The sequence below is a fragment of the Allobosea vaviloviae genome, assembly GCF_001298265.1.
In the GTDB taxonomy this organism is placed as follows: domain Bacteria; phylum Pseudomonadota; class Alphaproteobacteria; order Rhizobiales; family Beijerinckiaceae; genus Allobosea; species Allobosea vaviloviae_B.
Genome location: NZ_LGSZ01000037.1, coordinates 1 through 57475, shown reverse-complemented (window position 1 = coordinate 57475; position 57475 = coordinate 1). Strand labels below are relative to the sequence as shown.

The window sequence follows — 57475 nt, the reverse complement described above, 5'->3', positions numbered from 1 at the left end:
ACAGTCACGGCAGCCGCGCATCGCCCAAGGAGCGCCAAGGCCGGCCCGTTCAGGACGTTTTCCCGAACCGCCCGAGTTCGCGCAAGCGGAACGCGCCCAGCAGCCGGCCGGCAAGCGCGTAGAGTACGCATCCGACACCACACAGCAGCGTCAGCGCAGCGATCCGCCGGCTCAAAGCGGCGTCTATGGACAGGCTGGAGAGAAGCCGGGGCATCACGGCCTCGATGCCGGCCAGCATGACGAGATTGGCCGCCATGATGGCGAGCATCGGTCGCAGCATCCGGCGCTGCGGCCGCCAGAGCCGGTCGCGCAGCAGAAAGCCCCCCAGAACCCCGGCCTGCGTCACGAAGGCAAGGCTGGCCGCCGCGGCCGCATTTGTCGCGGGCATCGCCATCGTCCCGGACCGGCCGGCGAGGATCGCCACGATCAGCGCGGCAAGGCCGGCGTAGAGCGGCAGGTGCGGCGTCTGCCGGGCGAAATAGACCTGGGCGAAGACCTTCGCAATCACGGCAAAGGGCAGGCCAAAGGCAAAGGCGCGCATCGCATCGGCGGTGCGGATGCGGTCGATTTCGGTAAACCGGCCGCGTTCGAACAGCACCGAGATGATCGGGTCGGCCAGCCAGGCCAGAGCCGTCGCGGCCGGAACCGCCAAAGCGAGCCCCAGCAGCAGCGCCCGGTCGATCGTCTGTCGCCGCCCCGCCGCGTCGCCATGGCTTTCCTGCGCGGCAATGGCCGGCAAGAGCACCACCCCCATCGCCACCGCCACGAAACCGAGCGGCAGCTGGAAGACACGGTCGGCATAATAGAGCCAGGACACGGCGCCTGGCTGAGCCGAGGCAATCTGCGTCGCCACCAGCAGCACGAGTTGTGAGGTCGAGGCCGCCAGCAGCGCCGGCCCGCCGAGCTTTACCAGCCGCGTCATGCCCGGCGACCACTGCAGCCGCGGCCGCGCCAGCCCGGTCTTCCCGCGCCACAGCGCGATCGCAACCATCAGCAGATGCAGCGCCCCGCCGAGGCTGACCGCCGCCGCGATCAGCGCCGCGCCCTGCTGCGACGGCATCCCCGTGACGAGCGCAACCACCAGCGCCGCGATCAGGACGAGATTGAGCAGGGAGGGCGCAAGTGCCGCCACGAGGAAGCGCCCCTCGGAGTTCAGCACCGCAGCCAGGAGCGATGCCAGCGTGGTGAAGGCGAGAAAGGGCAGTGCGATGCGGGTGTAGCTCGTCGCCATGGCGAGCGTCGCCGGCGCGTCGTGAAACCCGCCCGCGATGGCGAGCACCAGCCAAGGCGCCAGCAACAGCCCGAGCGCGGTGACGACGCTGAGCGCGAGTGCGAGCCAGGCAAAAGCCTGGCCTGCGAAATGCCTGGCTGCCTCGACGCCCGCTTCGGTGCGCAAATCGAGATAAACCGGCACGAAGGGCGCGTTCAGCCCACCCTCGCCCAGCACGCGCCGCATCAGATTGGGCAGGCGGAAGGCGACGAGGAAGGCGTCCGCCACCGGGCCTGCCCCGAGCATGCGCGCGATCAGCATGTCGCGGGCGAAGCCGAGCAGACGCGACAGCACCGTCGCCAGCCCGACGACGAGCGAGTTGCGGGCGAGTTTCGCGGGTTCAGCCGGCATCGCCGCCTTTCCCTTCAACGGCCGGTTACAAAATGAACCGGCTCAGATCCGCGTTCTTCGCGAGATCGCCGATGCGCGATTGGACGTAGGCGCCGTCGATCGTCACGGTCTCGCCCGAGCGGTCGGGCGCCGTGAACGAGATGTCGTCGAGGATGCGCTCGATCACGGTCTGGAGCCGGCGGGCGCCGATGTTCTCGACGGTGGAGTTCACATCGACCGCGATGCGCGCGATGGCGTCGATTGCGTCAGGCGTGAAGTCGACGGTGACCTCTTCGGTGGCCATCAGCGCCACCGTCTGCTTGATCAGGCTGGCCTCCGTCTCGGTCAGGATGCGCCTGAAATCATCGACGTCGAGCGGCTGCAATTCGACGCGGATCGGCAGGCGGCCCTGCAGCTCCGGCAGCAGGTCGGACGGGCGCGAGACGTGGAAGGCGCCCGACGCGATGAACAGGATGTGGTCGCTCTTCACCGCGCCATGCTTGGTTGCGACCGTCGTGCCCTCGATCAGCGGCAGCAGGTCGCGCTGCACGCCTTCGCGCGAGACATCGGCCCCGCCTTTGCCCTCGCGGGCGCAGATCTTGTCGATCTCGTCGAGGAAGACGATGCCGTTGTTCTCGACCTCGCGGATCGCGGCCTGCACGATCGCCTCCTGGTCGATCAGCTTGTCGCTCTCTTCCGTCAGCAGCGGGCCATAGGCGTCCTTCACCAGCACGCGCCGGGGCTTGCCCTTCTGGCCGAAGGCCTTGCCGAACATGTCGGAGAGGTTGATGGCGCCGATCGAGGCGCCCGGCATGCCCGGCACCTCGAACATCGGCGCGGAGGATTGACTGCCCGAGGCGATCTCCACCTCGATCTCCTTGTCGTCGAGTTCGTTGGCGCGGAGCTTCCGGCGGAAGGAATCGCGGGTGGCGAGGCTGGCATTGACGCCGACCAGCGCGTCGAGCACGCGCTCTTCCGCCGCGACATGGGCCTTGGCCTGGACATCCTTGCGCCGGCTCTCGCGCACCAGCGAAATCGCGATCTCGACGAGGTCGCGCACGATCGATTCGACGTCGCGGCCGACATAGCCGACCTCGGTGAACTTCGTCGCCTCGACCTTGAGGAAGGGCGCGTTGGCGAGCTTGGCGAGGCGCCGCGCGATCTCGGTCTTGCCGCAGCCGGTCGGCCCGATCATCAGGATGTTCTTCGGCGAGACCTCTTCGCGCAGCGGCCCCTCGAGCTGCTGGCGGCGCCAGCGATTGCGCAAGGCGATGGCGACGGCACGCTTGGCGTCGTTCTGGCCGACGATGAAACGGTCGAGCTCGGAGACGATCTCGCGGGGAGAGAAGGAGGTCATGGAAACCGCATATCCTGAATGGAAAGGGGGCGCCGGCCGGTCACGCGGCGGTGTCAGGCAGGGGGGGCGTCGATTGGCGGCAGCCTCTCGCGCCAGCGCCCGAGCGGCAGCACGGGGAGAAGCGCGCGGCGCAAGCCACGCCAGCCGGCCGAAAGCGCCAGCACCAGCACGGCGAGGCCGAGCAAGGCCAGCGGCAGGCTGAGATTCGTCGAGACGCTCTGCGAGATCAGATAGGCCACCGCGATGCCGGCATAGCTCAGCGCCGAGACCAGAAGCGCGCGCCGGTCGATGACAAGCGCGATCACGCCGAGCACCGCGAAGATGCAAAGGATGATCAGGGATTTGGTCGTGCCGAAATCGCCGGTCGAACCGACCATGCTGCGGAAGACCGGATGCACGATCAGCCCGGCGGAGAGCAGGTGCAGCCAGAAGGCGGCATCGGAGCGGCGGGTCAGGCGGCGCGGATCGCGCATGTCGAGACGCAGAGCCAGCGCGAAGACGGACAGGCCGCAGGCCAGCAGGATCAGGTTGAGGTAATCTTGGGCCAGCGCCGGCGCGATCGCCGAGATCAGCGCCAGCAGCACGCCGATGCCGCCGCTTGCCACCAGAGCCATGTCGATCGGCACGCGAAAACGCCAGTGATGCAGGAGCGCCGCGCCCGAGAAGGCCAAGGCAGCGACAACCCAGCCGCCATAGAGGATAGAGGGCAGCCCCCGGTCGGCCGTGAGTTGCGCGACGAGCAGCGCCGCCGCTGCGCAGAACATCGCGGCGAGCAGGATCGAGGGCAACGCCAGCCGCATCCGCCGCGCGAAGACCTCGCTCAGCCCCCAAGCGCAGAGCAGCGCCACACCGGCGAAGGCATCGCCGAAGCCAACCACGCGCGACAATCCTAGCAGCGCACCCGCGAGCAGGCAGACGCCGATGGCGACGAAGACGTCGTTGAAGCCGCCGATCAGCCGGAAGCGCTCGTCGTCGGGATCGACGGCGAGGCGGTCGTCCGCCGTCACGCTGTCGCGCAGGCGAGGCGCGGACGAGGCCGTTGCTTCCAGCCGCAGCCGCGCCAGATGGGCGATGCGCACGGCTTGCGCCTGGTCGATGATTCCTTCCGCGACCGCAGCCTGGAGATCCTGCTCGGCGATCATGGCGTCTCCAATGTCTCGATGACGAGCGAATGGTTGGTGTAGACGCAGATGTCGCCGGCGATTTTCATCGCCTTGCGCACGATCGCCTCGGCATCATCATCGATGTCGATCAGAGCGCGCGCTGCCGACAATGCGAAATTGCCGCCCGAGCCGATCGCCATCACCGAGCCATGCTCGCTGGCCTCCGGCTCCAGAACGTCGCCGGTTCCCGAGATCAGCAATGAGACCTCCTTGTCGGCGACGAGCAGCATCGCCTCCAGCCGGCGCAGATAGCGGTCGGTGCGCCAGTCCTTGGCGAGCTCGACGCAGGCGCGCAGCAATTGCGTCGGATACTGCTCCAGCTTGGTTTCCAGCCGCTCGAACAAAGTGAAGGCGTCGGCAGTGGCGCCGGCGAAGCCTGCGATGACCGCGCCCTTGGCGAGGCGGCGCACCTTGCGGGCATTGCCCTTCATGATGGTCTGGCCGAGCGAGACCTGTCCGTCGCCGCCGATCACGACCCGCCCGCTCTTGCGCACCATCAGGATGGTGGTCGCGTGCATCAGGGAGGCGTTGCTAGTCTCGGACATGCGATTGCGCCTCGGCCTTTCAGTGAACAGGAGCCGCCAACATGTTCAGGCTGAAGCCCGGTATCAAGAGCGACCCTGTGAAACGCTGGAATCTGCCAGAACGGATCTTCTTCGCCTGCGGGGCCTGCCATATCCTCGCCTATGCGTTTCTCGAAGCCTATCCGGACCGGAATTTCCGCGCCGTCTGGATCAGGCCCGAGGAGGGTTTCACGGGAAACCATGTCTTTGTCACGAATGGCGAGACGGCGTTCGACTTCCATGGCTATCGCTGCGAGCGGGCGCTGGTCGCGCATCACTGGACCAAGGGCCGGCTCTGGTGGCCCGGCTGGGACGGGACGCTGGTGCCGTTGCCGGAGGACGTTTTGATCTCCGAGGCGAAGTCGAAGACCTATGATGGGCTCTGGTTGCGCGAGCCGGGCCAATTTCTTCACGATGCGATGCCGCGCGCGCAGGCTTTCCTGGCGCGCTTCGGTCCGCCGCCAGCGAACTGATCACGCCGCGCGCTTCAGCCCCACCCGCCCCCAGATCGCGCTCAGCGCCGCCACCAGATGGTCGATGTCGGCGTCGGAATGCAGCGGCGAAGGCGTGATTCGCAGCCGTTCGGTGCCACGCGGCACGGTCGGGTAATTGATCGGCTGGACATAGATGGCGAAGCGGTCGAGCAGTTCGTCGCTCACCGTCTTGCACAGAGCAGCATCGCCGACCATCACCGGCACGATATGGCTGGGGTTGGGCAGATGCGGGATGCCGGCCTCGTCGAGCCTTCGGCGCAGCGTCGCGACTCGGTCCTGATGGCGCTCGCGCTCGATGTTGCTGCCCTTGAGGTGGCGAATCGCGGCGAGTGCGCCCGCCGCGACCGGCGGCGGCAGCGAGCTGGAGAAAATGAAGCCCGAGGCGAAGCTGCGGACATAGTCGCACAAGGCTGCCGAGCCGGCGATATAGCCGCCCATCACGCCGAAGGCCTTGGCCAACGTGCCCTCGATCACGGTCAGGCGCGAGGTCAGCCCGTCGCGTTCGCTGACGCCGCCGCCGCGCGGCCCGTAGAGGCCGACCGCGTGAACCTCGTCGATATAGGTCATCGCGCCGAATTCCTCGGCGATGTCGCAGAAGGTCTCGATCGGCGCGATGTCGCCATCCATCGAATAGACCGATTCGAAGGCGATCAGCTTCGTCCGGGCGGGATCGAGCGCGGCGAGCTTGCGCCTGAGATCGTCGGGGTCGTTATGGGCGAAGATGTGCCGCTCGGCCCGCGAATGGCGGATACCCTCGATCATCGAGGCGTGGTTGAGCGCATCCGTCAGCACGACGCAGCCCGGAATCCGCGAGGCGAGCGTGCCGAGCGAGGCCCAGTTCGACATGTAGCCGGAGTTGAACAGAAGCGCGGCTTCCTTGCCGTGCAGATCCGCGAGCTCCGCCTCCAGCAGCACATGGTAGTGGTTGGTGCCGCCGATGTTGCGGGTCCCGCCGGCGCCGGCGCCGCAGGAATCGAGCGCTTCATGCATCGCCGCGAGCACCGTCGGGTGCTGGCCCATGCCGAGATAGTCGTTCGAGCACCAGACGGTGATCTCGCGTGGGCCGCCTTCGCCATGATGGATCGCGCGCGGAAACCGGCCGGCCTGGCGTTCGAGATCGGCGAAGACGCGGTAGCGCCCCTCGCGGCGCAAGCCGTCGAGTTCGTTCCGGAAGAAAGTCTCGTGGTCCATCGCCAGCCTCCTGCGGCGTGCGCTTTCTAGGCTTAAGGCCTGACAGCGGAAATGGCACGCGGTGTCGCGGCACCCGCCGGGGTTGCGTTCAATCCTCGCGCCGAGCCAGTTCGACGATCGCCTCGAGCAGGACCCTGATAGCCGTCCCGGCATCCGCCTCGGTCATGTTTTCGAGAGGGGAATGGCTGACGCCCTTCTCGTTGCGCACGAAGAGCATGGCCGACGGGCACAGAGACGCCATCGCCATCGCATCATGGGCGGCGCCCGAAGGCAGGCGCCTTGCGGCGAGATTGCCGCCGGCGCGCGCCGCGCCCACGGCGAGCGCCTCCTGAAGGCCAGGATCCATCGGAACGGCAAGCGCGTTGGTATAGAACGCGATGTCGAGGGAGACGCCGCGCCGCGCCGCGATCTCGCCAAAACGGCTGCGGATCGCCAGATCCAGGCTGGCGAGCGTTTCGTTGGACGGGCTGCGGATATCGACGGTGAATTCGACCGCGCCCGGGACGACATTGGCGGCGCCGGGATCGACCCTGAAAGTCCCCACGGTGCCGACGGCCTGCTCGTGCCCGGCTGCAATGGACTCGAGCGCCAGCGCCATCTCCGCACTGGCGGTCAGCGCGTCCTTGCGCAGGGGCATCGGCACGGTTCCGGCATGGCCGGCTTCGCCGGTGACGCGCACGCGGGCGCGCCGCTGGGCGTTGATCGCGGTGACGATGCCGACGGCCTCCCCCTCGACCTCAAGCACCGGCCCCTGCTCGATATGGACTTCGAGATAGGCCTTCACCGACCCGGGCTTGCGCGCAAGCGCGGCGATGCCAGAAGGGTCGCCGCCAAAGGCGACGAGCGCGTCGGCCAGCCGTGTGCCCTCGGCGTCGCGCCCATCCAGCCAGTCCGGGTCGTAATGCCCGGCAAGCGCGGCCGAGGTCGACAGATGCGTCGGAAACCGGACATTCTCCTCGTCTCCGAAGGCAACCACCTCCAGCGCGAATGGCAAAACGATTCCAGCGTCGCGCAGGGCCTGCGCCGCCAGGATGCCGGCGACGACGCCGAGATTGCCGTCGAAGCGGCCGCCATCCTTCACCGTGTCGATATGCGAGCCGATGATCACGCAAGGGCCTCCCGGAACCGGGCCGTCCCGGCGCCCCTGCACCGAGCCGGCCGCGTCGATGAAGGCGCTCAAGCCTGCGACCTCCATCGCGCCCTTCGTCCATTCCGCCGCCTGCCGATGGGCCGGGGAGAGGTAGAGACGCGTCAGCTTTCCCGGCTCGTCGGTGAAGCGGTTGAGCCCCTGGAGCGCGGCGAAGGCGCGCGCACCAAGCACGGCGGCGGAAGGCAGGTTTGGGATCATGGCGCGTCTTTAAAAATGTCCGGCGTCGCGATCAAAGCCGGATCCGTGGCTCAATAGGTCGCCCGGCCGCCCGACAGGTCGAACACGCCGCCGGTGGTGAAGCTGTTCTCGGCCGAGGCGAGGAAGGCGACCATGGATGCGACTTCGTCGGGCAAAAGGAAGCGCCCGCGCGGGATCTTGGCCAGCATATAGCCGATATGCTCCTCGCTCATCTGGTCGAAGATGCGCGTGCGGGCGGCGGCGGGCGTGATGCAGTTGACTGCGATGTCCTGCGTCGCGAGCTCCTTGCCGAGCGATTTTGTGAGCGCAATCACGGCCGCCTTCGAGGCCGAATAGGCCGATGCGTTGGGGTTGCCCTCCTTGCCGGCGATCGAGGCAACCAGCACGAGCCGCCCGTAATTGCGCTTGATCATGCCGGGGATGACGGCCTGGCAGCAATGCAGCGTGCCGTCGACATTGAGGCGCATCACGCGCGCCCATTCGTCGAGCGGATATTCCCAGGTCTTGAGATTGGCGCCGGCGATGCCGGCGCTGGTGACGAGGATGTCGACGCTGCCCTGCTTCGCTTCCAGCGCATCGGCGGCGGCCTTTACAGCCGCCGCATCCGTCACGTCGATGCCGATCCCGGTCGCAGTCCCGCCGATCTCGGCGGCGGTCTTGGCGGCGAGGGCGCCATCCAGATCCCAGATCGCGACATGGGCGCCGCTGGCGGCGAAGCGTTCCGCCACGGCGCGCCCGATGCCCTGCGCGCCTCCGGTGATAATGGCGGTTCGTCCCTGAAGATCGATCTGGTTCATTGTCGGCCCCTGACTCGTTGGAGCGGCACCCTAGAGGGTCGTGGGCGTCCTGGACAAGGTTTGGACCTGCATGCCCTGCCGGCGTGGCCAGACGGAGGCTGGCCCGGTGGCCCTGCCACCTTTCGGCTTCGTTAAGACTTCGGCGCACCGCGACAGCGCGCGTTAACGATTTTGCCGATTGGCCGCGTCACCGATGGTGCCGCAATCCGTGCCGAAACGGCACAATCAGCGCCTTCGCGTGCCATCCTCCGACAGAAGCCGGACGGCTGCGCCGCTTGTTGCGACAGATGCGGTCCGTAACGAAACACCCTGTGTTTTCAGAGCTCTCGGCGATTAACTCGATCTCGCGCATTCCCTGAAGAACCCGTTCACCGTCCGCTCGGGTTCAGCTTGACCCTGCCGGCCGTTGGGTCATGACGTAATCGCCAATTCCACTGATCGCGCAACGCAACAGGATCGATCGACACCGTGCCTGCCAGCCTGACGATAGCCATCGCGAGACAGGGTGCTGCCCGGAGCCCAGGCGGCTTCGAGGTTCGCGACGTCGGCGGCGTCGGCATCGCGGTGCTGACGCAGGCTGCGGCGCTGGCCGAGCTCTCGGACGCCATGGCCACCGGCCGCCACGTCAAGCTCGCCTTCTGCAACGCCAATCTCGTCAATGTGGCGGCCCATGATGCCGCTTTGCTGCGCAGCCTCTCCAGCTTCCTGGTGCTGGCCGACGGCATCGGCGTCGATATCGGCGGCTGGCTGCTGCATGGCGCGCCCTTCCCGGCCAATCTCAACGGCACCGATTTCATCCCCGCCCTGTTTGCGACGGAAGCACGATCCTTGCGCGTGGGCTTGATCGGTGGCCGCCCCGGCGTCGCCGATCGCGCCGCCGAGCGCCTGGCGAGACAGTTCCCGCGTCACGCGTTCCGTGTCGTCAGCCATGGCTATTTCAGTTCGTCCGAGGAGGCGGGACTGCTGTCGGACCTGAAGGCTGCACCGCCCGACCTGCTGCTCGTCGCCTTCGGCAACCCGGTCCAGGAGAAATGGATCGCCGACAAGCTCGGTCCGCAGCACTGCGCGGTTGCCGCCGGTGTCGGCGCGCTGTTCGATTTCTTCGCCGGCGAGGTGCCGCGTGCGCCCGAAGCGATCCGCCGGACGAGGCTGGAATGGGTCTACCGGCTCTGGCTCGAGCCGCGCCGGCTCTGGCGCCGATACATCCTCGGCAATCCGGCCTTCCTGATGCGGCTGCTGCGGCAGCGCGCCTTCGGCCGATCGCGGGGCTGAGCGAGCCGGGGCTCACGCGTCCCGCTGCGTGTCGCCCGCTTTGCGGGGGCCGATCAGCACGCCGAAGAGCGGGCCAGCCGCGATCATCACCAGGAAGACGCGGATGATGTGGTGCGCCGCCACGAAGGCGACTTCCGTGTGCAGGGCCAGAGCGATCAGGCTCATCTCGGCGAGGCCGCCGGGCGAATAGGCCAGGATCAGCGCGACATGGCCATGCACCGAGACGGTAGCCACCAGCCAGGCAAAGCCGAGCGTCAGCGAGACCAGGATCACCGTCGAGCCGACGGACAAGGCGAGGATGCGCAGGATCAGGCGCGGCGCGGTGCCGACGAAGCGGCAGCCGATGGTGATGCCGAGGATGAGCTGGGCCGCGTTGACGATCTCGAAGGGCGGCACCGAATCGCTCAGGCCGCAGACATGGACCAGCGCGCTGACCAGCATCGGCCCGAGCAGGAACTTGGCCGGCAGCCGCAGCATCTGTCCGACGACGATGCCCAGCAGGCCGCAGGCGAGCAGGATCAGCTCGGCCAGCAGCGGCGTCTGCATGATCGACGGCCCCGCGACGCGGCTGCCGCTGACCGAGACGCCGCCGATCCACTGCACGATGAAGGGCAGCGTCATCACCACCAGGAGGATGCGGGCGGAGTGGATCAGCGCGATGATCCGCGCATCGCCACCCTTTTCCTCGCCGAGCGTGACCATCTCGAGCAATCCGCCCGGCATGCCGGCAAAAAAGGCCGTCACCGGATCGAAGCCTGCGAATTTCCGGAAATAGCCGACGCAGGCCAGGCCGCAGGCGCACATGAACACGACGAGGCCGATCAGCGTCGGCAGCCAGTTCGGCAGCTGCGCGACGACCTCGGGTTTGAACGAGGCGCCGAGCATGACGCCGATCACCATGGTCATCGGCGGCCGGATGACCGGGGGCGCCGCGACCGGCCAGCGCAGCAGCGCCGCCGTCGTGCAGACCACCATCGAGCCCAGCATCCAGGGCAGCGGCAGCTTGGCCTGGACGAAGAGCCAGCCGCCCAGGCCGCCGAGCAGCAGCGCCAGCATGAAGCGGCGATAGGGGAAGCGTGCCGGGGCGAGCGCCCGCACGCCATCGCCGAAATCGGAGAGAAGCTGCTTCATCCGCGCGTGCCGGCGCTCCAGCGGCCGCCACGCCACGGCGCGGCACAGGCAGGATGTCCTGCTTCGGCGGGGCGGGGATGGGAGATCGTCATGCCGTGGATTCGAGGCTCCGAGGTGCCGCGTTCTCCTAGACCGCATAAAGGGCACCGCGAAGCCCCCGGGAGGCATGCCGCGCCTGCCCTGCCGGCGCATCGCTGCGGCGCGACCCAGCCAGCACGACCCGGCAGGACAACCCGGCCATGCCCCGCGGCCTCTGGCGAAAGCGGCGCGTTTCGTCGATCACGTCAGTCGGGGACGAAACAAACGGGCCAGGCGTCACAGACGTCGGCGAATGGTCGAGGTCGATGAGCGAAGAACGGCAGACCGGGCGGCAGGGCCGTCCGGCCGACGCGGACGGAGCAGCCGAAACCGAGCCGCTGCCGCGCCGATCCGAACCTGACGAGGCGTTTGACCCCGGCGGGCGCTCCCAGCCGCCTGGGACGATCCCGACGGGTCTCTCGGACGACTATTCCGCTGCAGGTCGCCTGGGCTTTCGCGCCTGGTGGGCGAGCGCCAGCGCCAATCTGCGCGGCTCGGTCTACATGCTCTCGGCGCTCTTGGTCTATGCGGTGATGGTCGGCGCCATCAAGCATGTCGGCGGCGTCATCCCCTTGGTCCAGATCCTGCTGATCCGGCAGGTCGTCATGAGCCTGATAATCTTCGCCTTCGCGGGTGGCGGGCTGCGCCTGATGATGCGGACCAGGAGGCCGGGGCTGCAGATCGTCCGCAGCCTGCTCACACTGGCCGCCATGCTCTGCGGCTTTACGGCGGTGATCCAGATTCCGCTCGCCCAGGCCACCGCCATCGGCTTCAGCCAGGTCCTGTTCGTCACCATTGCCGCCGTCATCATTCTCAAGGAGGTGTTCGATGCGCGGCGCTGGGCCGCCACCGTCATCGGCTTCGTCGGCGTGCTGGTCATGCTGAAGCCGAGCGGGGAGGGGCTGGACGCCTTTGCGTTGCTGGCGGTCGTGGGCGCCGTGCTCAATGCCGGCATCACCGTCAGCGTGCGGATGCTGGCGTCAACCGAGCGCACGGACACGATCCTGATCTGGCAGGGCATGGTGATGATCGCTGCGCTCGCGCTGCCGACCTGGCTCTGGTGGGTCCCGCCCGATGCGGCGCAATGGTTCTGGCTGGTCGTGCTGAGCCTGTTTGGCACCGCCGGCCAATGGCTGATCACCCGCGCCTACCAGGTCGGTGAGGCGGCGGCTCTGGCGCCGCTCGATTTCAGCCGCCTGATCCTGGCGAGCTTCACCGGCTTCGTCTTCTTCGCCGAGATTCCGGCGCTGTCGACCTGGATCGGCGCGGGAATCGTCGTGGGTGCGACGCTCTACACCATCCGCAAGAACGCGCGCCCCTTCCCGCGCGAGCCGGCTTCGGTCTGATCGGTGCCGTACAGGCGATTGCCCTGCGCGACCGCCTGCGGTTATGAATCGGCGCACGCCGTCCTGGCCGTCCTCCGGACCGCGCGTGCTGCAGGCCAGCCGCGAAGGTTCAGATCATGCGCATCGAGAACGACCCCAAGCTCGATTTCCGCGACGTGCTGATCCGCCCGAAGCGCTCGACGCTGGGCAGCCGCTCCGAGGTCGACGTCCATCGCACGCTGCGCTTCGCCCATACCGGCAAGGATTGGACCGGCTTCCCGCTGATCGCGGCGAACATGGACGTGGTCGGCACGATGGCGATGGCGCGCGCCCTGCTGCGCCATGGCGCGATGGTGGCGCTGCACAAGCATTACGGGCCGGACGAGCTGATCGCCTTTTTCCGCGAGCCCGGCTCGGCCAACGCCTTCTATTCGCTGGGCACGACGCAGGCCGACCACGACAAGCTCGCTCGGGTCCATGCCCAGTCGCCGATCGCCAGGATCTGCCTCGACGTCGCCAACGGCTACACCGAGAAATTCGTCGACACGGTCAAGGCGACGCGGGCCGAGTATCCGGACGCCGCGATCATGGCCGGCAACGTCGTCACCGGCGACATGACCGAGGCGCTGATCCTGGCCGGGGCCGACATCGTCAAGGTCGGCATCGGGCCGGGCTCGGTCTGCACCACCCGCAAGATGACGGGCGTCGGCTATCCGCAGCTCTCGGCCATCATCGAATGCGCCGACGCAGCCCATGGCCTCAAGGGCCTGGTCTGCGGCGATGGCGGCGTCACCGTGCCGGGCGACCTCGCCAAGGGCTATGGCGCCGGCGCCGATTTCATGATGCTCGGCGGCATGCTCGCCGGCCACGACGAATGCGAGGGCGACATCCGCTACGAGGAGCGCGGCGGCGAACAGGTGCCGGTCGCGATGACCTTCTACGGCATGTCCTCGGACACGGCGATGAAGCGCTATTCCGGCGGCGTCGCGACATACCGGGCGTCCGAGGGCAAGACCGTCGAGGTGCCCTATCGCGGCCCTGTCGAGGGCACGATGCAGGAGCTGATGGGCGGGGTGCGCTCGGCCATGACCTATATCGGCGCGGTCCGGCTCAAGGAAATGCCCAAGCGCACCACCTTCATCATGGTCGGCAGCCAGCTGAACACCGTGTTCGGGAGTTGAAAAGCTGGAGCACCCCCCCGCTACCGCTCGCGGCGCGTCTGTTGCATAGTCGCGCCCTCAATGCAGAAAGCCGCTGACGGCTTCGGGGAGACGATGATGATGACGAAGAGACTTCTGGCGGCGACCGCCATCCTGGCCGCGAGCGCCTCGCTGGCGAGCGCCCAGCAACTGGCCCCGAGCCCGACGCTCGATGCGATCAAGGCGCGCGGCCATATCGAATGCGGCGTCCATCTCGGCCTGCCCGGCTTCTCCTTCGCCGACGACAAGGGCGAGTGGACCGGACTCGACGTCGACTACTGCAAGGCCCTCGCGGCGGCCGTTCTCGGCGACGCCAAGAAGGTCAAGTTCACCCCGACCTCGGTGCAGCAGCGCTGGCCGATCCTGCAATCGGGCCAGGTCGACCTGCTCTCGCGCAACTCGACCATCACCTTCTCGCGCAACGCCTCGCTCGGCCTGAACTTCCAGGGCATCAACTTCTACGAGGGCCAGACCTTCATCGTCCGCAAGGCGACCAACGCCAAGAGCGCGGCCGATCTCGACGGCGCCTCCGTCTGCGTCGCCGCTGGTTCGACCGAGGAGAAGAACGCTTCCGACTGGTTCCTGGAGCGCAACCTCAAGGTTACCATCACCAATTTCCAGAAGAACGACGACGCCATTGCCGCCTATGACGCCGGCCGCTGCGACGCCTACACCGCCGGCGTCGGCGCGCTGGCCGGCCAACGCGCCAAGCTCAAGGTCCCCGGCGACCACATCATCCTGACGCAGCCGATCTCGAACGATCCGCAGGGGCCGGTGACGCGCTGGGGCGACGAGCGCTGGCAGCTGATCGTCCGCTGGGTGCTGAATGGCACGATCGCCGCCGAGATGCTCGGCGTGACCTCCGCCAATGCCGACCAGATGAAGGCGAGCTCGAAGAACTCGGAAGTCCGCCGCCTGCTCGGCGCCGAGGGCAATTTCGGCGCCATGATGGGGCTGTCCAACGACTGGATGTACAACGCCATCAAGCAGGTCGGGAACTACGGCGAGAGCTTCGAGCGCACCGTCGGCATGGGCTCGGGCCTGAAGCTCGAGCGCGGCCAGAACCAGCTCTGGACCAAGGGCGGCCTGCTCTTCACCCCGCCCTTCCAGTGAGAGCGGCGGCAGCCTCCGTCTGAACGCGGAATCACGCGGTCATCCCGGACAAGCCGCGCAGCGGCGCCGATCCGGGATCCATGCCTGAACCGTTCCGGCATGGATCCCGGGTCTCCGCTTCGCTCCGCCCGGGATGACGGTGAAGCGGTTCCGCAGGAACGAAGCCTTTGCTGAACATCATTTCACTTCTCAACGACAAGCGCGTCCGCGACTGGTTCTACCAGATCGCGCTCGTGCTCGGCCTCGTCGGCCTGACCATCTTCTTCGTGCGCAACGCCTCGGAGAACATGGTCAAGGCCGGCATCGCCTCGGGCTTCGACTTCCTCTGGCGCAATTCCGGCATCGACGTGCCCTTCGTGCTGACCGACTACACAAGGGCCAGCACGGTCCTCGACCTGTTCTGGGCCGGCGTCGCTAACACCATGCTGGTCACCATCGTGTCGGTCGTGCTCGCCACCGCGCTCGGTTTCGTCGTCGGCATCGCCAGGCTGTCGTCGCACTGGCTGCTCTCGACCGTGGCCGGGGCCTATATCGAATTCGTCCGCAACATCCCGCTGCTGTTCTTCGTGCTGTTCTGGTATTTCGGCGTCATCGCCGCGCTGCCGGCGCCGCGCGACAGCGTCAGCGTCTTCGGCGTCGCCTTCCTGAACAACCGTGGCCTCACCATTCCGCTGCCGGATGCGCCCGCAAATTTCCGCTGGGCACTGGCCGCGATCCTGCTGTCATGGCTGGCGCAGGGGCTTGTCTCGCTCTGGGCCCGCCGCCGCAAGGACCGGACCGGGCAGGATGCGCCGATGCTGGCGATCGGCCTGGTGCTGATCGTTCTGGTGCCGGTGCTGGCCGTGACCTGGGCGAGCCTGGCGACGCGCTGGGATATCCCCGTCCTGCGCGGCTTCAACTATCGCGGCGGCTTCGTCGTCATCCCGGAATTCGTCGCGCTGTTGGCCGCGCTCGTCACCTATACCGCGGGCTTCATCGCCGAGATCGTCCGCGGCGGCATCCAGGCGGTGCCGCATGGCCAGATCGAGGCGGCCTCTGCGCTCGGCCTGCGGCCTGTCCGGACGCTGCGCCTCGTCACCATCCCGCAGGCGCTGCGCGTGATGATCCCGCCGCTGACGAACCAGTATCTCAACGTGCTCAAGAACTCGTCCTTCGGCGCGGCCATCGCCTATCCCGACGTGGTCAGCCTGTTCATGGGCTCTGCCCTCAACAACACCGGCCAGGCGATCGAGATCATCGCCATGACGCTGGCGGTCTATCTCGTCATCGGGCTGGCCGTGTCCGCCTTCATGAACTGGTACAACGCCAGGATCGCGCTGGTGACCCGATGAGCGCGGCGGCTCTCCCCCTCTGGCGCCAGCGCCTCTTCGCGACCCCCGCGGCCGGCCTCGTCACGCTGCTGCTCGCGGCCGCTTTGGCCTGGATCGCCATCCCGATCATCCGCTGGGCGCTGATCGACGCGACCTGGAGCGGTTCGACCCGGGCCGATTGTGCGGCCGGCGGCGCCTGCTGGGTCTTCGTCAAGGCCCGCTTCGGCCAGTTCATGTACGGGCTCTATCCGTCGGACCAGCGCTGGCGGGCCGACCTGACCGGTATCCTGTTCGCCCTCGCAGCGGCCGCCATCGTCTTCGCGCCGCCGCGGCTGCGGCTGAAGGCGGCCATCGCGGCGCTGATCGTCCTGCCGCCGCTCGGCATCTGGCTGCTGTCGGGCGGTTTCGGCCTGCGGCCGATCGAGACTCGCGAATGGGGCGGGCTGATGCTGACCCTGTTCATCTCGGTCTATGCCAGCCTGATCGCGATCCCGCTCGGCATCCTGCTCGCGCTCGGCCGCCAGTCGCAGCTCAAGGTCGTCAGGCTGATCAGCGTGCTGTTTATCGAGTTCTGGCGTGGTGTGCCGATCATCGCGGTGATCTTCCTGGCCTCGCTGCTTTTGCCGCTGATCCTGCCGGGCGGCATCGGCATCGACCGCCTGGCGCGCGCCGTCATCGGGCTCGGCCTCGTCATTGCCGCCTATATGGCGGAAGCCGTGCGTGGCGGCCTCCAGGCCCTGCCGCCGGGCCAACGCGAAGCGGCGACCGCGCTCGGACTGACCTATTGGAAGGCGACCGGGCTGATCATCCTGCCGCAGGCGCTGCGCATCTCGCTGCCGGCGATGACCAACGAATTCATCGCCCTGGTGAAGAACACCACGCTCGTCCTCGTCGTTTCGATCCTCGATCTGCTCGGCATCGCCCAGGCCTCGTTGGCCGACCCCGCCTGGGTCGGCATGAGCATGGAAGCCTATGTCTTCTCGGGGTCGATCTACTGGCTGATCTGCTTCGCGCTCTCGCGCTGGAGCCGCCATCTGGAGATGATGGGGCGGCGCCAGCACCGTTGAGCCGGCTGGCTGCCAATGAAAAAGCCGACCTCGCGGCCGGCTTTCTCCGAGATATCAGGGGCTCTGCACCTTCAGGCGCGCGCCACCTTGCCGCGGTCCCGGCGGCGGTCGGCGGCCGGCTGGTAGGCGATGCGGGCGTGGTAGCTGCAATAGGGCATGCCGGTTTGGGAGCGGCCGCCGCAAAAGCGGAATTCCGGCGTGGTCGGGTCGCCCATCGGCCAGCGGCACATATATTCGCGCAGGTCCATGATCGTGACCCGCTCGGAGAAGGGGATCACCACATCCTCGGAAGGAGCCGGCGCCTGCTCGGTCTCGGCTTCCACCTCGGCGGTATATTGCGGCGCCAGCGCATTGGCGCCGCGGGTCATTCCGCCCTGGCTGCCCTGGCTGTTCATCGGATGGCTGGGCGAGCGCGTCGGCGCCTTGCGCGGCGTCGCAGCCGTTCGGGGCGTGCTGGCGGCGGCCGGGTTCTTGGCGCGGCCGGACAAGCCGAGCCGGTGCACCTTTCCGATCACCGCGTTGCGCGTCACGCTGCCGAGTTCGGCCGCGATCTGGCTGGCGCTGAGACCGTCGCTCCAGAGCTTCTTCAAAAGCTCGACGCGCTCTTCCGTCCATGCTCCGGCTTCGTTCATCGGGCTCACCTGTCTTCTTCAGTCGCCTCCTATGGAGGCGGCCTGTGGGCGGATCATGGCGGAATCCGATACCGGCGGCGTCCGTCGCTAAACGGAAGCCGTTGCAGCCGAGACTGACGGTACTGGGGTCGCCGCACGAGATGTCGTATCTGACAAAGCCGACCATACAAGATGCCCGGACTCGGCCACAAGAGTCGGCGAATCGGAAATCGTTTTTTCCCCCAGGCAATCGATCGATCGCCGTCAAGCGAATCCTTTCGGCAACACTCTCGCAGCGGCAAGAGCGTCGGAACGGGGACGGCAGCGGTGCGGCGCGGAATTGACAGGAGCGGCGCCCTTTAGCATAGTTGCGAGGTGTTGCCGCCGCCCTCTTGGGCGGCGCTTATGTTTTACGGATCAGGGTCTTCCACGATGCGGATGACGGTGCGACGAGACGTCGGAATCTGGCTGCGACGATAACGTCGTCGTCGGGTCGCACGCGGCTGTGAAACTGCCACAGCGCGCCGCAGGTCAACCCGAACCACCGTTTCAGCTCAGCGCCAATCCGTTCTTCCCATCGCCGTCGCGAGGATTTCAATCTCATGGCCCCCGCTCCCGTTTCCGCTTCCCAGTCCGTCCTGCTTCCGACCTATGCCCGCGCGCCTGTCGCTTTCGAGCGCGGCGAAGGCCCCTGGGCGATCACGGCTGACGGCACGCGCTATCTCGATTTCGGCGCTGGTATCGCCGTCAATTCGCTCGGCCACGCCCATCCGCACCTGGTCGAGGCGCTGACGGCGCAGGCCGGCAAGATCTGGCACACCTCCAACCTCTACACGATGCCCGAGGGCGAGCGACTGGCACGCAGGCTCTGCGAGGCGACCTTCGCGCAGCGCGCCTTCTTCACCAATTCGGGCGCCGAGGCGAATGAGTGCGCCATCAAGATGGCGCGCAAATACCACGCGGCGAAGGGCCATCCCGAGCGCTACCGGATCATCACCTTCGAGGGCGCCTTCCATGGCCGCACGTTGGCGACCATCGCCGCCGGCGGGCAGCAGAAATACATCGACGGCTTCGGCCCCAAGGTCGACGGCTTCGATCAGGTGCCCTTCGACGACGAGGCGGCGCTGAAGGCGGCGATCGGGCCGGAGACGGCAGCTATGATGGTCGAGCCGATCCAGGGCGAAGGCGGCTTGCGCTCGGCCCCGTCGCGCTTCCTGCGGCTGCTGCGCGACCTCTGCGACGAGCATGGCCTGATGCTGATCTTCGACGAGATCCAGACCGGCGTCGGCCGGACCGGCAAGTTCTTCGCCTATGAGCTGTCGGGCGTGACGCCCGACATCATGTCGGTCGCCAAGGGCATCGGCGGCGGCTTCCCGATGGGCGTCTGCCTCGCCACCGAAGAGGCAGCCTCGGGCATGACGCTGGGCACGCATGGCACCACCTTTGGCGGCAATCCGCTCGCCATGGCGGTCGGCAACGCGGTGCTGGATGTCATCCTGGCGCCTGGCTTCATCGACCATGTCGCGCAGACCTCGCTGCGGCTGAAGCAGTCTCTGGCCGAGCTCAAGGACAAGCATCCCGAGGTGATCGCCGAGATTCGGGGCGAGGGCCTGATGCTCGGCCTCAAGCTGCACACGCTCAACACCGACTTCGTCGCCGAGGCCCGCGCCGCCGGTCTGCTCGTCGTGGCCGCCGGCGACAATGTCGTGCGCCTGCTGCCGCCGCTGATCATCGGCGAGCCGGAAGTCGCGGATGCCGTCTCGCGGCTCGACCGTGCCGCCGGCGCCATCGAGGCTGCGCTGAAGCGGCCGGCGGCCGAGTAGAACCCTTTCAGTCCAGCCAACTCTCATCAGGTAAGCGAAGGACGCGCCCGTGACGCGCCATTTCCTCGATCTCTCCGATTTCTCCGCAAACGAGCTGCGCGCCATCCTGCGCGCCGGCGAGGACATCAAGTCGCGCCGCCGCACGCCGGATGCCGCTGTCGATCGCCTGCTCGAGGGCAAGGTCGTCGCCATGGTCTTCGAGCAGCCCTCGCTGCGCACCCGCGTGTCCTTCGATGTCGGCATCCGCGAGCTCGGCGGCTCGCCGATGATGGTCACCGGCCGCGAGATCGAGCTCGGCGAGCGCGAGACCATCGCCGACACCGCCCGCGTGCTGTCGCGCTATGTCGATGCGATCATGATCCGCATGCTCGACCATGATGCCGTGGTCGAGATGGCGAAATACGCCACCGTGCCGGTGATCAACGGGCTGACCAAGCGCCAGCATCCCTGCCAGGTCATGGCCGACGTCATGACCTTCGAGGAGCGCAAGGGCTCGATCAAAGGCAAGCGCATCGCCTGGACCGGCGATACCAACAATGTTCTGACCTCCTGGGTGCATGCGGCCGGCCGGCTCGATTTCGAACTGGCCATCGCGACGCCCGAGGAACTGGCGCCCCCGCCGGCCCTGCTCGACTGGGCCAAGAAGCAGGGCGCGAAGCTCTCCTTGACCACGAGGCCCGAAGCTGCGGTCGAGGGCGCCGACTGCGTCATCACCGATTGCTGGGTCTCGATGGGCGACGAGGAAGGCACGCGCCACAATCTGCTGCGGCCCTATCAGGTCGACGAGCGCCTGCTCGGCCGCGCCGAAAAGGACGCCATCTTCATGCACTGCCTGCCCGCCAGCCGCGGCGAGGAGGTCACCGACGCCGTGATGGACGGGCCGCAATCGGCCGTGTTCGACGAGGCCGAGAATCGCCTGCACGCCCAGAAGGGCATCCTGGCCTGGTGCTTCGGCGGGGTCTCCGCCTGATGGCCGATACCGACACCGGCGCGGGGTATGCTGCGCTTGAAAGCCTGGCCGCGCTCGACGACCGCGTCGTGCCCTTCACGGTACCCGATCTCGACGTGCGTGGCCGCGTCGTGCGACTTGGCTCCTCGATCGACACCATCCTGGCCCGGCACGACTATCCGGAACCCGTCGCCCGCGTGCTCGGCGAGGCCGCGGCACTGACCGTGCTGCTTGGCACGGCGCTGAAATTCGAGGGCCGTTTCCAGCTCCAGACCAAGAGCGACGGGGCGATCTCGATGATGGTCGTCGACTTCAACGCACCCGACAGTTTTCGCGCCGTTGCACATATCGACGAGGCGAAGCTTGCGGACGCGGTCGCGGCCGGCAGCTTGAGCACCGGAGATCTGCTCGGCGAGGGTCATCTCGCCATGACCGTCGATCAGGGCTCGGCGACGACGCGCTATCAGGGCGTGGTGGCTTTGAACCGCCAGAGCCTCGAAGAGGCGGCGCATCAGTATTTCCGCCAGTCCGAGCAGATCCCGAGCCGGATCCGGCTCGGCGTCGGTTCGATCGTCGGCCCCGGCGGCAGCCGGCATTGGCGCGCCGGCGGGCTCCTGGTCCAGTTCATGCCGCATTCGGTCGACCGCCTGCGCGCCGCCGACATGCATCCGGGCGACGCGCCCGAAGGCCACGAGATCCTGACCAACACGGATCCCGACGGGATCAGCGACGATGCCTGGGCGGAAGCGCGCTCGCTGGTCGAGACGGTCGAGGATCACGAACTGCTCGACCCGCTGCTGGAGAGCGAGCGTCTGCTCTACAGGCTCTTCCACGAGCGTGGCGCGCGGGTCTTCGAGCCGACCCTGGTTCACGAAGCCTGCCGCTGCTCGCGTGAGCGCGTGCTTGGCATGCTGCGCGGCTTCTCAGGCGAGGACCGCAAGGCGATGGTTGCCGATGACGGCACGCTCGGCGTCACCTGCGAGTTCTGCTCGCGGCGCTATGTCTTCGCGGCGACCGAGGTCGAGGACGGGCTGGCGGGGGAGTGAAGGCCGTCCGCCGTCATACTCGGCGAAGCCCGAGTATGACGTGTCGGATAAGCGTTACCCCCGGCACTCCGCCATCAGCTTGCGCATGAAGGCCTCGCCCGTGGCGAACTGCTCCAGCGTGATGTATTCGTCAGGCTGGTGCGCCTGGTCGATCGAGCCGGGACCGCAGACGATCGTCGGCAGCCCCGCCCGCTGGAAATGGCCCGCTTCCGTCGCATAGGCGACGGCGATGGTGCTGTTGCGGCCGGCCAGCCGCATCACCAGCGTCTCGGCCTCGGAGCCGGGATCGGGCGCGAGGCCCGGCACGTCCGAGCTCATCACCGTCTCGATCGTGGCCGAAGGGGCGGTCTTGCGCATCCGGGCCAGCACCTCCTGCGACAAGGCGGCAAAGCGGGCCGGCACGTCCTCCGGATCGGAGCCCGGCAGGGTGCGGACCTCCCAGGACAGATCGCAGCGATCCGCCAGGATGTTGCGGGCGATCCCGCCATGGAACTTGCCGACATGCACGGTGTCATAGGGCGGGTCGAAGCGGCCGCTCTGGTCCGGGTTCGCCTCGCGCTCGTCGGCGAAACCAACCAGCCCGGCCGACAGCCTGATGCCGCCATGCACGGCACTCGCCCCGAGATGCGGCTTCGAGGAATGCGCCGGCACGCCGGTGATGGTCGTGAAGAAGGTGCGGATGCCCTTATGCGCGTCGGCGAGTTCCAGCGAGGTCGGCTCGCCCACAATCACGGCGCGCGGACGTGGCAGATCCACGCCCATGCGCGCGATGCCGTCGACGACGCCGAGGCAGGTGACCTCCTCGTCATAGGAGAAGAACAGGTGGATCGGCGTCTTGAGATCGGCCGCCAGGAAATCCGGCACCAGCGCCAAAGCCAGCGCGATGAACCCCTTCATGTCGACGGCACCGCGGCCATAGGCCCGGCCGTTCTCGACATGCAGCGTGAACGGGTCTCGGCTCCAGGCCTGGCCCTCGACCGGCACCACGTCGGTATGGCCCGAGAGCAGCACGCCGCCCTGACCTTGCGGGCCGATCGTGGCAAACAGCGCCGCCTTGTCGCCGGTCGCGTTGGGGATGCGGACCGAGGAGACGCCCCAGCCCGCCAGATAGTCCTCGACGAAGGCGATCAGCGGCAGGTTGGACTTATGGCTCACCGTGTCGAAGGAAACGAGCTTGGCGAGCATGTCGAGCGGCGCGAGGCGCTCACCGGTCGGCGAGGGAGCAGTCAATGCAGGACCTTCTTCACATAAGGGGAATCGAGCGGAAACAGCGGGACTTCGACGTCGAAGATCACGCCGTCCTCGCCGAGCATGGCATAGAAGCCGCGCATCGAGCCATCGGGCGTCATCAGCGGGCAGCCCGAGGTGTAGCTGTAGCTCTCGCCCGGGCGCAGCACCGGCTGCTGGCCGACGACGCCGTCGCCGCGCACCTCATGAACCTCGCCGCGTCCATCCGTGATGAACCAGTGGCGGCTCATCAATTGCACAGTCTGCGCCGAGAGATTGAGGATTTCCATGGTGTAGGCCCAGAAATAGCGCCCCTGCGCATGCGAGGATTCGCCTTCCATGAAGCTCGGCACGGCAGTCACGCGCACGCCATGCGTCTCGGCTTGATACATCGCCACGACTCCCGAGCCGGCGGTCCGGCCGCGACCGCCATCATCCCCCGTGTTTGCGGCGTCGGAGCCGGGCGGTCAACCCGCTCAGGATGCTCGAATCGCGTGGACAAGTCGTGCTAGGGGACTCGCCTGCGCCGCAACGCGCGATCAAAGAGAATGTTTGTCGTCGCCACAGATGGGCAACCGATCAATGGCCGTTCCTGACATGCTGGCGGATATCGAGAAGGGCCCGCACTCGTCGAGCCTCAGCGGCCCGTCCGGCGTGCTGCCGCGCCAGGATATCCGCAAGCTCGTCCAGCGTGGCATGGTCCGCTCGATCTCGGGCGCCTTCGCCGAGAGTCAGTATCAGCCGGCGAGCATCGACCTGCGCCTTGGCCACAAGGCGTATCGCGTCCGCGCCAGCTTCCTGCCCGGTCCGAACAAGACCGTCGAGAAAGCTCTCTCCGACCTGACCCAGGACGAATTTTCGCTCGAGGGTGGCGCCATCCTCGAGAAGAACTGCGTGTATGTCGTTGAGCTCATGGAATCGCTCGATGATCTGCCGACCACGATTTCCGCCTTCGCCAATCCGAAGAGTTCGACCGGTCGGCTCGACGTCTTCACGCGGTTGATCGCCGACCGTGCCAGCATGTTCGACACCGTGCCCGGTGGCTATTCGGGCAAGCTTTATGCCGAAATCTCACCGGCTAGCTTCTCGATCAAGGTGCGCAAGGGCAGTCGGCTGAACCAGCTGCGCTTCCGGCGGCGCAACTCCGGGCAGGAGGAGGCGATCGGCTTTCGCGTCTCCGACAAGGAGTTGCGCGACATCCACCGGGAGACGCCGCTGGTCGACGGTGTTCCGGTCATCCAGAACGGCCTGCAGTTCAGCATCCACCTCGCGGGCTCTCATAATGGAGAGACGATTGGATATCAGGCGCAGCGCTTCACCGACGTCATCGACGTCGACCGCATCGCAGCCTACTCGATCGACGACTTCTGGACGCCCATCCCGGCCCGTAGCGCCAGGCGCCTCATCCTCGACCCGCACCAATTCTACATCTTGGCCTCCAAGGAAAAACTTCACATTCCCGCCGGCTATGCCGCCGAGATGGCGCCGATCGACCCGACGATGGGCGAGTTCCGCGTCCACTATGCCGGCTTTTTCGACCCCGGCTTCGGCGCAAGCGCCGGCGGCCTGCCGGGCTCGCGCGGCGTGCTGGAGGTCCGCAGCCACGAAGTTCCCTTCCTGCTCGAGGATGGCCAGGTCGTCGGTCGGCTCGCCTTTGAGCGCATGGCGGCTGAGCCCGACGCGCTTTATGGCGAGATCGGTACCTCGAACTATCAGGGGCAGTCGCTCAAGCTCTCGAAGCATTTCCGGAGCTGAAAAGCAGCGCCCGTCCCGCGCCATCGACCCGGGGCGTTGCCAATTCCCGGATGACACCCGCCCCGCAAGCCGCTATGAACGGCCTGCTCCGGCGCAGACCTCGCGCCGCTCCGGACGCATGCGGGCGTAGTTCAGTGGTAGAACGTCAGCTTCCCAAGCTGAATGTCGTCGGTTCGATCCCGATCGCCCGCTCCAAAAATCTTTTGGAACCCAGCTAGTTAGACGGCCTACCGTTGAACTCTCGTTCCCTACGTTCCCCAACACGTTCCCCATGCCTGATTAGGCTTTGTTCTCGCCATTCCTATAGGCGCTGCGTTGTTTCGCGATCGCGCGGCTTTTGCCGATCGCTCCTCGGGAGTAGCGGGCGGTCGTCGATGCCTGAGTGTGGCCAATCGAGCCTCGAATTGTGTCGAGCTCGGCGCCGGCGTCCTCGGCTTCCGTGATTGCCCCGGCCCTTGCGTCTGTATTCCAGACGGCGTCGGGGATCCCGGCGGCGCGCGCGATCACCCGCCAGTCGCGGGCATAGGCGAACTCGGCATAAGGGCGACCGGCCGTCTCGTCGACGATCAGCGCGCCTATGCGCTGCTCGGCCGGGATCTGAGCGAGCAAGCCGGTGACGAGGGGAAACATCTTGAGATCGTGCGAGACGATCGCGCCCGTCTTCGTGGTCTCCTTCGAGATCACCATGCTGCGCCCAAGATCGGCCCAGGTCAGGCCGTTGCACCAGCGGCGCCAACCCTTACCGCGACGGCCGCGCAAGACGATTCCGGTAGGCTCTTCGCCCGCCCGGACAGGCTCCCATTCGCCGATGACATCTTTCTGCCGCATGCCGGTTTCGAACTGGATCGCCGTGCCGAGCGCAAGCGAGATGCGCTTCGCCGCGACCGCCTCGACGATAAAGGAGACGACCTGATTGTGTTCGAGGCGGGACCGCCGGCGCTTGGCCGTCTTGAACTCGGTCGATTCAAGAATGGTCAGCAGCCGGATGCATTGCGGCTGGTCGAGTTCGGCCGCCACGCCATAGCGCAGCATCTCCCGGATCATCTTGATGATCTTGCACGCTCGATCGACCCGCTCGAGCCCGCCCGCCTTCTTCGGCAGCTTGGCGGCATCATACCAGCGCCGGAAATCCTTCAGGCCGAGGGCCGTGAGCGCGCGCGCACCGAAGGCTTCCTCGATCGTGCCCACGATGTACAGCTGCGAGCGGCGGGTATTGTACTTCCAGCCTTGGACCGGGCTTTCATCATCGATCTGGAAACGGCGCGAAAGTGCTCCGATCGTCCCGTCGAAGGACTTATAATCCTGCTTTGCGCCGGCTGACCAAGCCAGCATCTCCGCCTGGAGGCGCTGACAGGCGGCCGATATCAACGGCAGTTCCTCCGGCGTATCGGCGTAATGCAACCGCACGCTCTTTGGCGTGTAGCCCGCTTTGACGATGTCTTCGCGGGCGATCCAGTAAAGAGCATGCCCCTTCTGCTGTCGCCTGCGCTTCAGGCCAGGTGTGGGCGATTTTTCATAGGGCATCGAGATTCTCCATTCCGTCCATGGCGGACGGAGAGACATTACCAACCCCGTATCTGTGATCAAAATAGGCTTTTACTGACGGCCAGTAGCGCGCGCCCATGATAGGGCAGATCCGTGGAAGACCGTCCCTCTCGAGAATCGTGGCGCGCGCTCGCCATCCAGAAAGATCTTGGCCCACTCTGCGGGCGATCTCGCTCTCGGTCGGAAACAGCCCGCTTAGAGGACGCCGGATATCCGGCGTCGGCGTCTCGACCGTATCTCCGGGAGAACGCGTAACGTCCGACCAGGAGGCGGATTTAGATAGGGTGACTTGGGAGGGTTTTGACATTCGAAGAGCCCACAGAGTTAGGCACCGGCCAAAGGCTGATGCGGTTCCGTGCACTCGAGTTCGGCCTAGGTTCTTGCACTTCCCTAGTACGGGAGGCGTAGCGCGGTTCCGACGCTCACACCTGCGGGTCCATTCTCGCTGTCCCAGCTCGCAAATTCACACGACGCCCCGGCATGTTCATCGAACTGACGGTGGCGGAACCTTCGATCAAACGTCGCCTCATTAACGGAGCGAACTGGCATGATCGTTCGGGAAGATCGTTATTCTTCGCCTATTTCCTTTCGTTAAACTGGGTAGCACCGTTGCGCTGAATGCGAATCGCGCTTCGATCCCAACCACCTCTACCATAAAGCGCCGTCTTCTCCGAGTCGGTGTCCCGCCCGGCGTTGGAGACAGCAAGCTTTCTATGTCCCCTGAAGTTAGGCGCCGGGTAACGCCGAGACGTATCCCTGCCCCAGCGACTTGTAGCTGACGAGCTTGCGGCGAGACGCTGGGTTCATGACCCAGTCGTGGATGATGACCTCGGCGATGCGGATGAGGCGGTCCGCGTCATCGGATTTTGGGCGGAAGAAGTAGAACTCCTTGGCCTCACTGAAGCGGACGCTATCGCCGAAGCCGTAGGCCGTCTGCCGGCTTAACTCGGCGGGGGCATATCCGATCTGGGTGCAGTGCTGCCGCGCCTTGGGCGTCTTCAGCCAGGCATTGAGGGACGCATCGTGCATGCGCTGGTGCAGGCGCTCCTCGAACTCGTCCTTCGAGAGCCCCAGCGGCAGCCGGACCGGGAGGCAGCGGTTGCCGATCGAGACCGGCGAGCCGGGGAGGGCTGCGCCCTCGGGCAGGATGTGCTGGAGCATCCAGTTGTCGAAGCCGCGATCGGAGCAGAGGTACCCGTCGGCGCTGATGGTGATGCTGCCATAGCGATCCCGGTTGAGCTCGCGAACACGGTCGGTGAGCTTGACCTGCGACGTCACCGAGACCTTGTGGATCGCGGCGAAGAGGCGCCTGGCGACGCCGAGCAGGCCGGTCGCGACCTGCGGCATCCGGTGATCCTCGCCGCAGCCGGCGCAGTAGATGTAGGCGAGCGTGCCGGGGACGTAGGCGTTCTGGAAGGCTTCGCTGGTGAAGGCAGCAGCCGACAGCGGCAGGAGCGCGACGCCGCCGACCCGGGGCCAGCGCACTGGCCACCAGCGCGTCACGGCGCCGGCGCTTCCGGGCGGCAGCAGCGGGACCCCGGGCTGCTTCTTCGAGGTCTGGTGGCTCTGCGGGATGAAGCCGGCACCGGTGCCGGCGGGTGGTGTGATCGATTTGGTGGTCATTGTTCGGTCTCGGTTACGTCGTCGAGCGGCTTTCAGGGGGGTATTCCCCTTCAGCCCTCACTTTCATGCTCCTTCCCCGCCTTCTGACGACCGTCGCGCGCGCGATGGGTTTCCGCCTTCCCCTCGCGCCCGCGATCACCTGTATCGGCCATGGGATGGATGAACCCAATCGGTCGGCTTTGCGCCGTGCCGATGGCGAGCGCCTCGGCGGCTTCGATGTCGCTGACCGTCAACGCATTGCGCGCGCCGGCCGCCGCGAAGCCGAAGGCCAGTCGCAACAGCTTGCCGAGGCGACGCGGGTTGTGCCGCGCCGCCCGCAGCAGGACGTCATCGGAGGGCATCGCCACCGCATCGCGCAGTTCGGCAACGACGTCCCCGGCGATCAGCCGCGTGACCGACAGAAGCGCTTTTCCGACGGGGGGATCGATCGCGAAGGTGGTGAAGCGGTCGATGATGAAGGCGGGCAGCGCCTCGATGTCGTTGGCGGTCGCGATGATGATCGCGCCCGACAGGTTGAAAGGCGCGCGGACGAACTCGTCGACGAGGGCGCTGCTGTTCTCGCGCTCGAGCAGGGTCAGAAGCGTGTGGTAGGGCTTCTCGCTCCAGTGGGTCTGGAGCTTGTCGGCCTCATCAAGCAGGATTACCGGCTGGGCCGAGGACCCCGACGCCATAGCTTCGGTTAGAACGCCCATACGGGCCGCTTTCCACGAGCTCGGGTGGCCGACGACCAGAGCCTGCGCGTCACTGTTGGTGGCACAGCTGACCGAATGAATGTCGGTTCGAAGCGCGCTGGCGATCTGCCGGCTTGCATGGGTCTTGCCCGTGCCGGGCGGACCGACCAGCAGGAGCGGCGGTACGAATAGCGGCGTGCCGGTGCGGATCGCGAGGTGAACAGCGCGGATGATCAGGTCGATGATGCCTTCGAAGCCCGGACAGAGTCTGCGGGCCCGCGCGAGGTTGGCGAGATGCTCGTCGCTTCCAAACAGCAGCTCGCGACGTCCGGCACGCGGATCGTGGTGGAGACCGATCAAGCGGTCGAGGCGGGCTTGATCTGACTCGTTCAGGGTCGGCAGCGGGGAGCCGAGATACTCTTCCCTGTCGCCATAATACGGCCTGCCGATCAGAAGCTCGATCTGCCGCTCAACGGCGGCGTGGTCGTAGACCGCCATGGTGGTGGCGCTGTCGTCGATGATCTCGGCCGAGACCTCAACGACCGGGATATCGGCATTTGCCTGTGGGTCTTGCGCACCGTCGGTCTTGCTCTTTTGCGCCCGTTTGGCCCTGACGACACGCGCCTTGAGCCCCTCATCGACGAATTCGAAATCGTATGTGTCTTTGGTCATCGGGCTGGTTTCGCGGTGCCGCGGAACCTGACTGTCCCGCGGGGTGGCCGGTCCGGCCCTCCGTGAACCCGGTTCAACGCGAAAAGGCGGCACCTCGCGGCGCCGCCTGCTTTTAGGTCGTGAACTTCGCTCACCGTCGACGAGCGATGTTCATTCGCGACGAACGCCGTTCAGACGATTTCAGTCCAAGTCGGCATCTTGATGGCCATCCGCTCGGCGCCGAGCAGCTTGGCCAGCCAGGTCGCCTCCTCGAAGATGTGCCGCACAGTGGCCTGCATGTGGAGCGGATCGCTGCGGCAGGCGCGATCGTCGATCGCCTTGGCCATCCTTCGCTTGGCCTTGACCCCAGGCGAGCCGCGCTCGACCGGCCAGAGTGCGACCTGGGCGGCGCAGAGGTAGGCCATGATCTGGGCACCCTCTGCTGCACGGCGCAGTTCGGCGTTGCCCTCTGCCGGGCGCGCGGCCAGCAGGAACAGCCGATCGGCTGTCGCGAGGAGGCGCTCGACACGATCCGCCAGGCGATCGAGGTCCGGCGGTGCCGACAGGAGACCGGCCCATGCACCGGCCTGCTGATAAACGAAGACCGGCTCGCCGCCGCGCGGCGGCAGGAGGAGGGTCAGGTCGAGGCCCTGCAGCGGCCAGGACACGAGCCCGCGATCGGTCGGGGCCGGCCCGGTGGCGCGCGGAGGCACCATCAGCTCGCCGACGTTGAAGGCGGCGCGCCGCACCCGGATGAACCGGGCGGTGTCGGCTTGGAGCATCGGAGCGTAGTCGTCCTCCTGGTCATCACCATGCGGCTTGCGAACTTCCGCCAGCGCCAGCTTGGCATCGACCTCGTCCAGGCTGTCAGCCGGCCAGGTGCAGGCCAGCGCCGTGAAGGAGAGGCCGACCACCATCAGGCCAGCCGCGACGCGATGGGCGGCTTCGACGTCAGTGGATCCAAGCCGGATCCGCATGGACTCGTCCAGGCACATCTTGGCCTGCCGGGCTGCGAACTTAAGATCGGGCCTGCTGTCGCGAAAGGCGGTGAGCTCTGCGAGGCTGGGGTCGTCTCCGATGCTGCCGGTGAGGATGGCGATGGGATCGCCAGGGCTTTGTTGCCGGGCATGCTCGACGGCGCCGGTGGCGGTAGGCGCCGGCACGCCTTTGTCTTCGTTGGTCACGGAGTGATCCTTATTGCGTGGGTTGCAGTCATGTCGCTGCTCCCTGCGATCTCTCCGGACATGAGAAAGGCGCCCCCGTGGGAGCGCCTTGATCTCTTCTTAGGCGGTCCTGACCGTCCTGTTGTCGTGTTGTTCCCGTCCTGGCTCCGTCCTCGGTCGGGACTGTGGTGCGAACGCCGTCTTGGAGGCTACCTGAAGCCAACCAACCTTTTGGACCGCCGGCGGGAATCGAGCGATTTGGGAGCCTCGTGGCTTCCTGGCGGCGTCTTGCGACCTCCTGAGCAGGTTTGGCCGTCCTGGGCGCTTCCTGTTGCCGTGTTGTTGGCTACCGGGATCCAGGAGCTGCTCTGAGACCCCTCAGCCCTCGGCCTCGCTAAGGCGCGCGGTAAGCGCGCTGAAGCCCGCCTGCATCTGGTCGCCGATTAAGAAGGCGAGTTCGACGATCGCCTTCTGCCGATCCGGACCCTGCCGCGCCCGCATGAGATCACGCGCCTGGATCTTGACGCGATGGTCGCCAGGATCGCGAGCGGGCCAGAGCCCGATCCTGGCGAGGTCGGCGAGGGCCAGGATCGTCGCGCCAGCCTGGGCCCGGCCGAGCCGATCACGATGCGCCGGGCTGAGCTCGCCATCCTCGAGTTCTGCGGCGAAGCGATCGGCCCAGCGCAGATGGTGGGTGACGGAATCGAGGCGGTATTCGAGGTCGAGGTGATCGGTGACGTAATCAGCCAGCGTTGACCCCCGTTCAAGCCAGTGGACCCGCGTGCCGCTATCCTCGACCTCCCTGCTTGGCACCAGCGCATTGGTCACCGCGAGGAGACGGTCGGCTCCCGCGATGAAGGCCCGCGGGGATTCCAGGGCGGCATTCACCGTGGGCGTGTCCAGGCTGAAGGCGCCGCGAGCGAGTTCGGCGGTCGCTTGGTTCTGATGCCGCTTCGCCGCCTCAACGACACTCTCGCCGGCGTCGCCGCGGATCCAGTCGTCGACGGTGTCGCGGGCCGGCAGAATCGCGACCCCGAGCGTCGCAGCATGGTTCAGCATCGTGAGCGCAAGCAGCCACGGCAAGCGGCGCTGGATCAGCCCGTGGTCCTCCGTGCGGCTGGCGAGATCGAGGAAGCGCTCGACCTGGCCCGCGTGGTAGCGGCCGCGGGCAGCGACGTCGAGCAGTGAGGGAAGCTTGCCCATGACGAGGCTGTAGCTTTCAGCATCGCCATCTCCCCAGGGCCGCTCTCGCGAGATGGCATCGAGCTCGTCGACGATCGAGACGTTCCACGCCTCTTCTTTCACGTCAGTGAGGCTGCTCTTGGTCTTGGTGTCCGTCATGGTCTGTCCCTTTTGTGTGGGGTTCTGCCCAATTGGCAGCGCTGACCTCCTTTTCCTGGAACGAATGAAGGCCCACGAGCGGGTGCGCGCGGGCCTTCGTCCTTGTCCGTCCTGTGATGGGGCTAGGCTGCAGACGCCCGCGCCAGTTCCTGCTGGCGCTCCATGACCCAGCACTCGATCTCCGCGATCTGACGCAGGCGTTCGCCGTCGCCAGGTTCGGTTTGAGCGCGAAGACCGTCGATCTCGTTCAGCGCTTTCGACAGCGTCAGCCACGGCACATCGTCCTCGGTCTGGAGGCGATGGCGCAGCCAGTCGCGGCCTTTGGCCCAGGCCGCCGGCGAGAGATGCTCGGCGGCTTCAAGGAACGTTTGCCTGTTGGCGAAGGCGCGCATCCGGATGTCCGTGAACAGCTTGTCGGCGAAGGCGGGGCGCTGCGCCCAGTCGATCTCATGCCAGCGCCGGGAAAGGCGCATCTGTTCGTCGGAGATGAAGCCGCCACTATACAGCGTCGCCTCGGGCCAGTGCGATAGGTCGGCATCGGCATACTGGTTGGCAAGCGCCAGCAGCAGGTTCTTGCGGAAGCCTGCGTGATCGCGGACCTGGCGCGCGCGCTGGCGGTAGACCGCGTCGTCGAGGCGATCGGCTGGCAGGGTATGCGCCCCATTCTCCCATCCAAAGAGGATCGGCTGGGCGTTGGTCCTGACCGACCGGATCGGCCGCTGCCCCTTCGTGGTCAGCAGCGCCGCGCTCCTCGGCCGGGCTGTCGAGATAGCTTGCCGGGTCGAGCGAGAGGTCGGCCACCGCCCAGGCTGCGGCGTTGCGCGGGCTCGGGGCGATGCCGATGACGGGTACCATCGCGGTCATGCCGCCGAGCAGGATGGGCTCGTCGCCGGCCAACAGTGCCGCGGGCCCGGATTTGTGGGCATTCTCCAGCATGAGCGCGATGGTCTTCGGCGCGACCTCGCGAAGATGGCGGAACAGCGCCAGCGTGGCGCGGGTGTCGGCGAGCGCATCATGGGCGTCGTCCTCGTGGAGGGTGATGCCATTCGCGCGGCAGATGTCACCGAGCTTCATCGACGGCTTGCCGCTGGCCGCGATCGGGATCGTCACTGCGTTCGGTTCGAGCAACCGAACCGCGCGCAGCATGACGAGGAGGTCGGCCCGCTTCAGCCCGGGCCCCTGCGTCGAGTACGGCGGCAGCAGGTGGGTAAAGAAGGCATGCCGCAGCACCTCCTCGTCGAACCGAAGGCCGTTGTAGGTCACGATCGTCGATGGCGCCCATTCCGTAAAAGCGCGGTTGATCAGTCCGAGCATGTCCCCCACCGAGAGCGGCGCCTGCTCCAGCATCGCCGGCGTCACGCCGGTGACGAGAAGCGCGCCGGGCGACGGCACGATGTGGGCCGGCAGCCTCGCCCGGAACGAGAGTTCTGCCTGGGTATTCAGATTGGCATCGGTGTGGATCAGGGCGGCCTGCAGCGGCACGTCCCATTGCGCCGAGAGGCCGCTGGTCTCGAGGTCGTAGAAGATGAAGCTCATGACCGGCGACCTCAGTGCCAGCCGCCAGCGTCAGGCATGACAGGGCCCTCGTCAAGGACGATACCGAGGTCTTGCGCGTCGCGTCGGATGGCGGCTTCGATCATCGCCACCGCGCGCGAGCGGCGCAACTCGTCAGCGTCGATGATCATGGCCTCGTAGGCCGCGATCTTGAGGCGCAGCAGGGGCTCGGAGAACGCCGGCGGCTCGGCCAGCAACAGCGCGAAGCGGCGCGCCGCGATGCGCGCGCCCTCGCCGATCTGGCGGCCGTTGAGGCCGCCATGCTCAGGATAGATCCGCGTTGGATCGTGCTCCAGCAGCATCGCGTGCGCGGTGTGCAACTGCCAGCGCAGGTAGAACGTGTCGGCCTCGGCACGCTGCCGGTAGGCGCGCGCATACATCTCAAGTTCGGCATCGTTCGGGCGCGGTTCGCCGCCCGCAGGGGTCTTCAAGGACATCGGATATCCAAAGGTCGGAGCATCAGGCCCGGCCGCTCACTCTCCTTCTCCAGGATCTCGCGCGCAGGTTCCGGGGGTTCCCTTCGATGGGTTCCGACCGCTTCCTTCTCCACTTCTCTTGACCCCTATGTTTATCGGCAGCCGCTCGACCAACGGGAAAGTTGGCCCATAGCCGACATTTGGGAAGTCTGCTTCACGGCGGCCTGCCGTCTCGTTGTTAAGCAGCCAAAGGTGGCCATTAGCGGTTCGGATTTCCTCGACGGGTAGGATCGTCTCGGCGATTGTAGAATGAATTCACGAAGAGCAGGACTGCGGAGGTGCTGTGCGCGAGATCAAGGAGGGAGCAGTGGTCGGCGGAGAGCAGCTCTGGAAATATTTCCGAATCGAGCGCTTTATTTCAACGCTCAACGACAGCCACATCTATTTTGCGTCGGCTAATCAGTTCACTGATCCGTTCGAGGGCGCAGTCGCTGTGCAGGTGAACGTGCCGCCGCCAGATCCGCGATACGCAGAGATGGAGCCGGCCGAGCGGGCGTTTTTCGAGCTGAAACGGCTGACGAAGATCAGTTGTTGGCACCGGGCGGCGTACGAGAGCGACGCGATGTGGAAGCTCTATGCCGGCGAGCACAAGGGCATTGCAATCTGCACCACGCCCGAGCGCATAAGGGCTGCCTTAAAGCCTTTCCGCCTCAGGCCTGAATATGGGATCGAGGATTTATGGGCAGGGCCCGTCGAATATGTCGATCTCACGCAGGCGCGAATGAGGCGGGCTGGTATGCTGGATCGCTTTTTCTTCAAGCATCGGGCATTCGAATGGGAACGCGAGTTTCGTCTCGCGATCTCAGTGCGAACGGCCGAGGAGTTAGGCGTTAACGTGCCACCCGATGGTATTTTCGTCGATGTCGACCTGAGGGTTCTCGTTGATCGCATTGTCTTGGGTTCAACCACCACTGCTGAGGAAAGAGCAGCCGTGACCGAGCAGGTCCGGCGGGTCGGCCTCGGTGATCGGCTGGAGCTTTCCACGCTCCTCGGGAACCCGCGCTATGTCTGACGCAGAAACGACAGGGCATGAATCGATACTACCACCAGGGCAGGATCTTCCGCAGGACGGTCAGGGGCAGACTCTTGAAGCGCTCGTGTCCGAAAGCGCCGAGCCGCGTGGACGAGAGCTTGGATCGTCCAGCGTGGCGGCGGACGGAACGATCCACAGCGACCGGGCTCGCCGACAGGATGCCTTCGCCTTCGGATATCAACATCGAGGGACCGCCGCCCGTGCCGGGATCGCCGCGATGTAGGTCCTGACGACGGACGCCAGTAACCTTCGCCGACATCGACGAGGATCGCATCGTATCCAGTTGACCTCGGGTTGCTTCGTTTCGTGGTCCGGCAGGCTACGGATTTGATGGCATCTCGTCCCGTGCGACACGCATCGGGAGCGTAAGCGCCGGCATATAGGAGCCACTCCGCCCACCATCCATATCGAACTCGTACAGCCGCACGGGACCGAGAATGCGATGGCGCTGGCCAAGGAAAAAGGTGAAGGCATTCGGAGCCGCGACGAACAGGTGCACGAGGGAAGCCTTGCTTCCTTTGGCCGCTCGAATGGCGGCGGTCGCGGCATCCGCCAGTTCGAAAGCATGCCGCCCGCACGCCACCGACCGCGCGCCCGGCTGGTTCGGTTTCAGCATGAGTAAGCGGCCGACGGTGGGAATTGCAACGGCGCAGTACTTTCGTACGTCCTCCAGAATATCGTGCGTGAGGCCGATCCCCATGGCGATGTCCGGCTTCTCGGGATTGAGTTCGACGATCTCCGACAAGAATGTCGGCCAATCCGGATGGGATGGGCGGTCGTCGACGGCCCAGATTTCCTGGCCTGGAGACCGTTGCTCGAGCTCCACGAGGCGGCCCGACTTGATATCGAGGATCGAGCCCGCGGCGAATGCCAGCGTCACGTGCGCATCCAACGCGAGCCTGAGGCTCAGTTGTTCATTGGCCGCATTGGTGAGGAACGTCCTCAGAGCCGGATAGAGCCGGTCCTGCCAGTCATCGTCGCTACGAATGTAGCGCTCGTCGAACTGCGGGACGAGGTCGAGGACCGACAAGCAGCGATCTTCCAGCTTGTCAAACGCGTGCTCGAACGATTTGACGCCGTAAACGCTCGGTTGTCGTGGCGCTGGCCCGATTAGGTCCTCGTGAGCGCAGATGTTGCGGAGACCCGCCCGATCGAACTCCAGCCGCCCCTGCGACATCCACTGGAAGATCAGGTCGTCGTAGGGAAAGGCGCTCTGGTGCATCGGAACCCGTCGCAAGCCGACGTAACCGAAAAGGATATCCAGATGCTCCCTCCAAGTATCGAGGCTGTCGGTCGCCTCGCCGAATGCCAGCGTCTGGGCCAGCAGCCGCAGCCGGTCCTCGTCGATACCGAGGTGCTCGCGCCAGGATTTGCGGACCGTCCCGGCCGCGCTGTTGTCCGTGAGCGTTCCATAGAGCTTCTCAAGCCGTATCGCGTTGGAGCGGCTCCCGATCATCTTCCGGAGCGGATCGGCGCGATCGAGCCGCCAATTGGTCACGAGCTTAAAACGCACTCCGCTCCCTAACGGCGCATATGTGGTCTGCGCGGCGTGCGCCCGCTGCAGAAGCGAACGAGCGTTGGCGTTGATGAATTCCGGATCGATCATCTGCGCATAGCCGTAGCTGTCCGGCGACACGTGCCATTTACATTGGATGTGCACCCGGCGCAGCGGCTCGTTATGCTGGTCCAGCACGGTGCGGGCTGGATCGTACTCGACCCAGATGTCATCGAAGCCCTTGGGCCCGCTCTCGAACCCGACCCTCACGATCGGGCTTTCGGGATCGAGTAGCCGAGCCGCGTACCACCAGAACACCCGCGCCTGGAATGTATCCCCGTCGCGCCTGACCGTCACTGCCTGCGTCATGGGCGCGCCCCAACGAATTCGCCATCTTTGAAGGGTGGCGTGGGCGCCATGGCGCGGGCGATCTCGACGGCGCGCGCGCCGTCCATGGCTCGTCCTGGATAGGCATCCAGTACAATTGCGGGAAGAAGCCGCTGCGTTAGGTCGGAGAACGTGAAGCCGTATTCTCGCCTTCCGGGCGCCGGGCCGGTCAACTCAACGAGCGCATCGACATGGCATCCGGTGAAACCCACCGTCTCTAGGCGGCTCGATAGCACGAAGCGGCGTTGCTCAGTGTCGGGCCTGGCGAAACTCAGCACGTCGGCGGCCCGCCGACGAACGGCCGGGTCGAGCGCGCTCAGGCGATTGGTGCACATCAGCACGGCCGCAGGCAGCTTGGCGTTCGCGATGCGGTCTATCCCGCGGATGAACGCGTTCACGCCGGCCCGGTCCTCGTGGTGCATCTGGGCCGCCTCGCGTGATTGCGCGAGGGCGTCGGCCTCGTCCACAAGCAGGATCACGGCTCCACGCGCCCTGCCGGAAGCGGATTTCAAGCGCGTGGCCTCGGCGACGGTGTGTTCGAACGCCGCGGTGAGGAGCTGCGTCATCTCGCCTACCCGCCCCTGGCCGCGCGTGGAGAGGCTCAGGGGCAAGAGGGTGATATCGATGCCTTCCGATCGGGCGACCGCGTCGCCGATGGTCTCGGCGAGCTCGGTCTTGCCGGAGCCGACGTCCCCCGCGAGGATCACGAGGGGAGGGCGTCTTAGCACGATGTCGAGCAACATCTGGGCGCCGGGATGGTGCTTCTTCGCCCAGGCCGCGAGGCCGGCCGGGTTTACCAACAGGCCTACGACCTTGGCCAGCCGCGTCTTCTGATTCTCCAGTCCGACAAGCCGCGACAACCGAAGTTGAGGCTCCACGTCAGGATAGGTAACGCGGCGTTCGAAAAGTTCGTCGAGGTTGGGTTTGTCGCTCATCGGAAGCTCCGCACGCTGCTGCGATCAAGGGCCCGTCCTCCGGAGGAGTACGTCTTGTCGCCGTCGAGATAGCCGTCGATCCCCGGTTCGTCCGCGGACTTTCGATAGAAAGGCAGCGACTTCTTGAACGCGTCGCGCTGGGCGTCGCTCAGAGCGTACCAGGCCGCCGTATAGGTGAGGTAGCTGTTGAACTTGGCGCCGCTGACGTCGGCTCCGGGGCGGACGCGCCCTGGATCGTCGTCGTTCGACGACGAGGACGCCAGCTCGCGCGCGGTGTAGACCAAGCTGGGCTCGATCCATTTCCCGTCCCGCTGGAAGCCGTAGGTCACGGTCTTGAGATACCCGGCCTTGATCAAGTCGGTCGCCTCCGTCTCATAACTCGCGATGTTGGAGTCCGAGGGGTATCCGTAGAAGCGCTGCATGCGCTTGAGGTCGGTCGCCACCTTCGCGGCCATGTGCCGGGCGTGGGTGATCGTGAAGGTGGAGCTCTCGGTGAAGCTGGTGGTGAACGACATGGCCGGCCTCAAGCGCTGAAAGTGGAGCCGAAGACCTTCTGCCAGTAGCCGACGGTCAGTTGCTTGGTGGGGGCGGAAAGGGCCGCGTCGATGGCGTCCCCCGCATCGAGGGCGGCCTCCACGATCGCGTCCGCGTTCGCGTCGGTGTACAGCCTCGCAACGTTGTTCGCGGCATTGACGGGGTCGATGATCTGGGCCCTGTCCGAGGATGCCGGGACCGTCGACGGAGCGTAGTAGTCGCCGAAGACGATCCTCTGGCGCAGGTCGCCGTCGGCCAGATAGGTGAAGAAGCTCTGGAGCGCCTCGGGATAGTCCGACAGGTCGACCCCGTCGTCGCAGAGCTTGGCCAGGATCATCTCGATCATGAAGGACTTGAAGCGAAAGCCCTCACGCTCCTGCTTCATACGGCGCGCCCAGAACTTCACGAGGCGGACGACCTGGGCGAAGTGCCTCTCCTGCGCCCGCTTGCGCTTCGACGCGAACTCCAGGTGTAGCGGGATGCTCGTCTTCAGGAACGATCCGTCATCCTGGCTGACGAGGTTGCCGTACCATGACGGGTCGCCGTCGTAGAGGATCGGCACGACGTCGACGTCGAGCCCGCTTCCGCGAAACGAAACGGTGACCGAGTACGTCTGCGGCTGGACCTGTTCTGGGCTGAAGTTGGGGAAGGCCTTGCGGAGACGCTCAGCAAGGTAGGCGAGAAGCGCCGCGACATCCTTCGGGGCATTCGCGCCGCTGATATAGCAGGCGACGTCGATATCATTCAGCGAGCGGAGGGCGGTACCCTTCGCGAGGCTGCCCGACAGCATCATCTTCCTAAGCGTGAAGTCGGGATGCTCCTCGAGGTATCCCTCTAACTTTTCCCGCAGGCGCCGCGCCTGCGCTCGATATTCGTCAGCGATCGACTTCGGCAGGTTGACCCTGTCCTGAGCGAAGGCCGCGATCTCGCCGTGATCGACATGCTGTCGTCCCATTTTCCACCTCGTTGCGCTACGCGCTCCGGAAAGCGCTGCCATCCCCGTCGTCTGCATATAGTAGCTATATTTTAGCTATTCAAGGTATCTGATTTAGCTGCTTCTTGTTGACAGCTGTGGGCGCGCGGGCTATATGCGTCTCCTAGCAACGGAGGATCTCGATGGCGGCGAAGCGGACGATGACGCTGAACCTCACCGATGCCGAGATGCAGGCGTTGGACGAATTGTCGGTCCGGAAGGACATCACGAAGACCGCCGTGCTGCGGCAGGCGCTGCGTCTCTATCAAACGATCGATGCTCGGGTCGAAAGAGGGGAGAAACTCCTTTTCGAGAACGAGGAGACGAAGGAAAAGGCGGAGCTGATGCTCCTATGACGGTCGAAGTTTCGAGGATCTACCTCCTCGACGTGGCGACCGGCGCTAGCATCGACGCGGAGCTGCGGGATGGCATCGAGCAGGAGCAGTTGGACGATTGGCGGACCAAGTGGCAGCCGGCCCTAGCGGTCGTGCTGCAGGAACTGGCCGGCAGGGGCGTACCCATCTCCCAATGGCCGCAGAGTTGGCATTGGAACTGGGATCAGAAGTCGGCTCGCGTCCAGGGCTTGCTGTCCTATCGCGGTCTTTGCGTCGTCGCCCAGGGCGAGACGCAAGGGCTTGCGCAGATCGATCTCACTAAATCGTGCCAGGAGTCGAGGCAGGCCGGTCGGCCATTGGTCTATCTCGATTATCTCGAGGTCGCGCCGTGGAACCGACGGGAGATCCAGCGGCCGACCCGTTTTCGCGGTGTCGGCACAGCCCTGCTATCCGCCGCGGTGCAGCTCAGTTTGGACGAGGGCTTCAAGGGGCGCCTCGGCCTGCACTCGTTGCCCCAGGCGGATGACTTCTATCGAGGAATGGGGATGACCGACCTCGGCCCCGATTCCAACTACCAAGGTCTCAGATACTTCGAGATGACCGCCGACCACGCTCGCGCGTTCCTCGACGAAGAGGATTAGCACATGAAACTACAACGGAGCCGGGAATGGTGGCTCGCCCGCGCCCGCCGCGAAGGCGACGCGGCCATCGGGGCCGGGATGTCGGCCCTCGATCCCTTACCTGAGGCCAAGCCGACAGGCGCGACCGGCATGAACGTGGAGGAGGCTCGCATCGCCTTCGGCAAGTTCGTGAACCTGATGCGCCGGCGCAAAGGCCTTACGATCGAGGAGCTGGCCAAGGAGGCCGATCTCGACGTCAGCGATCTCCTCGTCATCGAGGATCATATCGAATATACGCCGGACCCGCGAACGATCTACAAGTTGGCCCAGACATTCGACGTCTCCCAACAACGTCTGATGCAGCTTGCGGGCCTGGTCGTGGCGAACGATGTCGGGTTCCGGCTGGAGGCCGTGAGATTCGCCGCGCGGTCCGAGGCGGTCGAGAAGCTCAACGTCGAGGAGGCGTCTGCCTTGGAGGCGTTCATCGGTGTCTTGAGCGAACGGGAGCCTCAACGGTCGAAGTGAAGAACGTCAGCCTGCGAAGCCGCACAGTCGCCGATATCGACAGCCAGGTCGTCAAGATCCTGAAAGGCTTGGGTAATCCCGAGCCGCCGGTAGACCTGCGCGTGGTGCGGGAGTTGCTGAAACTCGACCAGGGTTACTACAGCACCACGGACGACAGCCTCCTGCGGGAGACCTTCTCTCGATTGAAGGTCGCCGGCCTGCAGGTGTTACTACGGCCGACGCTCCTTCGCGACGCAGTAAGGAGCCTGAGCCTTAAGGCGCTCTACCTGCCTGACCAGAAGCGTATTCTTCTTGATAAGGACCTTCCGATCCTCAAGCATCGCTGGAACGAGGCCCACGAGATCGGGCATGACATCATTCCATGGCACGAGGGGATGATGCTTGGCGACACCAAGCAGACGCTCTCGCCCACTTGCCACGAGATGATGGAAGCGGAGGCGAACTACGCGGCGGGGCAACTGCTGTTCCTGGGTACGCGCTTTTCGGAGGAGGCGGCCGCGTCCGCCCCGAACATCGAGGCGGTCAAGAAGCTCAGCAAGGACTTCGGCAACACGGTGACGTCGACCCTGTGGCGATTGGTAGAACACGGTCACGCCGGCCGTCCGATGGTCGCGCTCGTGACGGGCCATCCTCATCGGGGACGTCGCGAGGCCGCCTTCGACCCGGCGGCGCCGTGCAGGTACTGCGTCGAGTCGCCCGCCTTCCGCGAGAGGTTCGGTCACCTGACCGAGATTGATCTCTTCGGGACAGTGGTCGGCTACTGTGGCGCTCAAAGAGGGGGAAGCCTGGGGCAAACGGAAACGATCCTTTCGGATCGAAACCGGGATGGGCACGTATTCAGCTTCGAGACGTTCTACAATCGGCACGAGGCTCTCACCCTCGGATTCTGGCTTCGCCCTCACGTGCCGGTGCGGCCGGCTTGGTCCCCCGCGGCGGCCTCTTTTTGATCGATACACGGGTTCTCCGCCGGTAGGAGCCGGCGACAAAATTGGAGCATGTCAGCGGCACTGTTATCCAGGTGCCATGCGACCTGTCCGGGCCTGTGGAAGACGCGGCAGATTGCCCTTAAGCCATTCCGCGCGTTCGCTTGATGGGGTCGCGCACGAGGTCGCGTTGTGTCGGGGACGCACCTACGTTCGTAGCGAAGCCAAGTCCGCTTTCCGGCGAGGTTCTAACGACAGCAAGCGGCGCATCTCGCCTGGGCGATCGTCTGGCGATTTTGGCGCATCTTGCCCGCTAGTGTGCCGGGCGGATTCCCCGGCGCCCCCAGCCCAAGCCTTCGCTCGCCTCTGCTGTGTCGCGTTTGGTGAAAAGATGGCACACGACCGCTCATCGGGATTGACAAGAATCCGGCCTCCCTTCAAGAAATCAAGACCCCAGCAATCGCGTCGTAAAAAGACATGATCGCGGAATCTGGGGCCCTCCCCATTACCTCGATCTCTGCGCCGGATTGCTGCCGCGCTGCCCATGTCGGGCATTGCGCACCTTTCGGTGGGGACGAGCATGGCCGATCAGCAAGGCGAAGCGATTACTGCGCGGGAGCCTTCACCGACCACGATCGCGTCCGCGAACGTCGTGTTTGGCCTCAACGACCTCTTGCTCGTCGGGTCGAGCCTGGGCGTTAGCGACAACCTGCATAATCAGGGCGGTTGTAGGATCGAGGCCATCGGCGACGGTGCGATGTCCCTGGCTACGGAAAACTCGGGCGACATCACAACGATCGCCGTGAGCGACCGGAGTATGCAGCCGCAGCTGTCTCCGGATGACGTTCGCGTCACGGCGCTTGGCCAACATGCCAACCGTCGCGGCGGTGATCGGCCTGAGTACTTGGCGAGCGGCCTTGGCAACACTGGCCTCACGCGAGGTCAGCCGGCGACGCTGTGCCGCAAGCACGAGGTCGAAGTACACGGCTGCGACACGGTGGTCGTCGCGCGATTTGAACAGCGGCACCTGAGAGGAACTCTCGGCGGAATTGTTGTTCACGGCAGCCTTGACCGGCTTCGAGTTGGATTTTCGATCGAGGCGTGCTTGCCGGGCCAGAGCTCGAGCGGTTTCGTACGTCGGCAGCAGACCGACGGCGAAACCACCAGCGAGCAGGGCTACTCCCAACCCGCCGCCTGCCAACAAGGCTCCAGCGGCGGCGGCGCCGAACGCGATCTGACGCATTCTGCGCGCGTCGAAGATTGCGGCCGCACGGAAAGCCCGCTCGACGCGTTGCCGTCTGACGCTGACCAATCGCGTCTTCTCGCGCCGAATCTCTGCCTCAGCTTCCTTGTGCGCGCGGCGCAGGTCTACCTCATGTTGGGCGCGGCGCGCGGCAAGTGCGCCATAGGCTTTAGCGGCCTGGACAGGATCACCATCCACCAGCGCCTCCCGTCCAAGTCTGAGCAGTTCCTGATCTGTAGCAGCCCGTGCTGCAGTGATGTGAGGCCGGCGCCGCTCGCCTTTGATCAAGTCGAGCGTTTCCGAATCCTCGAAGAGATCGTCGAAGCTTTGCTTGACCAGGCCAAGCGGCATGCCAGCCGCCTTGGAATGCTCGTTCAGAATTCGCCTAAGCGGTATCTCCCCGCCACTAACTCGGTGCAGAGCAACGAGTACCGAGTGCCCCATTACGATGTCGAAGCCTGCCTCGCCGAGCCTCCTGCGGAATGCCTCGCGCTCACCGTCGACGTCATTCCAAAGCTGGTAGATCTGCGCCCCCGCGGCATCTGCATCGACGCCTACGCGCTCAAGCTGCCTGCGCGTCGTGGACCTCAGGCGTGCCCCCGGCCTCGCGGCCTCGACGCCGGCGAGCGCAGCAGCTTCTACCACCTGGTCCCGCTCCCGCAGGATCTCTACGACCTCGACATGGCGCGGGCCCGGCGTGATCGCTTCACCAAGCTCCAGCTCCAACAGGCGGCTGATGGTCTCGTCCTTGAGATAGTTACCCTCGGACGAAACGGCTCGGCCGGTGCTGAGGTCAACGACACTGTAGACGACGTGAAAGTGGTTCGGCCTATCGCCCTTTTCGTGTTCGACGACGAGGCGCGGCGACCGAGAGTCGATGCCGTACTCTTTCTCGATCAGGGCGAGCGCGCGCTGAATGGATCGCTCATCGGTCTTCGCCGGCGAAATCTTGAAGTGGATGAAATGCCGCTTGGTCCGCGGATTTGTCCGCGAGATGCCTGCGAGCACCACCAGCGCCTGCTTGATGTCGACTGGCAGGCCTCGGCCGAGGTCGGCGCGCAAGGTGACGCTCTTGTTCGTATCCAGCCTGGCGAGATGTTCTGCCAAGCCACCGGCGCGCCGGAACTGCTCGCGGACGATCATGGTGCGCTCGTCACACCGAGTACCTTGCGCAGCGCTTCTAGCGCTCCGGTATATCCCGCCGACATGCGCGCCAGGGCGGCCTCCGCATCGACAGATGGATGCCCACTGTTCATCGCTCGCGCGATCTGGTTGAGCAACGACCCGTGCCGGCCGAGCTGGCCGAGCAGGTCGCGGAGGATATCAGCATTCGGCACGACCCGCCGCGGCGGCGGGACATCTGCGACGACGCCGGCGCCCTGCAGCACAATGCTCCGCGCGAGTTCGCCCCGCGAGATGCCTCTCGCCTTCGCGATTTCGTCTAGCTGCTGGGCTGTCTCGGTCGCGACGCGGAACGCGATTGCCTCTGGAAATTTCGTCGTCCTCATCTGGTCGTCCTCCCGCCCGCTTGCGGGCGTCCAGGCCATGACATGGCCGCTATGGGGTGCACGGGGAATCCCCCTGCCCAGCTTCCGGATGGAGCGACTTGGTCGCGTAAACCGGAGATCACTGGCGACCTCCTCACTACTGCCTGTTTTCCCGTTGTTTCAATGCTGTTTCGGACCAACCGGCGGCCAACTGGCAACCAACCTACGTCCAGCAAAGGCCATCACGGTCTCAACATCCTCCGGGCTATCCGCCACCTCTCGACGGTTGCCTCACCGGGATTCGAGTCCACGGGAGCAGCGCCATGGGTAGTCCCGGACGGATGACACTGGCCAACAGGATTAGAGCCAACGCGGCTTCCGTGAGGCCTTGGCAGCGATCTCTGAAATCATGCGTGTCGGAAATCTTCGACACGATCGAGGCCCTGCCGCGGACGCGGGGCTACATCGGGTATGTTGCCGAGCAGATCGACGCGCATTTCGAACTGGAATTCCGGCTGGACATGGCTGCAACCCGCCAATCGGCGGAAGCGGCACTCCTGCGGAATCCGCATGATGCGAGCGCCTTGGCCCTCCTGTCGTGGGTCGGACAACTTGAGGCGAACCCGCCGCTAGAGCCTGTGAAACTAGGCACGCTCAGTGAGACCATCTTCCGCGAGCGTCGGGACCGCAAGAAGGCGGGTACCTATGTGCAGCCCGCCGACACGAGAAGAGCCCTCGTCGACGCGCTTCAAACAAGGGAACCAAGCTCTCCTGAAGCTGCGCCGCCGCCTCTTCGGCAGACGGATATTCAGAACGTAAGCCCGGTCCCTCGCGCCATGTCGGTTTCGGATCCTGCCGACCAGACGGAACCGGTGTCGCCTGGCCCCGCCGGCGGCGAGCACGCCTCGGTCACGATCTCGAACGGTCGATCAGCCGTCACTCCGTCTCATACTCCTGACTGCACGACCTCCGGGGACGAGGTCGATCCATCATATTCCCTGCTCAACCTCGGGCGGGGTTTCGACGTCGAGCGCATCGACGAAAAGCGGCCAGTCCGGCCCAGAAAACTCAGCTGAGGTATCGAGATGAAGACGAATGGAAATGTCACGGGAAGCAAGCCCGTGGAAGGTGATGGCTTCCCGCCGCTGCTGGTGATCGTGCTCGATGGCAAGGGCGGCGTGTCCAAGTCCGTCATCAGCGGCGCGGTCGTCTTCGGCTTCGAGACCCTCGGTGAGGTGATGGCGAAGTTCGACACCGACACCACGAATTCCACGCTCACGGCCATGTATGAAGATGCGCGCCTGATCGACGTGCACAAGGCCGACTGGTCAGCGCCTATCACATACGCGATCAGCCAGATCGGCAACGACGGCGTTTCGCGGATGCTGCTGATCGATACCGGCGCGCGTGACGAGGCCAAGATCAAGGAGCGCCTTCCACTGATCGCCACGAAGATGGCCGCCGTCGGGGGCCGCCTCCTGGTGATCAGGCCGATCACCACGTCGAACTTCGCGCAGACCAACGCCATTGAGTTCGCCATGAGCACGGCGAACACCGACATTGGCGTCGTCTTTATGCGCGTCGTCGCGCAGGGACGGACCGAGGATGATTTCGATGAATGGCTCGCCCTCTCGGCCCGCAAGGCGGCGCTTGCCGCAGGGGCCGTGGACACGTTCATTTCCGACCTCGGGGTCAAGCATGCCGACAATGCCGTCGCCTACGGGCTCAGCTTTGTCGACGTCGCCATGGGTCGCTTCGAGAAGTGCGGAGAGGATGAGAATCGCGCCCGGAAGGACTTTAACCCCGAGATCCAGGGCTGGTTCATGGACTGGCTTGACGACCAGACGCAACGTTGGCTGCCGGCATTCCACCAGGCCCTCCGTAACCGCGAGAAGGCGAAGGCCAAGCCGTGACGGACATCGAGGCGCGTCGACGAGAGTTGAGGCAGCAAGTTGGGCTGTTAGGCCGGATCACGTCGGCCGCGGATATCCCCGACAGATGGCATCGACGGCTGGCCTCGTGGCTTAAACCCAGACATCTCGTCGCGGTCAGCTCGGGCGCCGCATTCGTGGTTCTCCTACTGCTATTAGTGCTGTGGACGGCGGGTTTCTCTATCGTGCCGCGAGAGCGCTTCGCGTTGCTTGCGGCCGTAGAATCCGTGGTCCCTAACGCAAGCGAACTGGGCGCTGCAGACCTGCGCGTACGCAGTAGTGCCGCCGCGCGTGCCATCATGCTGATCGATCATGCGATCACCTCTCGCCCGGCCGATCCTGCTGCCCTTGGCTGGTATGCACGGATATTCGGCAAGCCGGCGCCGCAACTCGATCCAGGTCGAGAGGCCGTCTTCCTCAACCTCATCGATAAGATCGCTGCGAACCCTGTCGAGTCACGCACAGACATCGTCGACCGGATGGTGATGTGGGCAGCGGCAAGCCTTGATGGGGATGTGTGGGCCCTGTTGAAGAAAATCGGCGATTCTCCTCCCAAGGTCCGAGCGACATTTATTCAAGCCGGCGGTGGGGACCTGCTTAAGGTGCTGGTCTGGATGCGAGAGCGGCAGGAGCGAGGGAACGAGGTGCGTTCCCTTGAAGCAGCGGTTGTGGGCCACCGTCTCGAGCTCGACGATCAGACGAAGGCACTTCAGGAGCAGTTCCGTAAGATGACGGCGCAACTCGAGGCAAGCCGCGATCTTCGCCAAACATGCACGCGCCACGTTCGCGCATTTGAATCTTGTATGACGGCCCGCAACCGTTAGTCGTTTCGCTTGCGGACGCAACCCGCGCTGCGTAGCGTGACTATCTAACGCGCAACGGCTTTTTGGATGGTTAGATCGAAATGGCCGGTGACGACTTCCAGCCGCGCTGGATACGAGACCTTCTCCGCTTCCTGCCTCTCAAGTCTCAGTTTCTATTAACGGGCAACGTCAGGGACCTGCAGATCCGCAAGATCGGCGACCACGTTGTCGCTCAGCCGATGAGGGCAGTGCTGGCCGCGACCTTGGTCGAAGCGGGTTACGCCCACGTGGTGGGTTATGATCCGGTCGGCGGCTTCTCGGTCTTGTCCCAGTCAGAGGGGCAGCCGGGCGATGCGGATGCCGTCCTAACGCGGCTGGGTCTCGCACCCGCCGAAGGCCGTGCTGCTGCAGGGCCCGATCTGTTCGCCATCACGCTCGAGCGCTTGTCCGGCCTCGACGGCGCACCGGTCGCGGTTGTTGTCGATTTCGCGGCTCGCCTGACCATCCGACCTGAAGCGCTATCGGCCTCGGAGCATCAACTCTTCACGCGCGCCCTTATACTCAGCCAGACCGCAGAAGCCCGACCGGTCGGACCTTCTCGCGCTCCCCGTTTCAACGCAGTCATCTGGCTGGCCGACAAGGAAGGCGACCTCCCGGACTGGCTCACGATTGGCAACCCTCGCCTCCGGCACATACCGGTCGCCCCCCCTGATAGGGCAGCAAGGCGGGCCGTCGCCCCCTCCTTGGTCCGTGGTCTCCCCAGCGCGAAAGACGCCGCGCCGGAGGCGATCAAAGAAGCCGAGGACGACCTCGTGGATACAACGGAGGGAATGCTGCTCGGCGACCTGAGCGCCGTCGTCCAACTGGCACGAGCCGAGGCCGTCGCAGTAGGTGACGTGTCGGAGGCCGTGCGCCGATACAAGGTCGGCGTCACCGAGGACGCCTGGCGGAAGATCGAGCCGGAGCGAATCCGCCGCGGGGCAGATTCCCTTTCCAAGCGCGTCATGGGCCAGGAGCATGCGCTCGTTCACATGCTCGATATCGTCAAGCGCGCCGCGACGGGCATCGGCGGGCGCCGGGGATCGGGACGGCCCCGGGGTATAGCGTTCCTTGCGGGCCCGACCGGCGTCGGCAAGACCGAGCTGGCGAAGTCCGTGACCGAGCTCCTCTTCGGTGACGAGAGCGCGTACATCCGGTTCGATATGTCCGAATTCAGTGCGGAGCACGCGGACCAGCGTCTCATCGGCGCGCCGCCGGGCTATGTGGGCTACGACGTTGGTGGCGAGCTGACCAACGCGATCCGGGAGAAGCCCTTCAGCGTCGTGCTGTTCGACGAGATCGAGAAGGCGCACCCAAAGGTCCTGGACAAGTTCCTCCAGATCCTTGACGACGGCGTCCTGACCTCGGGCAGGGGAGACCGCGTCTACTTCTCCGAGGCGCTAATCATATTCACCTCGAATCTGGGGATCTACTCGACGACGCCCGACGGCACGCGGGTCGCCAACGTGCGACCCGAACAGCCCTATGAGGAGGTGCGCTCGCGGGTGCGCGCAGAGATCGCCAACCACTTCAAGCTCGTCCTCAACCGCCCGGAGATCCTGAATCGGTTCGGCGAGAACGTGATCGTCTTCGACTTCATCCGGCCTGCTATCGCCGAGCAGATCTTCGCGTCGATGATAGCCGCTGTCCTCCGCGAGGCCGCTGCGGCCGGGCACCTGGTGTCGATCGGCGAGGAGGCCCTCGCTGCCCTTCGGCGGCTCTGCACGTCCGACCTCTCGAACGGCGGGCGCGGCATTCGTAATTTGATCGAGGCCCATCTCGTCAACCCGCTGGCGCGCGCCCTCTTCGACAGAGCCAGACCTGGTCCAGTCCAAGTGCTAGCCGTCCGAGCTGGTGGCGTCACCGAGCTGGAGCTCGCCGACGCATGAGGGTGGCGGTATCGCGATTGCACTTTCCGGTGACCGCTCTCGGGCCGGGCCGGCGCGTCGGCCTCTGGTTTCAGGGTTGTGCGATCCGCTGCCCGGGCTGCGTCTCCGTCGACACATGGACTGATGGCATCGGCGAGACGGCCCTGCCCGGGTTGCTCGATGCCATCGACGTATGGATCGCGGACGCGGACGGGCTGACGGTCTCGGGTGGCGAGCCGTTCGGCCAGCCTGAGGCGCTCGCCGAGGTGCTGCGGTTCTGGCGGCGGCGTTCACGCGGATCCATCCTCGTCTACACCGGTCACGAACTGGATGACGTCGCGCCTTGGCTCGATGCGAACCCCGGCCTTGTCGATGGCTTGATGACCGGGCCGTTTCGATCGGATCTCAGCCAGACGCTGGCCTTGCGCGGCAGCGACAACCAGCGTCTCCACGTCCTCTCGCCTCAAGGTCGCGAGTTCGCGCCTTTCGATAGGCCGGCGCGTCAGGAAGACCGATCCCTGGACGTCATGTTCGATGACGAGGGCCGCGCGTGGCTTGCCGGCATTCCCGCGCGCGGCGACCTCGCCCGCCTGCGACGCGTCCTCACGGCCGCCGGCCACGAGGTTCAGATGTCAGATTCGATCCGGAACTTGGCATAATGATGCGCTACTGCCCCAATTGCGAGTCAGAGCGTCCGGTCACGGAGCTCCTCTGCGAAGGCGAAGTGGACGGCGCCGCATGTGGCTGGGATCTCTCCGGTCTCCCGGTCCGCCCGGTTGGCTGGCGTCCGGGGGCGGTCCCGATCGCAGCCTCTCCAGCACCGGCCCGCATCTGCGAGAACGGCCATGCCGTTGATGCCGGCGACCTGATCTGCCCGGACTGCGGCGCGGACATAAGCGTTTCGGAAGTGCCATCTACAGGGACCTTAGGCGCAGCCGGAAGCGCTGACGGCTCTGGCGGACCCGGCCCCATTCACGACGTCTCCCTTGCTCCTGAAGGGTGGCGCATCATCGGCAGGCTGCCGCCGGCGGGCCGCGTTAGGGAAAGCTTCGTCGCGGAGCGCATGACAGACGGCCGCAAGGGCATGCTTTCGATCTACGCAGCCGGAAGCGATCCTGACCCTGAGGTCTATCAGGCGCTCCGGACTATTTCGATCGGACATGTGCCCGAGATTCTCGAAACGGGCCGGTTGGATGAGCGGGCCTATGAGGTCAGCGAGTACGTGGAAGGCGGTACCCTGGCGGACGTCGGTCTTCCCATCGGAGATCTGGGTCACCTGCGCGAGGTGCTGGCGGAAGTTGGTGCCGCCCTTGCTGCCTTGGCCGAATGTGGTCTGCGCCACACGGATCTGCGCCCAGACGCGATCCTGGTCAGGACGCGCAGTCCGCTTGACCTCGTCGTCGCCGACTTCGGGTCGGCACGGCTCTCGGACTACGATCTCGACGTCGTGTCCCCTTTGGAGACGACCCGGTATACCGCACCTGAAGCCTTGGCCGGCGGCGTCGCCGCCGCCAGCGACTGGTGGTCTCTCGGCGTCATCCTGCTCGAGTTGATGACGGGCGGATCATGCTTCGGCGGGGCTGACGACCAGACGTTCCTGATCAGCGTCGTGACCAACGGTGCACCCATACCGGAAGGGCTCCCACCAGACGTAGAGGTGCTTCTGCGCGGTCTCCTCTCGCTCGACCGCCGCACGCGGTGGTCTTGGCCAGAGGCCCAGAGGTGGATCGCCAATGACATCCCAGAGGCGCCGCCGTCGGCGCGGGTCGCCGAGACGCCCGACAGCCGAAGGGCGATCATGTTGGGAGGCGTCAGGCATGCCGGGCCCAGTGCGTTCGCTCTAGCAGCGGCAGAGGGCCCGCGATGGGACGAGGCAAAGGCCCTCCTCGAACGCGGGGAATTGTCGACCTGGGCGGAAGAGGCTGGCCTCGACGCAGCGCTGCGCCGTTCCCTGCGTGCCATCATCGCCCTGGAAGAGGTCTCGCCCGATATCCGCCTCGCCCTGGCGTTGAAGGCGATGAACCCGCTGATGCCCCTCGTCGTCCGCGGAGAGATCGTCACCCCGGGCTGGCTGCTCGAACATCCCAAAGAGGGCTACGCGCTGATCACGGGACCGGTGCCCGATAGGCTCGAGCGCGAGGGGGGCGATGGTTGGCTCGGTCGCCTGCAACGCAGGGAAACTCGCGTGCGCGACCGTGCGCGTCAACTCGACGTCGAACTCGATGAGGCGGAGTTGCGCGTCGCCGCGCTGTCGACGTCGCGCAGCAGGCTCGCGGCCGTCTGGGAAGATAGGCGCCGCATCCTGCCTGACACCGACCATCCTGGCTTGCTTGCCCTGATCGAACGCCGCGTCACGGAGGAGGAGGACCTGATCCTGCTTCTCAGCGCCGCGATCGGCCAGTTCCGGGCGGCGGACGCCATTGTCGACGAGGCCGCGACGACGGCGCAGCGGGCCGGAGTAGACACCTTCGACCGGGAGGAGGCGCTCCGGCAGATTACGCGACCCCGCAGGGATATCCACGCCGAGATCGAGCTCAGGCTGGAGGGCTTTGCCAGATGCGGCCTCGAACGTGTCGACGAATGGGCGGATCAGTTCCGCCTCGAGCGGCGCCTGCCGCTGAGCAGATCGCTCGCGCTCCTTGCCGTCCCGGCGGAGGCCTGGACGCCGCCGCCGCGCCAGACCTACGTCGCTGCCCTGCTCGATCACTTCGCCAAGCGCATCACCGGTGCGATCATGCGCGGACCTCTCACCCGCATGGTCATTGGCAAGGCCGCCGCGAGAATCGACCTGCCCGAGCTCCACAGCGAGAGGCGCCCGGCCGCTGGGATCCTCGACCACCTGCTCCTGCGCAACGACCAGCCTATCGACGTGGACCCTGCCGTGTTCGCCGCCAACCCGCAGGTCGAGCGCAGGATCCGGACGCTCCATTCTCACGCCACCCTCTACCGGCGCGACACGGGCATCGACGGGCTCTATCTGGGGTTCCCGTTCCTGGTCATGCAGGAAGCCCGCGCGACGACGCGCCCGCGGGTCGCGCCGGTCATGCTGTGGCCGGTCCGGATTACGCCCGAGGTGGGCGCGCGCGGACGCATCTCGGTGTCGTTCGACCGGGACCGTGAGGAGGTCCGCGTGAATCCCGCCCTCGAGGCGCTTCTTGGAATCGACGCGACCCGACGCTGGCAGGACGTCTGCGACGACCTTCTGAGGCGCGCGACGGTCACGGCGGCCGAGGTCGTAGATGCGTTCGCGGATCTTGCCAAAGTGGGCAGCGATGCCCTCAGGGCCCTTCCGCCGGCGGACCTGCGCGTCACGCCAGGGGACGACCGGGTCGAGGCGTGCGCCGTACTGTTCCACCTCGGCTTCATGGGGCAGGCGGTCATGGAGGACCTTCGCCAGCTTAAGTCGCGGCCTCCCGAGGGCACCAGCCTAGAGACGGCTCTGCGGATGAGCGAAGTCGGTCATTCGGACGAAACGCCCTCCGAGCCCGTGGCGGAGAGGCTGCGCTACTTCACGTCAGAGAGTGATCCCTCTCAGGAGGCCGCCGTCCTTGAATCACGCTCCGGGAAGGGATTGGTCGTCGAAGGCCCGCCAGGGACCGGCAAGAGCCAGACGATCGTCAACATGGTCGCCGACGCGATCGGAACCGGCCGGACGCTGCTGGTCGTCTGCCAGAAACAGGCCGCTCTTGAGGTCGTGAACAAGCGCCTCGAGGCCGCCGGCCTCGGCGGGCGGGTCGTGATGGTCAACGACGTCAACAAGGACCGCGAGCCCGTCCTGCGGGCCGTGCGCGAGCAGTTGGAGGAACTCCTTCAGAGGCCGCGCGGCCCGTCGAGTTGGCAGCAGCAGAGGGAGCAGGCGGCGGCCCGCGTCGAGACCCTCGAGCGCAACCTGGATGATCACCACCGCGCTCTCCATGCGCTGGATGAGCAGACCGGCCTCTCCTACCGGCTGATGCTGGGAGACCTGATCGATCTGGCCCGCCAAGGCGATACGCCGTCTCTGCCTTCGCTGCGCCCGCTGCTTGCTGGGCTTGATACGGGCGGCCTCGCCATGCTGCAGGAGGACTGCGCGCCGACGGCGCGGCTATGGTTGTCTGCCCACTACGAGAACAGCCCGCTCTCCGATACGAGGCCATTCGCCGCCGACCCCGGCACAGTCGAGGAGTTCTCCACGGCCGTTCGCGATTTTGCTCAGTCAGAGAGGGAGCGCCTCGCCGTCGTTGAACGCACACCGGGCGCGCTCGCGATCGAGGATCCCGAGCCCTATCGGACATTTGCGACGAACCACGGCGCCGTCCTGAGGGGCCTCGACGACGCCGCGCGGACCTCGTTGGCGAAGTGGCTTGAGCTCTTCGCGGGCGCGGCTGAACGGGGCCTCGGCAAGACGCCGGTCCAACAGGAGCTCAGCGCCTTGCACCAGTCGCTGAGCGAACTGCCACCCGACGATGCTCCGGAGGACGCCGTCGCTTTCGTCCAGTCACTCGACAACGTCGCCTTGGCAAGATGGAGGGCGACATCCGATCGCCTGCTCGCGCGTCCAACCTTCCTCCGGAGGCTTTCGCCAGGACGCTGGCTCGCGGCCTGGCGCCGCCGGACGCTGATGAAGGACGCCAACCTCGATGACGTCGCGGCCCTGGGGACGGCTTTGCATCGGGAGAGCTTGCTTCGCCCGCTTCGGAGCCGCTTCGGTGCGGCGCAGGCGACGATCGGCGAACCTGACGCCGACTTGGCCAAGCGTCGCGTGCCGCATCTGCTTGAGGTAGCGCGGAGCACTTCGGCGCGCCTGTCTGCAAGCGAGACGCTCGTGGCGCGCCTGGAGGACTATCCGTCAAGGGACGCGGCTTACGCCGTCGCCCGCACGGCCACGGCGGCCGCAGTCGATGACCTGCTCCTTTCGATAGGCCGGGGCCTCATGCGCCACGTTGCGCGTGAGAAGAGTCGCGCGGCACTCGTAGATTTGCAGCCCTGGATGGCTGACGGATGGACCGAGAGTTGCTCCTCCGCGATCTCGGGCGACATCTCGAACATGGCCGTGATCGACGCGCTTGTCGGGGCCTTGCCGCAGACGGCGTCATACCAGCGCTTCCGGGCGCGCTCATCCCAACTCGGGGAAGGGACGATGGCGGTCTTCGCGCGGCTGGCCTCGATCAGGACCATACTGGAGACGCTCCCCGCTGAGGCCTTGGAGGCGACAGTCAGGCGGATCATCGGCACGCAAGCCCGGCTGGCCTGGAAGTCGAGGATCGAGCAGGCCCATCCCGCGCTTCTTCTCGATGCCGGCGAACTCGAAAGCAAGGCGAGCTTGCTGGCGTCGGCCGACCGCGACATGCGCGCCTTCAACAAGCGCCTCCTCGTCGATGGGATCGATGTCGCGAAGCTGCGTCCTTTGCGGGAATGGGAGGACATTACCCGACTACGCGGGGCCCGAGCGAGGCGCATGCGCGAGTTCGTCGAGCGGGGGGCCGATCTCGGCCTTATGACCCTCCGACCAGTGTGGCTCGTGAATCCCGACGTAGCGAGCCGCCTGCTGCCGCTCCGCAAGGGTTTCTTCGACACCGTCATCTTCGACGAGGCGTCCCAGATGCCCATCGAGTACGCGCTCGCGGCGCTCTACCGGGGCAAGACGATGATTGTCAGCGGCGACGAGAAGCAGATGCCCCCGACCGCCTTCTTCTCGAGCAGGGTAGAGAACGACGAGGCCGGCATCTTCGAGGGAGCCGCTGCTGAAGAGGACCTCGGCGAGGACGAGCGCGTTGCGGCGCAGGAGACGTGGAACCGGCGCGAGATAAAAGACTGCCCTGATCTCCTGCAGCTTGCCAAGATCGTACTGCCCTCGCGCACCCTCGAAATCCACTACCGCTCCGCCTACCGCGAGCTCATCGCCTTCAGCAACGCGTCGTTCTACGCCGGGCGGCTGAACGTGCCCGCCCGACATCCAGGCGACGAGATCCGGCGCATCCAACCGATCGAGGTGGTGCGGGTGGATGGGACCTATATCGACCAGACCAACCCGGCGGAGGCGGAGAGGGTCGTCGACATCGTGCGCGACGTTTGGCTCGGCGGATCTGGCGCGCCGCCTACGCTGGGCGTCGTGAGCTTCAACCGAAAGCAGGCGGACCTGATTGAAGAGGCCCTGGAGGCACGCGCCGAGACCGACCAGGCCTTCCGCCTGGCGCTGGCGCGCGAGCGGGACCGAGTCGAGGGCGGCGAGGACATGGGGTTCTTCGTCAAGAACGTCGAGAACGTCCAGGGCGACGAGCGCGACATCATCGTGTTCTCGTCGACCTTCGGCCGTAACGCGCAGGGCACGTTCCGGCGCTCGTTCGGGGTCTTGGGGCAGGTCGGAGGGCAGCGACGCCTTAACGTCGCGGTGACGCGCGCCAAGAAGAAGGTCGTCCTGGTGACGTCGATGCCGATCCCCCTTATTTCGGACTTCCTATCGACGCGCCGTCAAGCCGCCAGCGCACGCGACTTCCTCCAGGCGTACTTCGAATATGCTAGCCTGGTCTCTAGCGGCGACCTCGATAGCGCCGCCTCGCTCCTTTCCAGACTGTCGCCGGAACGGTTGCGCTCGAGCAGTCTCGATGGCGCCGCCGACGGCTTAGAGGCGGCCGTTTCCGATGAGTTGAGGGCGCTGGGTTGGGAAGCGGCCACCGTCTCGGAGGACGGCGCCTTCGGGATCGACCTCGCAGTCGAGGATCCCCGTACCGGGCTGTTCGGGATCGGCATCGAGTGCGATGCCCCGCGCCATCCCCTCCTCGATCGCGCCAAGGCGAGGGAGGTCTGGCGCCCGCAGGTACTCCAACGGTCGGTGAAGGTTATCCACCGGGTCTCGTCCCACCGCTGGTACCACGAGCCAGAGGTCGAGAGGACGCGGCTTCGCGAGGCGGTTGTGCGGGCGTTGGGAGAGAGCACTTGAGCGGACCGAAAGTCGTCAGGATCGTGACCCGGGAGGAGAGCGAGGCCATCTGCCGCGGCATGCTGGCGCGCATCGACGCGGCCTTGGAGCAATGGACGCTCACGGGGCGTCTACACGATACCATCGACGACGCCGCGATCGCCGCGAGCCGACGCCGTCGCGACAGCCTCTCGACGCTGGTCAGCCAAGGCCGTTTTGCAGACGTGCAGGGCCAAGCACCTGCCGAAGAGGCATTTCTTCGCGCGGACATGGCCACCAGGCTGGCGCAGGCGACAGCAGCGAAGGCGGTCGCCCGAACGCATGCCCGGCGCCGCGTCGAGGCCGCAGCTACATTGCTCAGGACCCTACGGGAGGCCGGCATCGAAATTGGAGCCGAAACGGTGCAAGGCCTCGAGCGTGGTGATGACGGAGCGCTCGCCGAGGGGTTTCGAGCGCTCTCCATTGGCCGGGCGTCACCCGCCACGAGCAGTGGCCTCGCGAATAAGCTGCGGATCGGCGAGATGCCTACGTCATTCGCGGACTGGCTCGCAAGCCAACCCGCACCCGAGGTCGATCTAGAGATCGCGAAGATCGAGGCGCGGCTCGACGAGCTGGCGACTCTGGACGTTGCCGCCAACGTCGACGGCCTCCGCGCTCGCCTCGAAGAGGTCCGAGTGGCGCAGCCGTCACGCCGGTCGCTGATCCTGGATGGCCTCGAGGTTGAGACAGGACGGCTGCTGACGGACGCCCGCAAGACGGCGGAGCTCCTATCGGCGCTCCATCTCAGAGTCGCCGAGCTGGAGGAAGCGACCCTGCCTCATGACGCGTTTGCCGTCACGGCAGCAACCTCGATCCTGGACCTGGAGCGGATGTTGGAGGCGGCGGATAGGGCTCTGGCAGAGCAAATCGGTAAGGCGGCGGCCGCCTCTCGCCGTGCCGCCGTTATGAAGGGACTTGCTGGCCTCGGTTACGAGGTCCGGGAGGGCATGACGACGACGCTCGCCCGAAGTGGCAAGCTCGTGGTCGCCGACTCCGCGAGGCCGGGTTACGGTGTCGAGCTGAGCGGTTCTGTGGACTTCCGCCAGATGCAGATGCGTCCCGTTGCACTCGAGACGTCTGGACAGGCCTCGGACCCGTCCCGCGACCGGGACGCAGAGACCATTTGGTGTGGCCAGGTTAACGAACTTGCGAAGACGCTTGCCGATGGGGGGGGTGGACTAGAGATCGTCAGATCTTTGCCCATAGGTGTCACACCTCTAAAGAGGATTACGGTGGCTGCTTGGAAGGAAGGCGAGCGGGTCGAACTGGAGAACTCGATGGTACGCAAACTCCGGTAGACGTGACTGGGGTAATCCTGCGCGACGCCCTTCCGCCCCAAACGTGACGGATGTCGAGCCTGCAGCCCTGCTTGAGGGCGCGAGGGAAGAATGATGGCTGAACCCGATGCCATCCCGACCGGCGCCTCGTCCGACGTCTTCCTCGCGCAGAATCCGTCAGGGTGCCATCGCTCGCATAGGGCCCCGCTTCCGCCTTGTTGCGCCGATTCTCGTGCCGACACGGCCGGGCCATGATCGGCAAGGAGCGCGAGGGGAGAATAAGGATCACCGCGCTCTTCGGGGCGACCTTATTATTCCCACGCTATTGCCATGATCTAAAGTTCGGTACGGAACCACGATCCATTTGTAGCGGTAGCGTATGGGTCAGGCGGCCGCTCTTTCATGGGTCTCCATAAATGAGCTCACGGGACGGGGCAGGCATGGCCGAAGCGAATGGCGAGCGATTCATTCTTGGCGTGCGGGAGCTCAATGGAGCGCTCGGTGATCTCGGCACTCTGCTTCCCTTGATGCTCGGTACGATCGCAGTGGTGGGATTAGCGTGTCAAACGGCGCGCAATGTTGCCCCCCGATCGGCGTCCAATATTGACCCCTTGATGAGCTGTGGCGGTCAGGAGGCGGCGCGGCGGAGCTGGTTTGGGTTGCACAGCCGCGCCGGCTCCGGGTCGT

Annotated in this window: 49 protein-coding genes, 1 tRNA gene and 1 pseudogene; 26 read left to right on the top strand and 25 right to left on the bottom strand. The window is 65.8% G+C overall.

Translation table 11 applies throughout. The features are described 5' to 3' along the window. Positions 1-49: 49 nt before the first annotated feature. Genes murJ through hslV form a run of 4 tightly spaced genes read right to left on the bottom strand, consistent with a single transcriptional unit; the run spans position 50 to position 4665 of the window. The gene (gene murJ, locus AE618_RS11455; protein ID WP_054209203.1) at positions 50-1621 is read right to left on the bottom strand and encodes a murein biosynthesis integral membrane protein MurJ; all 1572 of its coding nucleotides are present in this window, start codon (positions 1619-1621) and stop codon (positions 50-52) included. Positions 1622-1646: 25 nt separating this feature from the next. After that, entirely contained in the window at positions 1647-2957 is a 1311-nt protein-coding gene (gene hslU, locus AE618_RS11450) for an ATP-dependent protease ATPase subunit HslU (protein WP_054209202.1), read from the bottom strand. A 53-nt stretch (positions 2958-3010) separates the two neighbouring features. Then, positions 3011-4099 carry a hypothetical protein gene (locus AE618_RS11445; protein ID WP_054209201.1) on the bottom strand — a complete coding sequence of 363 codons (1089 nt, stop codon included), beginning with the start codon at positions 4097-4099 and terminating at the stop codon, positions 3011-3013. Then, complete coding sequence (gene hslV / locus AE618_RS11440) at positions 4096-4665, bottom strand: ATP-dependent protease subunit HslV (protein ID WP_197280756.1); 570 nt, start codon at positions 4663-4665, stop codon at positions 4096-4098. The genes AE618_RS11445 and hslV overlap by 4 nt, the downstream gene beginning before the upstream one ends. 41 nt (positions 4666-4706) lie before the next feature. Between hslV and AE618_RS11435 the strand changes: the two genes are divergently transcribed. Beyond that, positions 4707-5156 (top strand): hypothetical protein, encoded by a 450-nt coding sequence (locus AE618_RS11435; RefSeq protein WP_054209200.1) that lies wholly within the window; start codon positions 4707-4709, stop codon positions 5154-5156. Here the strand turns inward: AE618_RS11435 and hemA are convergent, their stop codons facing one another. The 3 genes from hemA to AE618_RS11420 all read right to left on the bottom strand — a co-directional run bounded on the left by hemA (position 5157) and on the right by AE618_RS11420 (position 8513). After that, positions 5157-6368: a 5-aminolevulinate synthase gene (gene hemA / locus AE618_RS11430; protein WP_054209199.1), complete on the bottom strand. Its 1212-nt coding sequence runs from the start codon at positions 6366-6368 to the stop codon at positions 5157-5159. A gap of 88 nt (positions 6369-6456) precedes the next feature. Then, entirely contained in the window at positions 6457-7716 is a 1260-nt protein-coding gene (locus AE618_RS11425; protein ID WP_054209198.1) for a Zn-dependent hydrolase, read from the bottom strand. A 50-nt stretch (positions 7717-7766) separates the two neighbouring features. After that, positions 7767-8513 carry an SDR family NAD(P)-dependent oxidoreductase gene (locus tag AE618_RS11420; RefSeq protein ID WP_054209197.1) on the bottom strand — a complete coding sequence of 249 codons (747 nt, stop codon included), beginning with the start codon at positions 8511-8513 and terminating at the stop codon, positions 7767-7769. 468 nt (positions 8514-8981) lie between these two features. Here AE618_RS11420 and AE618_RS11415 point away from each other — a divergent pair, with 468 nt between their 5' ends. After that, a complete protein-coding gene (locus AE618_RS11415) occupies positions 8982-9785 on the top strand; it encodes a WecB/TagA/CpsF family glycosyltransferase (RefSeq protein WP_248310835.1) in 804 nt (267 codons plus the stop codon). Positions 9786-9797: 12 nt separating this feature from the next. On the opposite strand, the gene AE618_RS11410 is transcribed toward AE618_RS11415, so the two are convergent. Further along, positions 9798-10916: an AbrB family transcriptional regulator gene (locus AE618_RS11410; RefSeq protein WP_054209196.1), complete on the bottom strand. Its 1119-nt coding sequence runs from the start codon at positions 10914-10916 to the stop codon at positions 9798-9800. A gap of 344 nt (positions 10917-11260) precedes the next feature. Between AE618_RS11410 and AE618_RS11405 the strand changes: the two genes are divergently transcribed. From AE618_RS11405 to AE618_RS11385, 5 genes are all read left to right on the top strand, one after another. After that, complete coding sequence (locus AE618_RS11405; protein WP_054209195.1) at positions 11261-12340, top strand: DMT family transporter; 1080 nt, start codon at positions 11261-11263, stop codon at positions 12338-12340. Positions 12341-12456: 116 nt separating this feature from the next. Beyond that, positions 12457-13500 (top strand): GMP reductase, encoded by a 1044-nt coding sequence (locus AE618_RS11400; RefSeq protein ID WP_054209194.1) that lies wholly within the window; start codon positions 12457-12459, stop codon positions 13498-13500. A gap of 99 nt (positions 13501-13599) precedes the next feature. After that, the gene (locus AE618_RS11395) at positions 13600-14631 is read left to right on the top strand and encodes an amino acid ABC transporter substrate-binding protein (protein WP_054209223.1); all 1032 of its coding nucleotides are present in this window, start codon (positions 13600-13602) and stop codon (positions 14629-14631) included. A gap of 167 nt (positions 14632-14798) precedes the next feature. After that, positions 14799-15962 carry an amino acid ABC transporter permease gene (locus AE618_RS11390; protein ID WP_054209193.1) on the top strand — a complete coding sequence of 388 codons (1164 nt, stop codon included), beginning with the start codon at positions 14799-14801 and terminating at the stop codon, positions 15960-15962. After that, on the top strand, positions 15959-17008 hold the full coding sequence (locus AE618_RS11385) for an amino acid ABC transporter permease (protein ID WP_054209192.1): 1050 nt from the start codon (positions 15959-15961) through the stop codon (positions 17006-17008). The genes AE618_RS11390 and AE618_RS11385 overlap by 4 nt, the downstream gene beginning before the upstream one ends. Before the next feature lie 71 nt (positions 17009-17079). Here the strand turns inward: AE618_RS11385 and AE618_RS11380 are convergent, their stop codons facing one another. Further along, complete coding sequence (locus tag AE618_RS11380) at positions 17080-17640, bottom strand: GcrA family cell cycle regulator (protein WP_054209191.1); 561 nt, start codon at positions 17638-17640, stop codon at positions 17080-17082. A 581-nt stretch (positions 17641-18221) separates the two neighbouring features. Here AE618_RS11380 and AE618_RS11375 point away from each other — a divergent pair. Genes AE618_RS11375 through AE618_RS11365 form a run of 3 tightly spaced genes read left to right on the top strand, consistent with a single transcriptional unit; the run spans position 18222 to position 21437 of the window. Further along, the gene (locus tag AE618_RS11375; RefSeq protein WP_054209190.1) at positions 18222-19442 is read left to right on the top strand and encodes an aspartate aminotransferase family protein; all 1221 of its coding nucleotides are present in this window, start codon (positions 18222-18224) and stop codon (positions 19440-19442) included. 49 nt (positions 19443-19491) lie between these two features. After that, positions 19492-20412: an ornithine carbamoyltransferase gene (argF, locus tag AE618_RS11370; RefSeq protein ID WP_054209189.1), complete on the top strand. Its 921-nt coding sequence runs from the start codon at positions 19492-19494 to the stop codon at positions 20410-20412. Next, positions 20412-21437 carry an Hsp33 family molecular chaperone gene (locus tag AE618_RS11365; RefSeq protein ID WP_054209188.1) on the top strand — a complete coding sequence of 342 codons (1026 nt, stop codon included), beginning with the start codon at positions 20412-20414 and terminating at the stop codon, positions 21435-21437. Before argF ends, AE618_RS11365 begins: the two co-directional genes overlap by 1 nt. A gap of 54 nt (positions 21438-21491) precedes the next feature. Here AE618_RS11365 and argE read toward each other — a convergent pair whose 3' ends face one another. After that, positions 21492-22667, bottom strand: coding sequence for an acetylornithine deacetylase (gene argE / locus AE618_RS11360; protein WP_054209187.1), 1176 nt, complete (start codon positions 22665-22667; stop codon positions 21492-21494). Beyond that, positions 22664-23056 (bottom strand): Co2+/Mg2+ efflux protein ApaG, encoded by a 393-nt coding sequence (gene apaG, locus AE618_RS11355; protein WP_054209222.1) that lies wholly within the window; start codon positions 23054-23056, stop codon positions 22664-22666. Before apaG ends, argE begins: the two co-directional genes overlap by 4 nt. Positions 23057-23246: 190 nt before the next feature. Between apaG and AE618_RS11350 the strand changes: the two genes are divergently transcribed. Beyond that, entirely contained in the window at positions 23247-24419 is a 1173-nt protein-coding gene (locus AE618_RS11350; RefSeq protein WP_282568507.1) for a 2'-deoxycytidine 5'-triphosphate deaminase, read from the top strand. 120 nt (positions 24420-24539) lie between these two features. Beyond that, a tRNA-Gly gene (locus AE618_RS11345) sits at positions 24540-24614 on the top strand. A gap of 84 nt (positions 24615-24698) precedes the next feature. Here the strand turns inward: AE618_RS11345 and AE618_RS11340 are convergent. Further along, positions 24699-25943 (bottom strand): integrase, encoded by a 1245-nt coding sequence (locus AE618_RS11340; protein ID WP_054209185.1) that lies wholly within the window; start codon positions 25941-25943, stop codon positions 24699-24701. Positions 25944-26444: 501 nt separating this feature from the next. Here AE618_RS11340 and AE618_RS27955 point away from each other — a divergent pair. After that, a complete protein-coding gene (locus tag AE618_RS27955) occupies positions 26445-26582 on the top strand; it encodes a hypothetical protein (RefSeq protein WP_156330224.1) in 138 nt (45 codons plus the stop codon). Positions 26583-26690: 108 nt separating this feature from the next. On the opposite strand, the gene AE618_RS11335 is transcribed toward AE618_RS27955, so the two are convergent. From AE618_RS11335 to AE618_RS11305, 7 genes and pseudogenes are all read right to left on the bottom strand, one after another. Next, positions 26691-27587: a hypothetical protein gene (locus AE618_RS11335; RefSeq protein WP_054209184.1), complete on the bottom strand. Its 897-nt coding sequence runs from the start codon at positions 27585-27587 to the stop codon at positions 26691-26693. 50 nt (positions 27588-27637) lie between these two features. Continuing rightward, positions 27638-28930, bottom strand: coding sequence for an AAA family ATPase (locus AE618_RS11330; RefSeq protein WP_054209183.1), 1293 nt, complete (start codon positions 28928-28930; stop codon positions 27638-27640). 170 nt (positions 28931-29100) lie between these two features. Beyond that, positions 29101-30093 (bottom strand): hypothetical protein, encoded by a 993-nt coding sequence (locus AE618_RS11325; RefSeq protein WP_054209182.1) that lies wholly within the window; start codon positions 30091-30093, stop codon positions 29101-29103. Between the two features lie 357 nt (positions 30094-30450). Then, a complete protein-coding gene (locus AE618_RS11320; RefSeq protein ID WP_054209181.1) occupies positions 30451-31413 on the bottom strand; it encodes a hypothetical protein in 963 nt (320 codons plus the stop codon). A gap of 122 nt (positions 31414-31535) precedes the next feature. Next, positions 31536-32126 (bottom strand): hypothetical protein, encoded by a 591-nt coding sequence (locus tag AE618_RS29250; RefSeq protein ID WP_248310838.1) that lies wholly within the window; start codon positions 32124-32126, stop codon positions 31536-31538. Positions 32127-32400: 274 nt separating this feature from the next. Beyond that, a pseudogene (locus tag AE618_RS29245) lies at positions 32401-32949 on the bottom strand (exonuclease domain-containing protein); the annotation flags it as partial. A gap of 11 nt (positions 32950-32960) precedes the next feature. Then, the gene (locus tag AE618_RS11305; RefSeq protein WP_054209178.1) at positions 32961-33404 is read right to left on the bottom strand and encodes a hypothetical protein; all 444 of its coding nucleotides are present in this window, start codon (positions 33402-33404) and stop codon (positions 32961-32963) included. A 322-nt stretch (positions 33405-33726) separates the two neighbouring features. On the opposite strand from AE618_RS11305, the gene AE618_RS11300 reads away from it, so the two are divergent. Beyond that, positions 33727-34455, top strand: a complete 729-nt coding sequence (locus AE618_RS11300; RefSeq protein WP_054209177.1) for a DUF2971 domain-containing protein — start codon at positions 33727-33729, stop codon at positions 34453-34455. A gap of 340 nt (positions 34456-34795) precedes the next feature. Here the strand turns inward: AE618_RS11300 and AE618_RS11290 are convergent, their stop codons facing one another. From AE618_RS11290 to AE618_RS11275, 4 genes are read right to left on the bottom strand one after another with little or no spacing between them, the layout of a single operon-like run. After that, positions 34796-36340 carry an SAVED domain-containing protein gene (locus AE618_RS11290; protein WP_054209175.1) on the bottom strand — a complete coding sequence of 515 codons (1545 nt, stop codon included), beginning with the start codon at positions 36338-36340 and terminating at the stop codon, positions 34796-34798. Continuing rightward, on the bottom strand, positions 36337-37293 hold the full coding sequence (locus tag AE618_RS11285) for an AAA family ATPase (RefSeq protein WP_054209174.1): 957 nt from the start codon (positions 37291-37293) through the stop codon (positions 36337-36339). The genes AE618_RS11290 and AE618_RS11285 overlap by 4 nt, the downstream gene beginning before the upstream one ends. After that, on the bottom strand, positions 37290-37808 hold the full coding sequence (locus AE618_RS11280; protein WP_054209173.1) for a hypothetical protein: 519 nt from the start codon (positions 37806-37808) through the stop codon (positions 37290-37292). The genes AE618_RS11285 and AE618_RS11280 overlap by 4 nt, the downstream gene beginning before the upstream one ends. A gap of 8 nt (positions 37809-37816) precedes the next feature. Further along, positions 37817-38824 carry a CBASS oligonucleotide cyclase gene (locus tag AE618_RS11275; RefSeq protein WP_248310834.1) on the bottom strand — a complete coding sequence of 336 codons (1008 nt, stop codon included), beginning with the start codon at positions 38822-38824 and terminating at the stop codon, positions 37817-37819. 119 nt (positions 38825-38943) lie between these two features. Between AE618_RS11275 and AE618_RS11270 the strand changes: the two genes are divergently transcribed. Genes AE618_RS11270 through AE618_RS11255 form a run of 4 tightly spaced genes read left to right on the top strand, consistent with a single transcriptional unit; the run spans position 38944 to position 41227 of the window. Continuing rightward, entirely contained in the window at positions 38944-39156 is a 213-nt protein-coding gene (locus tag AE618_RS11270) for a transcriptional regulator (RefSeq protein ID WP_054209171.1), read from the top strand. Next, the gene (locus AE618_RS11265) at positions 39153-39776 is read left to right on the top strand and encodes a GNAT family N-acetyltransferase (RefSeq protein ID WP_054209170.1); all 624 of its coding nucleotides are present in this window, start codon (positions 39153-39155) and stop codon (positions 39774-39776) included. The genes AE618_RS11270 and AE618_RS11265 overlap by 4 nt, the downstream gene beginning before the upstream one ends. 3 nt (positions 39777-39779) lie before the next feature. Further along, complete coding sequence (locus tag AE618_RS11260) at positions 39780-40280, top strand: helix-turn-helix domain-containing protein (protein WP_054209169.1); 501 nt, start codon at positions 39780-39782, stop codon at positions 40278-40280. After that, positions 40277-41227, top strand: coding sequence for an ImmA/IrrE family metallo-endopeptidase (locus AE618_RS11255; protein ID WP_054209168.1), 951 nt, complete (start codon positions 40277-40279; stop codon positions 41225-41227). Before AE618_RS11260 ends, AE618_RS11255 begins: the two co-directional genes overlap by 4 nt. 598 nt (positions 41228-41825) lie before the next feature. Here the strand turns inward: AE618_RS11255 and AE618_RS11250 are convergent. Then, positions 41826-43589, bottom strand: a complete 1764-nt coding sequence (locus AE618_RS11250; RefSeq protein WP_054209167.1) for a relaxase/mobilization nuclease domain-containing protein — start codon at positions 43587-43589, stop codon at positions 41826-41828. Further along, positions 43586-43954, bottom strand: a complete 369-nt coding sequence (locus AE618_RS11245; RefSeq protein ID WP_156330223.1) for a plasmid mobilization protein — start codon at positions 43952-43954, stop codon at positions 43586-43588. The genes AE618_RS11250 and AE618_RS11245 overlap by 4 nt, the downstream gene beginning before the upstream one ends. 392 nt (positions 43955-44346) lie before the next feature. On the opposite strand from AE618_RS11245, the gene AE618_RS11240 reads away from it, so the two are divergent. From AE618_RS11240 to AE618_RS28670, 8 genes are all read left to right on the top strand, one after another. Further along, positions 44347-45009: a hypothetical protein gene (locus AE618_RS11240; RefSeq protein ID WP_054209165.1), complete on the top strand. Its 663-nt coding sequence runs from the start codon at positions 44347-44349 to the stop codon at positions 45007-45009. A gap of 9 nt (positions 45010-45018) precedes the next feature. Further along, complete coding sequence (locus tag AE618_RS11235) at positions 45019-45846, top strand: hypothetical protein (protein WP_054209164.1); 828 nt, start codon at positions 45019-45021, stop codon at positions 45844-45846. After that, entirely contained in the window at positions 45843-46688 is an 846-nt protein-coding gene (locus AE618_RS11230) for a hypothetical protein (protein WP_054209163.1), read from the top strand. Before AE618_RS11235 ends, AE618_RS11230 begins: the two co-directional genes overlap by 4 nt. An 80-nt stretch (positions 46689-46768) precedes the next feature. Further along, complete coding sequence (locus AE618_RS11225; RefSeq protein ID WP_054209162.1) at positions 46769-48595, top strand: AAA family ATPase; 1827 nt, start codon at positions 46769-46771, stop codon at positions 48593-48595. Further along, a complete protein-coding gene (locus AE618_RS11220; protein ID WP_054209161.1) occupies positions 48592-49233 on the top strand; it encodes a 4Fe-4S single cluster domain-containing protein in 642 nt (213 codons plus the stop codon). Before AE618_RS11225 ends, AE618_RS11220 begins: the two co-directional genes overlap by 4 nt. 404 nt (positions 49234-49637) lie before the next feature. Continuing rightward, positions 49638-55493, top strand: a complete 5856-nt coding sequence (locus AE618_RS11215; RefSeq protein WP_248310833.1) for a protein kinase domain-containing protein — start codon at positions 49638-49640, stop codon at positions 55491-55493. Next, entirely contained in the window at positions 55490-56809 is a 1320-nt protein-coding gene (locus AE618_RS11210; protein WP_054209159.1) for a hypothetical protein, read from the top strand. Before AE618_RS11215 ends, AE618_RS11210 begins: the two co-directional genes overlap by 4 nt. Positions 56810-57228: 419 nt before the next feature. After that, positions 57229-57475, top strand: a 247-nt coding sequence (locus tag AE618_RS28670; protein WP_054209158.1) for a hypothetical protein, incomplete at its 3' end; no start/stop codon positions are given.

What these genes read in the sequence shown, in the direction of transcription:
- hslU (WP_054209202.1), bottom strand. Translation starts at nt 2,957, where the DNA reads ATGACCTCCTTCTCTCCCCGCGAGATCGTCTCCGAGCTCGACCGTTTC.
- AE618_RS11260 (WP_054209169.1), top strand. Translation starts at nt 39,780, where the DNA reads ATGAAACTACAACGGAGCCGGGAATGGTGGCTCGCCCGCGCCCGCCGC.
- AE618_RS11385 (WP_054209192.1), top strand. Translation starts at nt 15,959, where the DNA reads ATGAGCGCGGCGGCTCTCCCCCTCTGGCGCCAGCGCCTCTTCGCGACC.
- apaG (WP_054209222.1), bottom strand. Translation starts at nt 23,056, where the DNA reads ATGTATCAAGCCGAGACGCATGGCGTGCGCGTGACTGCCGTGCCGAGC.
- AE618_RS11350 (WP_282568507.1), top strand. Translation starts at nt 23,247, where the DNA reads ATGGCCGTTCCTGACATGCTGGCGGATATCGAGAAGGGCCCGCACTCG.
- AE618_RS11275 (WP_248310834.1), bottom strand. Translation starts at nt 38,824, where the DNA reads ATGGCAGCGCTTTCCGGAGCGCGTAGCGCAACGAGGTGGAAAATGGGA.
- AE618_RS11395 (WP_054209223.1), top strand. Translation starts at nt 13,600, where the DNA reads ATGACGAAGAGACTTCTGGCGGCGACCGCCATCCTGGCCGCGAGCGCC.
- AE618_RS11425 (WP_054209198.1), bottom strand. Translation starts at nt 7,716, where the DNA reads ATGATCCCAAACCTGCCTTCCGCCGCCGTGCTTGGTGCGCGCGCCTTC.
- AE618_RS11250 (WP_054209167.1), bottom strand. Translation starts at nt 43,589, where the DNA reads ATGATCGTCCGCGAGCAGTTCCGGCGCGCCGGTGGCTTGGCAGAACAT.
- AE618_RS11245 (WP_156330223.1), bottom strand. Translation starts at nt 43,954, where the DNA reads ATGAGGACGACGAAATTTCCAGAGGCAATCGCGTTCCGCGTCGCGACC.
- AE618_RS11215 (WP_248310833.1), top strand. Translation starts at nt 49,638, where the DNA reads ATGACAGACGGCCGCAAGGGCATGCTTTCGATCTACGCAGCCGGAAGC.
- AE618_RS11420 (WP_054209197.1), bottom strand. Translation starts at nt 8,513, where the DNA reads ATGAACCAGATCGATCTTCAGGGACGAACCGCCATTATCACCGGAGGC.
- AE618_RS11335 (WP_054209184.1), bottom strand. Translation starts at nt 27,587, where the DNA reads ATGACCACCAAATCGATCACACCACCCGCCGGCACCGGTGCCGGCTTC.
- AE618_RS11290 (WP_054209175.1), bottom strand. Translation starts at nt 36,340, where the DNA reads ATGACGCAGGCAGTGACGGTCAGGCGCGACGGGGATACATTCCAGGCG.
- AE618_RS11220 (WP_054209161.1), top strand. Translation starts at nt 48,592, where the DNA reads ATGAGGGTGGCGGTATCGCGATTGCACTTTCCGGTGACCGCTCTCGGG.
- AE618_RS11380 (WP_054209191.1), bottom strand. Translation starts at nt 17,640, where the DNA reads ATGAACGAAGCCGGAGCATGGACGGAAGAGCGCGTCGAGCTTTTGAAG.
- AE618_RS11235 (WP_054209164.1), top strand. Translation starts at nt 45,019, where the DNA reads ATGAAGACGAATGGAAATGTCACGGGAAGCAAGCCCGTGGAAGGTGAT.
- AE618_RS11285 (WP_054209174.1), bottom strand. Translation starts at nt 37,293, where the DNA reads ATGAGCGACAAACCCAACCTCGACGAACTTTTCGAACGCCGCGTTACC.
- AE618_RS11330 (WP_054209183.1), bottom strand. Translation starts at nt 28,930, where the DNA reads ATGACCAAAGACACATACGATTTCGAATTCGTCGATGAGGGGCTCAAG.
- AE618_RS27955 (WP_156330224.1), top strand. Translation starts at nt 26,445, where the DNA reads ATGTTCATCGAACTGACGGTGGCGGAACCTTCGATCAAACGTCGCCTC.
- AE618_RS11305 (WP_054209178.1), bottom strand. Translation starts at nt 33,404, where the DNA reads ATGTCCTTGAAGACCCCTGCGGGCGGCGAACCGCGCCCGAACGATGCC.
- AE618_RS11270 (WP_054209171.1), top strand. Translation starts at nt 38,944, where the DNA reads ATGGCGGCGAAGCGGACGATGACGCTGAACCTCACCGATGCCGAGATG.
- AE618_RS11435 (WP_054209200.1), top strand. Translation starts at nt 4,707, where the DNA reads ATGTTCAGGCTGAAGCCCGGTATCAAGAGCGACCCTGTGAAACGCTGG.
- AE618_RS11410 (WP_054209196.1), bottom strand. Translation starts at nt 10,916, where the DNA reads ATGAAGCAGCTTCTCTCCGATTTCGGCGATGGCGTGCGGGCGCTCGCC.
- AE618_RS11445 (WP_054209201.1), bottom strand. Translation starts at nt 4,099, where the DNA reads ATGATCGCCGAGCAGGATCTCCAGGCTGCGGTCGCGGAAGGAATCATC.
- murJ (WP_054209203.1), bottom strand. Translation starts at nt 1,621, where the DNA reads ATGCCGGCTGAACCCGCGAAACTCGCCCGCAACTCGCTCGTCGTCGGG.
- AE618_RS11320 (WP_054209181.1), bottom strand. Translation starts at nt 31,413, where the DNA reads ATGACGGACACCAAGACCAAGAGCAGCCTCACTGACGTGAAAGAAGAG.
- AE618_RS11375 (WP_054209190.1), top strand. Translation starts at nt 18,222, where the DNA reads ATGGCCCCCGCTCCCGTTTCCGCTTCCCAGTCCGTCCTGCTTCCGACC.
- AE618_RS11265 (WP_054209170.1), top strand. Translation starts at nt 39,153, where the DNA reads ATGACGGTCGAAGTTTCGAGGATCTACCTCCTCGACGTGGCGACCGGC.
- AE618_RS11405 (WP_054209195.1), top strand. Translation starts at nt 11,261, where the DNA reads ATGAGCGAAGAACGGCAGACCGGGCGGCAGGGCCGTCCGGCCGACGCG.
- AE618_RS11365 (WP_054209188.1), top strand. Translation starts at nt 20,412, where the DNA reads ATGGCCGATACCGACACCGGCGCGGGGTATGCTGCGCTTGAAAGCCTG.
- AE618_RS11225 (WP_054209162.1), top strand. Translation starts at nt 46,769, where the DNA reads ATGGCCGGTGACGACTTCCAGCCGCGCTGGATACGAGACCTTCTCCGC.
- hslV (WP_197280756.1), bottom strand. Translation starts at nt 4,665, where the DNA reads ATGTCCGAGACTAGCAACGCCTCCCTGATGCACGCGACCACCATCCTG.
- AE618_RS11280 (WP_054209173.1), bottom strand. Translation starts at nt 37,808, where the DNA reads ATGTCGTTCACCACCAGCTTCACCGAGAGCTCCACCTTCACGATCACC.
- hemA (WP_054209199.1), bottom strand. Translation starts at nt 6,368, where the DNA reads ATGGACCACGAGACTTTCTTCCGGAACGAACTCGACGGCTTGCGCCGC.
- AE618_RS11400 (WP_054209194.1), top strand. Translation starts at nt 12,457, where the DNA reads ATGCGCATCGAGAACGACCCCAAGCTCGATTTCCGCGACGTGCTGATC.
- AE618_RS11340 (WP_054209185.1), bottom strand. Translation starts at nt 25,943, where the DNA reads ATGCCCTATGAAAAATCGCCCACACCTGGCCTGAAGCGCAGGCGACAG.